This is a genomic window from Porcipelethomonas ammoniilytica (assembly GCF_025567485.1).
Taxonomy (GTDB): Bacteria; Bacillota; Clostridia; order Oscillospirales; family Ruminococcaceae; genus Porcipelethomonas; species Porcipelethomonas ammoniilytica.
The window spans coordinates 57,672-99,221 of the sequence record NZ_JAOQKH010000010.1 but is presented as its reverse complement, the minus strand read 5'-3'; the positions used below and the strand labels follow the sequence as shown (position 1 = coordinate 99,221).

Annotated in this window: 45 protein-coding genes (1 of these 45 cut by a window edge); 30 read left to right on the top strand and 15 right to left on the bottom strand. The window is 39.5% G+C overall.

Annotation, left to right across the window (positions count from 1 at the left end):
- Positions 1-184 precede the first annotated feature (184 nt).
- From OCV67_RS09230 to OCV67_RS09210, 5 genes are all read right to left on the bottom strand, one after another.
- The gene (locus tag OCV67_RS09230; protein WP_262644477.1) at positions 185-367 is read right to left on the bottom strand and encodes a hypothetical protein; all 183 of its coding nucleotides are present in this window, start codon (positions 365-367) and stop codon (positions 185-187) included.
- Between the two features lie 24 nt (positions 368-391).
- Entirely contained in the window at positions 392-541 is a 150-nt protein-coding gene (locus OCV67_RS09225) for an HTH domain-containing protein (protein ID WP_262644475.1), read from the bottom strand.
- Positions 542-809: 268 nt separating this feature from the next.
- Positions 810-1,016, bottom strand: a complete 207-nt coding sequence (locus tag OCV67_RS09220) for a hypothetical protein (RefSeq protein ID WP_147643691.1) — start codon at positions 1,014-1,016, stop codon at positions 810-812.
- Positions 1,017-1,043: 27 nt separating this feature from the next.
- Positions 1,044-1,421 (bottom strand): hypothetical protein, encoded by a 378-nt coding sequence (locus OCV67_RS09215; RefSeq protein WP_147643690.1) that lies wholly within the window; start codon positions 1,419-1,421, stop codon positions 1,044-1,046.
- Between the two features lie 87 nt (positions 1,422-1,508).
- On the bottom strand, positions 1,509-1,883 hold the full coding sequence (locus tag OCV67_RS09210) for a helix-turn-helix domain-containing protein (protein ID WP_262644473.1): 375 nt from the start codon (positions 1,881-1,883) through the stop codon (positions 1,509-1,511).
- A gap of 280 nt (positions 1,884-2,163) precedes the next feature.
- Between OCV67_RS09210 and OCV67_RS09205 the strand changes: the two genes are divergently transcribed.
- The 10 genes from OCV67_RS09205 (at position 2,164) to OCV67_RS09155 (ending at position 9,680) form a co-directional block, all read left to right on the top strand.
- The gene (locus OCV67_RS09205) at positions 2,164-2,448 is read left to right on the top strand and encodes a helix-turn-helix domain-containing protein (protein ID WP_147643689.1); all 285 of its coding nucleotides are present in this window, start codon (positions 2,164-2,166) and stop codon (positions 2,446-2,448) included.
- On the top strand, positions 2,445-3,446 hold the full coding sequence (locus OCV67_RS09200) for a Fic family protein (protein WP_147643688.1): 1,002 nt from the start codon (positions 2,445-2,447) through the stop codon (positions 3,444-3,446). The genes OCV67_RS09205 and OCV67_RS09200 overlap by 4 nt, the downstream gene beginning before the upstream one ends.
- Positions 3,447-3,453: 7 nt before the next feature.
- A complete protein-coding gene (locus OCV67_RS09195) occupies positions 3,454-4,392 on the top strand; it encodes a GNAT family N-acetyltransferase (protein WP_147643687.1) in 939 nt (312 codons plus the stop codon).
- Positions 4,393-4,439: 47 nt separating this feature from the next.
- Complete coding sequence (locus tag OCV67_RS09190) at positions 4,440-4,871, top strand: YunG family protein (RefSeq protein ID WP_147643686.1); 432 nt, start codon at positions 4,440-4,442, stop codon at positions 4,869-4,871.
- Positions 4,872-4,965: 94 nt separating this feature from the next.
- Positions 4,966-5,577 carry a hypothetical protein gene (locus tag OCV67_RS09185; RefSeq protein WP_147643685.1) on the top strand — a complete coding sequence of 204 codons (612 nt, stop codon included), beginning with the start codon at positions 4,966-4,968 and terminating at the stop codon, positions 5,575-5,577.
- Positions 5,578-5,607: 30 nt separating this feature from the next.
- Positions 5,608-6,222 carry a tetratricopeptide repeat protein gene (locus tag OCV67_RS09180; RefSeq protein WP_147643684.1) on the top strand — a complete coding sequence of 205 codons (615 nt, stop codon included), beginning with the start codon at positions 5,608-5,610 and terminating at the stop codon, positions 6,220-6,222.
- 54 nt (positions 6,223-6,276) lie between these two features.
- Positions 6,277-7,350 (top strand): dockerin type I domain-containing protein, encoded by a 1,074-nt coding sequence (locus OCV67_RS13815; RefSeq protein ID WP_449580833.1) that lies wholly within the window; start codon positions 6,277-6,279, stop codon positions 7,348-7,350.
- 178 nt (positions 7,351-7,528) lie between these two features.
- Positions 7,529-8,821 (top strand): DNA polymerase, encoded by a 1,293-nt coding sequence (locus tag OCV67_RS09165; protein ID WP_262644470.1) that lies wholly within the window; start codon positions 7,529-7,531, stop codon positions 8,819-8,821.
- Between the two features lie 56 nt (positions 8,822-8,877).
- Positions 8,878-9,252 carry a DUF7768 domain-containing protein gene (locus tag OCV67_RS09160; RefSeq protein ID WP_394802694.1) on the top strand — a complete coding sequence of 125 codons (375 nt, stop codon included), beginning with the start codon at positions 8,878-8,880 and terminating at the stop codon, positions 9,250-9,252.
- Positions 9,249-9,680, top strand: a complete 432-nt coding sequence (locus tag OCV67_RS09155) for a hypothetical protein (protein ID WP_147643681.1) — start codon at positions 9,249-9,251, stop codon at positions 9,678-9,680. Before OCV67_RS09160 ends, OCV67_RS09155 begins: the two co-directional genes overlap by 4 nt.
- A 507-nt stretch (positions 9,681-10,187) precedes the next feature.
- Here OCV67_RS09155 and OCV67_RS09150 read toward each other — a convergent pair.
- From OCV67_RS09150 to OCV67_RS09135, 4 genes are all read right to left on the bottom strand, one after another.
- A complete protein-coding gene (locus OCV67_RS09150; RefSeq protein WP_147643680.1) occupies positions 10,188-10,772 on the bottom strand; it encodes a tyrosine-type recombinase/integrase in 585 nt (194 codons plus the stop codon).
- Between the two features lie 382 nt (positions 10,773-11,154).
- Positions 11,155-13,086, bottom strand: a complete 1,932-nt coding sequence (locus OCV67_RS09145) for a thioredoxin domain-containing protein (RefSeq protein ID WP_147643679.1) — start codon at positions 13,084-13,086, stop codon at positions 11,155-11,157.
- Positions 13,087-13,381: 295 nt separating this feature from the next.
- The gene (gene hcp, locus OCV67_RS09140) at positions 13,382-14,977 is read right to left on the bottom strand and encodes a hydroxylamine reductase (RefSeq protein ID WP_147643678.1); all 1,596 of its coding nucleotides are present in this window, start codon (positions 14,975-14,977) and stop codon (positions 13,382-13,384) included.
- Between the two features lie 12 nt (positions 14,978-14,989).
- Positions 14,990-15,688 carry an ATP-binding protein gene (locus OCV67_RS09135; RefSeq protein WP_147643677.1) on the bottom strand — a complete coding sequence of 233 codons (699 nt, stop codon included), beginning with the start codon at positions 15,686-15,688 and terminating at the stop codon, positions 14,990-14,992.
- 97 nt (positions 15,689-15,785) lie between these two features.
- On the opposite strand from OCV67_RS09135, the gene OCV67_RS09130 reads away from it, so the two are divergent.
- Entirely contained in the window at positions 15,786-16,442 is a 657-nt protein-coding gene (locus OCV67_RS09130; RefSeq protein WP_147643676.1) for a Crp/Fnr family transcriptional regulator, read from the top strand.
- A 105-nt stretch (positions 16,443-16,547) separates the two neighbouring features.
- Entirely contained in the window at positions 16,548-17,672 is a 1,125-nt protein-coding gene (locus OCV67_RS09125) for a LysR family transcriptional regulator (protein ID WP_317235032.1), read from the top strand.
- Between the two features lie 98 nt (positions 17,673-17,770).
- Here the strand turns inward: OCV67_RS09125 and OCV67_RS09120 are convergent, their stop codons facing one another.
- The 3 genes from OCV67_RS09120 to OCV67_RS09110 form a co-directional block, all read right to left on the bottom strand.
- Positions 17,771-18,571, bottom strand: coding sequence for a flavodoxin (locus tag OCV67_RS09120; protein WP_147643675.1), 801 nt, complete (start codon positions 18,569-18,571; stop codon positions 17,771-17,773).
- Positions 18,572-18,738: 167 nt separating this feature from the next.
- Positions 18,739-19,626: an aldo/keto reductase gene (locus tag OCV67_RS09115; protein ID WP_147643674.1), complete on the bottom strand. Its 888-nt coding sequence runs from the start codon at positions 19,624-19,626 to the stop codon at positions 18,739-18,741.
- Positions 19,627-20,168: 542 nt separating this feature from the next.
- Positions 20,169-23,186 carry an ABC transporter ATP-binding protein/permease gene (locus OCV67_RS09110; RefSeq protein ID WP_147643673.1) on the bottom strand — a complete coding sequence of 1,006 codons (3,018 nt, stop codon included), beginning with the start codon at positions 23,184-23,186 and terminating at the stop codon, positions 20,169-20,171.
- A 174-nt stretch (positions 23,187-23,360) separates the two neighbouring features.
- On the opposite strand from OCV67_RS09110, the gene OCV67_RS09105 reads away from it, so the two are divergent.
- The 16 genes from OCV67_RS09105 (at position 23,361) to OCV67_RS09030 (ending at position 38,056) form a co-directional block, all read left to right on the top strand.
- Complete coding sequence (locus OCV67_RS09105; protein WP_147643672.1) at positions 23,361-24,032, top strand: response regulator transcription factor; 672 nt, start codon at positions 23,361-23,363, stop codon at positions 24,030-24,032.
- Positions 24,029-25,084, top strand: coding sequence for a HAMP domain-containing sensor histidine kinase (locus OCV67_RS09100; RefSeq protein WP_147643671.1), 1,056 nt, complete (start codon positions 24,029-24,031; stop codon positions 25,082-25,084). The genes OCV67_RS09105 and OCV67_RS09100 overlap by 4 nt, the downstream gene beginning before the upstream one ends.
- A gap of 209 nt (positions 25,085-25,293) precedes the next feature.
- Positions 25,294-25,911 carry a TetR/AcrR family transcriptional regulator gene (locus OCV67_RS09095; protein ID WP_147643670.1) on the top strand — a complete coding sequence of 206 codons (618 nt, stop codon included), beginning with the start codon at positions 25,294-25,296 and terminating at the stop codon, positions 25,909-25,911.
- 195 nt (positions 25,912-26,106) lie between these two features.
- Positions 26,107-27,882, top strand: a complete 1,776-nt coding sequence (locus OCV67_RS09090) for an ABC transporter ATP-binding protein (protein WP_147643669.1) — start codon at positions 26,107-26,109, stop codon at positions 27,880-27,882.
- Positions 27,875-29,611 (top strand): ABC transporter ATP-binding protein, encoded by a 1,737-nt coding sequence (locus OCV67_RS09085; protein ID WP_147643668.1) that lies wholly within the window; start codon positions 27,875-27,877, stop codon positions 29,609-29,611. Before OCV67_RS09090 ends, OCV67_RS09085 begins: the two co-directional genes overlap by 8 nt.
- A gap of 128 nt (positions 29,612-29,739) precedes the next feature.
- Positions 29,740-30,015 (top strand): metal-sensing transcriptional repressor, encoded by a 276-nt coding sequence (locus OCV67_RS09080; protein ID WP_147643667.1) that lies wholly within the window; start codon positions 29,740-29,742, stop codon positions 30,013-30,015.
- Between the two features lie 139 nt (positions 30,016-30,154).
- Entirely contained in the window at positions 30,155-32,032 is a 1,878-nt protein-coding gene (locus OCV67_RS09075; RefSeq protein ID WP_147643666.1) for a heavy metal translocating P-type ATPase, read from the top strand.
- Entirely contained in the window at positions 32,029-32,199 is a 171-nt protein-coding gene (locus OCV67_RS09070) for a hypothetical protein (RefSeq protein WP_178085073.1), read from the top strand. The genes OCV67_RS09075 and OCV67_RS09070 overlap by 4 nt, the downstream gene beginning before the upstream one ends.
- Positions 32,200-32,407: 208 nt before the next feature.
- Positions 32,408-33,331, top strand: coding sequence for a DUF368 domain-containing protein (locus OCV67_RS09065; RefSeq protein ID WP_262644469.1), 924 nt, complete (start codon positions 32,408-32,410; stop codon positions 33,329-33,331).
- 131 nt (positions 33,332-33,462) lie between these two features.
- Positions 33,463-35,133 (top strand): formate--tetrahydrofolate ligase, encoded by a 1,671-nt coding sequence (locus tag OCV67_RS09060; RefSeq protein WP_147643665.1) that lies wholly within the window; start codon positions 33,463-33,465, stop codon positions 35,131-35,133.
- Between the two features lies 1 nt (position 35,134).
- On the top strand, positions 35,135-35,299 hold the full coding sequence (locus OCV67_RS09055; protein ID WP_178085072.1) for a hypothetical protein: 165 nt from the start codon (positions 35,135-35,137) through the stop codon (positions 35,297-35,299).
- Positions 35,300-35,321: 22 nt separating this feature from the next.
- Positions 35,322-35,762 carry a tRNA (adenosine(37)-N6)-threonylcarbamoyltransferase complex ATPase subunit type 1 TsaE gene (tsaE, locus tag OCV67_RS09050; RefSeq protein ID WP_147643664.1) on the top strand — a complete coding sequence of 147 codons (441 nt, stop codon included), beginning with the start codon at positions 35,322-35,324 and terminating at the stop codon, positions 35,760-35,762.
- Entirely contained in the window at positions 35,749-36,423 is a 675-nt protein-coding gene (gene tsaB, locus OCV67_RS09045) for a tRNA (adenosine(37)-N6)-threonylcarbamoyltransferase complex dimerization subunit type 1 TsaB (RefSeq protein WP_178085071.1), read from the top strand. The genes tsaE and tsaB overlap by 14 nt, the downstream gene beginning before the upstream one ends.
- A 78-nt stretch (positions 36,424-36,501) precedes the next feature.
- Positions 36,502-36,939 (top strand): ribose 5-phosphate isomerase B, encoded by a 438-nt coding sequence (gene rpiB / locus OCV67_RS09040; protein ID WP_147643695.1) that lies wholly within the window; start codon positions 36,502-36,504, stop codon positions 36,937-36,939.
- A 14-nt stretch (positions 36,940-36,953) separates the two neighbouring features.
- Entirely contained in the window at positions 36,954-37,580 is a 627-nt protein-coding gene (gene upp / locus OCV67_RS09035; RefSeq protein WP_147643662.1) for a uracil phosphoribosyltransferase, read from the top strand.
- Positions 37,581-37,603: 23 nt separating this feature from the next.
- The gene (locus tag OCV67_RS09030) at positions 37,604-38,056 is read left to right on the top strand and encodes a hypothetical protein (protein ID WP_147643661.1); all 453 of its coding nucleotides are present in this window, start codon (positions 37,604-37,606) and stop codon (positions 38,054-38,056) included.
- Positions 38,057-38,098: 42 nt separating this feature from the next.
- Here the strand turns inward: OCV67_RS09030 and OCV67_RS09025 are convergent, their stop codons facing one another.
- From OCV67_RS09025 to OCV67_RS09015, 3 genes are all read right to left on the bottom strand, one after another.
- Positions 38,099-38,506 carry a flavodoxin gene (locus OCV67_RS09025; protein ID WP_147643660.1) on the bottom strand — a complete coding sequence of 136 codons (408 nt, stop codon included), beginning with the start codon at positions 38,504-38,506 and terminating at the stop codon, positions 38,099-38,101.
- A 13-nt stretch (positions 38,507-38,519) separates the two neighbouring features.
- Positions 38,520-39,092, bottom strand: a complete 573-nt coding sequence (locus OCV67_RS09020; RefSeq protein WP_262644468.1) for a DUF3793 family protein — start codon at positions 39,090-39,092, stop codon at positions 38,520-38,522.
- A 175-nt stretch (positions 39,093-39,267) separates the two neighbouring features.
- Positions 39,268-39,438: a hypothetical protein gene (locus tag OCV67_RS09015; protein WP_178085070.1), complete on the bottom strand. Its 171-nt coding sequence runs from the start codon at positions 39,436-39,438 to the stop codon at positions 39,268-39,270.
- Between the two features lie 225 nt (positions 39,439-39,663).
- Between OCV67_RS09015 and OCV67_RS13650 the strand changes: the two genes are divergently transcribed.
- Together OCV67_RS13650 and OCV67_RS09005 are read left to right on the top strand one after the other, a co-directional pair.
- A complete protein-coding gene (locus OCV67_RS13650; protein ID WP_147643659.1) occupies positions 39,664-40,950 on the top strand; it encodes a peptidoglycan DD-metalloendopeptidase family protein in 1,287 nt (428 codons plus the stop codon).
- A gap of 198 nt (positions 40,951-41,148) precedes the next feature.
- Positions 41,149-41,550: the 5' portion of an acetylglutamate kinase gene (locus tag OCV67_RS09005; protein WP_262644466.1), read on the top strand. 147 nt of this gene lie beyond the right edge of the window; 402 of the gene's 549 nt are visible here — the first part of the coding sequence; its start codon is at positions 41,149-41,151; its stop codon lies beyond the right edge, outside the window.

The window sequence follows — 41,550 nt, the reverse complement described above, 5'->3', positions numbered from 1 at the left end:
TTTTATAATCTTAATCGCATTCACTCGGCTATTAATTATTTGTCGCCCATTCATTTTGAAAAATCTTTACTTTCTTCTTAATTCTTTTCGCCTTTTTGTGTCCAGATTATTGACTATGGTCCATCCAGACTGTCTCCGAGGTGGCGGACATCTGCGGTGATGTCCAGTAACAATTTGATTTGGCTCATGGGTTGACCTCCTTTTTGCTATGTTTTTGACGATAGGGAAGATAACTAAATTCTGCAAGAATCTGGCGGACAACTTCAGATTGGTATTCATCTGCCGTTTCCATTAGTTGTTCCAAAACCTTTATCTGTTCCAATGACAATTTATTTTTGTATGGATGATAATCATTCGGAACAGACACACCGCCGCCATTTCCGCGAGTTGTTTAAAGAGGGTACTCAGCTGTGAGCTTTAATACATCGCTGCGGATCGTGCGTGTTGTCACGCCTAATTCTGCGGCAAGTACGCTCATTGTCTCATATCTTCTTGCCACGAGAATTTTCATAATTTCTTCTCTGCGTTCTGTAGCAGTCACAGCCTTTCGCCTCCTTTCCCTTTGTCTGAAATCATTGTAAAATTCAAATAGGAAAGGTTTTTTCCTATTTGAATGGAGTTTACAAAATATTCACAATTTGATTTGAGTGAGATATCAGTCTTATATGATCCATAACGATTTGCACCTTGTGAAAAGAAAAAGCCGGCTGAACATTCGTAGAACATAGTCTATCGAATGCTCAGCCGGCAGAACTCGGTATATCGGTTCAGCTCGTTTTGAGCTTGTCTATTTGAAGAATACGGGTTTCTCAGAAATCGGAATCCCTGTATGTATTATCTTCATTTTTGCTGCTGTAAATCAGAGACATCAGGGAATCAATCGTGATTTCCTCGTATTCCGATTTATTAGGCTTTTTGATTTTCAATACATGAGAACCATTTTGTTTTAAAATGATCTCACCAAGCGGAATTTTCAATTTTGGCGTGTAAATCATGTTAGGTTTTGATTTATTCATAGATGCCTCCTTTGTTACGATATAAGCTTAATAGCTTGCATGATGGATATAAATAAACAGCGGGCGGAAAACCCGCTGTAATAGTTGATTAGTTAAAAGACGATTGCGTTGATTCGGATCATATGCAAAATACGGTGTGTGAAATACAACATGACCTGCTTCGTGACCTGCAGTAAACCTATATCGGTGTTCCTGATTTTCTTCCAGCAAGCGACTGTCGAAAATCACCGTATTAGCTTTTGCACTGATGTATTCTGCACGATTGTTTGCCAAGTCATAAACCGGAATGCAGTTTGTATCATGAAATACAGTCATACCAAGATAGATGCCATTATGGTAATCCGGAGTGGTACCAAGATAATTTTCAAGAAATCCATCAATATCGACAGGAGAGGGATTTTTCAAAATATCAGGTTGAAACTCCACGATATATTGTTAAAACAGGTACACCGCTCTTTTTCGTTTGGAAACATGGACTATATATATTGAAGATCATCCTTTTCGCTTTTTCAGCTCTTCGACAAATTGCATCCATTCCTCTTCACCAGCATCCAGATCACGTGCTGTACGCAGTGCAGCGGACACATAATCTCTTTCCATGATGTACTCCGGCAAGTCCGGTGCGACAGAATTACGTTTCTTTCCGGCAAGGTCAAGCATCAGAGATTTATCTTCCTCTGACAATTGCAGGATTTCTGCAAGCATTGACAGTTTTTTCATATCCGGTGGATTTCTTCGATCTTTTTCAACATCACTTAAGAATGGTGCTGAAAAACCTAACAGTTCTGCCATTTTGCGAAGTGTAATTTGCTTTTCTTCACGTTTTTTCTGGAGAAACTCTCCGAAATTTTGATAAGAATTCATCATAATGTTCACCTTTACTTTTTCAATCGCCCATTCACTTTCATTTCATTTATTACATTTTCATCATTCAGGGGCGTAATATTCATTCACAATGGTGAATCTGATATGCTTATTAGCAATAGTGCTTACAAGCATATTTGCATTATAGCACACTTGCGTCTCTTTGTCAAGGGGTTATAGAAATTTTTTTGAAAAACTTCTTTGTATAACATCTTGACAATACGACCAATATGTCGTATACTATATTTATGACCGCGTGGTCGTAAATGAGGAGGGTTACATTATGACAGATTTTATTCCGATACAAATGCAAAAATCCGATGTACCTGGATATCTTACCGTGCAAACCGATGGAGGTATTCTTCGTGACAGAAGAGAAATGCTGGGGCTAACGCAGCAGCAAGTAGCGGATAAGGCGGGGATACAGCTTAGGCAGTATCAACGTTTTGAAACAAATGAAAGAGGTCTTTCCAGTGCAAGCATGAGAATCGGACTGTCGATTTGCAGTGTTCTTAAAATAAACCCCTATGAAATTATGCCGAATACAGTAAGAGGAACAATCAAATGAGCGAATATAAACCACCATTTCATATGACGGACAGAACTATTACACTTCTTGCAGAAATCAGCGAGCAGGTCGGAAGAATCACAGTATTGCAGGAAGGGATCATCAGCCCACACCTTCGACGTGAAAATCGAATCAGAACGATTCATTCATCACTCGCTATTGAGCATAATTCGTTATCTTTAGATCAGGTTACAGCGATTCTGGATGGAAAACGTGTGCTGGGAAATCCGAACGATATAAAAGAAGTACAGAATGCCTATGAAGCATATGAAATGATGCTTCGTCTGAATCCAGAATCTGTGGAAGATCTTCTGACTGCTCACAAGCTGATGATGCAAGGACTTGTTCCTGAGAATGGAAAATTCCGTTCCGGTGGAGTTGGAGTGTTTGACGGTGACAGACTTGTTCATATGGCTCCGCCTGCTCATCTTGTACCAAAACTGATTCAGGATTTGTTCAATTGGTATCAAAATTCTGAGATGCATCCATTGATAAAAAGTGCCGTTTTCCATTATGAATTTGAGTTTATTCATCCATTTCAGGATGGGAATGGTCGCATGGGCAGAATGTGGCATAGTCTTTTGCTTGGACAGTGGAAGGAATTGTTTTTCTGGCTGCCTGTTGAGGAATTGATTCAGTCAAAACAGGCAGAATATTATGATGCACTCGGAAAGTCGGATAAAGCGGCAGACAGTGCTGTATTTGTAGATCTTATGCTTGAAATTATTCGGGACACTCTTAAAGATACAACGGTTGTTGGTCGATCAACCGATCAAGACAGCGACCAAGTAACCGATCAAGATAATCCGATCAACAGATTGCTTTCTGTGTTAGGGAATGAGGAACTTTCAGCTGCTGAGATCATGAAGCGTCTTGGATTGTCGCACCGTCCGACTTTCAGAAAGAATTACCTGACTCCTGCACTTGATAAGAAATTGATTGAACGTACAATTCCAGATAAGCCAAACAGTAAAAATCAGAAATATCGGAAGAAGTGACATTGAAATGAAATTTTTAACTTCTGAAAGCAAAATAAGCTGTATTGACGATAACGGCAAAGAAGTAGGAAAGATTATTTTCCCGAAAAGAGAAAATAATGTCTACGAGATAAAATCAACAAAGGTTGATGAGTCAATGCAAGGACAGGGGATTGCAGGAAAACTGATGCGTCTTTGTCTGAATGAAATCAATGCAAGAGGTGGAGAAGTAAAAGCCATTTGTTCTTACGCACAAAAATATATTGAGAAACATGGTTTGCGTCCGCTTGTGATATGCCATATGGTGACCTCGATAGACGGAAAAGTGACCGGAGATTTTCTCTTTGGGAAAGTCGGCACACAGGTAAGTGAAACCTACTACGAATTGAACAGAAAGCTGAAAGGCGATGCCTTTGCCTGCGGTCGGGTAACAATGGAATCAAGCTTTACCAATGGCTTCAAGCCGAATTTATCTGAGTTTTCCGGTGCGGATATTCCCTATGAGGATTATGTTGCTCAGAAGCACGATTATTACGCAGTATCATTTGATCGCCATGGCAAAGTCGGCTGGATGGACAGCAAAATTCATGATGATGATCTCGGTTATGATGACTGTCATATCATTGAGGTGTTGAGTGAAAAAACGCCAAAGGAAATGCTTGCTTATTATCGCAGTATCGGAGTTTCCTACATTTTTGCAGGCAAAGATGATATTGATATCAATCTTGCCTTGAATAAGCTTTACATCATTTTCGGAATCAAAAAGTTGCTTCTTGAAGGTGGAAGTATTATCAATGGTGCATTTCTTCGTGCGGGAGCAGTTGACAATATCAGTCAGGTTATCGCTCCGATTGTTACGGATAAAGATGATAAACCGCTGTTCTTTGATTCAGATTTGACAGAGTTTAGAATGCTTGAATGTAAGAATATGAAAGACGGTTCAGTCTGGATTTTGTATACAAAATAATGACAAATGATTTTCAGAAGGATTGGTGTTTAATTAAGGAGGTCTACATGAAATATTATTTTTACGGCTGGGAAACGGCAACGGTGAAACCGATCAACAACACATATCCGAAAATTCATTCACCGCTTGACTTATATGATGCTCTATCGCAAATATGGTCTGCAGACACCTGTGCTCCAAGATTAAGGGATAACTGGACACCGGATAACAAAACTCTCGGACAATGCTCCATAACCGCATTTCTGGTGCAGGATATTTTCGGTGGAAAAGTTTATGGAATACTGCGTGACGGCGGCAATTATCATTGTTACAATGTGATCGGCGACTGTGTTTTTGACCTGACAAGCGAGCAGTTCGGGGATGAGAATCTTGTATATGAAAATAATCCTGAGCAGTTTCGGGAGGTCCATTTTGTAAAAGAAGAAAAACGCTTACGATATGAGTTTTTGAAAAAGGCACTGGCGGAGTATATGAAATGACAAAAATCATGTTTGTCTACGATAGCGATACATACCGACAGTCTGGAAATCACAAGGGCTGTACTGATATCTTTGAAGGAATGAAGTAAAAACTATGTCAAAATCAGAAAAATATAAAACAACAATGTCAGAGACTCGTGCAAAAATAGCTGATGCGAAACGGCGTGGTACGAAACAAGGTTCTATTGGATATTACGGGTGCATCGACATCTGTAATACTTTCATGGAGATTCTGAACGAGGCTGAGAAATTTGTCTATGAGGGTGAATATTTTCTTGCTTTTTCGATGATAACTCTGGTTGTCATGAATAATGCAAAACTGGCAAGCAAAGGTGACAACAGTTCCGGATGTGTCAATGATGTACAGTGGCAGGCTGAAGAGCTGATGGAAAAAATCTGCAATTCAGAAGAAATAAAAGGTACGGCGGAGGCTTCTGAGATTTTTTCGCAGGCGCTTAATGACAGTCAGAATACAGCTTTTGATGATTGGGAGGATTTTTCTTATTCTATACTGATTTCTGCGGCGAATTTATCTACAAAGGAAAATGTTTTAAAGCTGTACGGGATTCTTGATGAAATTGTCGACAAACGTAAAAATCAGAAATATTCCACTTACAAGGAATGGAATTGTCTTGTGAGAATAAAAGCAATCAGAGCTGTCGATGGAACTTGTGCTGCGGAGGAATATGCAAACAAAAATTTGTAGTATCATGATGTGCGTAAAGTTGCTGTTCAAATGGCAATAGAAAGTAAAAACTATTCTCACGCTGAAAAGTTATGTAATGAAATCATAGATGAAAAAGAACGAGATAATTTTTGGGCAGGAGAGTGGTTTGAATTACTGCTTGAAGTATACGAGAAATCAGAAAATGATGAGGCTAAGATAAACCTGGTTCATGAATTGCTTGTTGATAGGCATGAAGCGAAATATTATGGTATGTATAAGGAGCTTCTTCAGAGATCCGGCAGATGGGAACAGGAAAGTTCGGTTTTGCTTAACGAACTGGAACATTCTGTTTCCTATGAAAGTTTTGCAGATATTTTATGGAAGGAGAACCAGGAGTTTCGTTTATTGGAGCATATGAAAAAGTATCCTTCCATTGCTCTTTGTTATGCAGAAAAGTTTGGAAATAAATATTCGGATGTTACTTTTCCGCTGTGTATAACAGAAATCGAACGTCATGCAAGTCAGTCATCTAATCGACAGCAGTATAAAAATGTTTGCAGAGAAATCAAGAAATTATTCAATTGCGGAGCTGATGTAATGCCCTTAATTGAGAAATTAAAAGAGAATTATCCAAGACGTTCAGCTTTTATAGATGAACTGGAAAAGTTAAAAGCGAAAATATAAAAATAAGTCCCACTGATGGAGAATTGTAGAGTTCTCTTTCGGTGGGATTTTTTGTTGACGGTCATTTTACGTTATTTCTGGGATAAGCTTCATCATGATTTGTTATTTCAAGCAGATAATCCACGCTGGTATCATAGTAATTGGCAAGAAAAATCAGGAATTCCAGCGGAATTTCTGTGGTATGGGATTCATATCGGGAATAGGTCTGCTGAGAGCATCCCAGCAGTTTCGCCATTTCAGCTTGGGACATACCATTGTTCTCTCTCAAATCCCGCAGTCTTAATTGCAGCTTCAACAAATATCACCTCAGATTCATCTGCATTTGATGAGTGTACAAATTTAAATTATATTAATGGAAAAAAGGTTACTATTATACCTCCAAAGAATCAATATCCTCTATTTGATGGGGAATTACATGATTTTGTTATAAATCAATTTGGAAGGTCAAATAATGTAGGTTTTATGAATATATATACAAGCGCATTTGCTTCTAAAGTGGTTTCAGATTATACGAACAGTTCAATGAATGATACACAGAAAGCCAAAGCCTTGCATGATTGGCTTTGCGATGCTGTAGATTATGACCATGAAACAACATCAGATTTAAAGAATCATGTTGACTATTCGGCTTTTTTGTATAGTACAACGGTATGTGACGGATATGCCAGAGCATATTACTTGTTAACCAAAGCTGCCGGAATAGAGTCATATTTTGTTGTTAAATCAGGAGTTCATGGATGGAATATAATAAAACTGGGAGATCATTATTTTCATGTTGATGCTACATGGGATGATGGAAAAGGTGTAGGCAATCGCAAATATGATTATTTCCTTTTAAGTGATTCTCAAGTGGAAGCCTTAGGTGGTGCTCACTCGTCTTGGAGTTTAAGTTGTCCTACAATATTATTTACATATGATTATGGTCCTGTTCCGTTATCCAATTATATGTTAGGAGACATAAATAAAGATGGAACTATCGATGCCACCGACTTAATTCTTCTGCAAAATTATCTTTTAGGTAATGGTTCAATAAATAAAGGTGACGCCATTTTAGCTGATTTAAATTATGATGGTGTTGTTGATACTTTTGATCTCGTTGTATTAAGGCAGAAATTTAATAAACAATAAATGAAAAACCGGCAGGATCATTTCCTGCCGGTTTTTAGTATTTCAAGATGAAGAAAGTTTTTTTAATATCGGTTAGAAATTAAGACCATTTAAAGGAAAAAATATACCTTTAAACGGTCTTTTTTTATTTTGCGTGTCAAAAGTTTTGCAGTTTGCTTGTCATTTTTTTGCAGTTTGCGTGTCAAGCAACACACCTACAGCAGTGTATCTTGGTATTATGAAACACAACGGTGTGCCTGTAGATGCAGACTTGATGAAGTCCCGTCAGCAGGAAGCAGAACAGCAAATGCAGCGTATCAGGAACGAGATAATTATGCTTATCGGTGATGTTGAAATCGGAGCAAACTGTGGTACAAAGGCGTTCGAGGATTATCTGTATCAGACCTTGAAACTGCCTGTTATGAAAGTAACTGCATCCAACAAAGAAGCGGCAGATGACGCTTCCATGATCATGCTAAAAGAATGGTGCGATGCAAATCGCCCTGAACTTTCGTCATTATTCACGTTGGTGCAGGAATGTCGAAAATGGAGCAAGATCAAGTCCACCTACATTGACGGATACCTGAAATATCTGAATTCTGCAACAGGCAGGATTCATCCGGATTTCTTTGCACTTTCTACGGAAACGGGACGTATGAACTGTAAGACACCCAAGGCCCAGAATCTTCCCCGCAAAAGTAATGACCCTATCAGAGTACGAAACTTTATCAAAGCACCGGAAGATCATCTTATCCTGTCACTGGATTTTTCACAGATTGAACTGCGTGTGGGAGCATTCTACTGCCGTGACAGAACCATGATGGAAACCTACAAAAATGGCGGTGATATCCATGCTGCGACTACGTCCGTTATTTTCAGTTGTACCTATGAAGAAGCACAGGACAAGCACCGCAAGGAGTACAAGGAACAGCGTACTATCGTCAAAAACGTAAACTTTGGCACATTCTACGGATTGTTTCCGAAAGGACTGCAAAGTACGTTGAAATTCAAGGCTGGTGTGGAAAAATCCGTGGACGAGTGTGAAGCCATTATCCGAAACCTAAAATCCGGATACTCTGCACTGACAACGTGGCAAGAAGAAACAAAACGTGATGCCGCAGGAAAAATGTATATCGAAACATGGCTGGGACGCAGACGTTATCTGTCGAATATCCGCAGTGAAAACTGGGGACTGAAATCCTTTGCGGAACGCTGTGCATTGAATACACCGATTCAGGTAACGGCTGCGGATATTCTGAAACTTGCGATCGTGCGTATTTTAGAGGGACTGCCGTCACGTCCTTGGCTGAAACCAATATTGCAGATCCATGATGAACTGACATTTATTATTCCGAAGGAAAAGCTAAATGAAGCGGTAATTTTTATTCGTGAATGTATGGAACAGCAGCCGTTTCCTGAGTTTGATCTGCCACTTGTGGCGGAAGCATCTGCCGGAGAGTCTTTTGGAAATTTAGAGGAACTGGAGGGATGAGTTTGGCATCGACACATAACAGCGAGGGATATTTCTCGCCTACAGAATTTGAAGCAATGAAAAGACTTGAGAGCGAGGAACGGAAAGCACGGCGATTAGCCGCCTTTCGCCCTCTGGTATATATCTGTTCTCCCTATCGTGGCAATACAAATGAGAACATTGAAAATGCACGTAAATACAGCCGTTTTGCCGTCAGACATCACAGTATTCCCTTTGCACCTCATCTGCTTTTTCCACAATTTATGGACGATACACTTGGTGAAGAACGGCAGACGGCAATGTTCATGAATTATGTGATGCTGACCAAATGTGTGGAATTATGGGTATTCGGCAGTCATGTTTCTGAGGGCATGGCACAGGAGATCAAGTGGGCAAAACGCAGGCATACGCCGATTCGTTATTTCACGGAAGATATGGAGGAAGTCTTTTGAATATATCGGCACAGGATGTCATAAACGTCATGTTTAATCCCGATGATACGGTAAATCTGCGTGTTTTTGATGATAGAAAGGAGGGCATCTTCACAGGTGCAAAAATGTCCGTGGAAGCAGGAAAATTCTTTGCCATAGAGTCAACCTTGAGGGAACATAATAAGAAAAATCACGGTATTTTTTTCGTGGTAAACTCTGGCGGTCAGACCGATGACAGTATCACCCGTATCAATGCACAGTTTGTGGAAATGGATGACAAATCTTTCGAGGAACAACAGGCGCTCATCGATGCGTTTCCTCTGCCGCCGTCTATGATTATCAAAACCCGGAAATCCTTGTGTACATATGTATACTTGGTGTTTTCCATGTGTTTCTCTCCTTTTTTTATTATTATACCATCTTTCGCTTTTTGCTGTCCACTTTTTTAGTATAGCACCAAGCTATTGCCTTTACACAATCATGGACATAGGTTGACTTGCTCTTATAGCCAAATGGTCGGCACTTGTTCACAATATCCTCCAACTCGGTATCGGTGAAACGGATATTGATATGATCATATAGAATAACGGTATTTTTACAAAGCGTATAGATTGTAGAAGAGAAATTTCATATATCTTGAAACTTCTCAAAAAGGGTGCAAAATGCACCCTTTTACATATCCGAATTGCATAGGGTGCATTGTATCATTTGTTGAGTCTTTAGCCAATCAAAAAGCACTCAAGCAAAAAGAAAGGGTTGAGGTCAATTATCCCTTTGGTTTTGCTGAGTGTTTTCTCTATTTTACTCTATTTTCTGGATTTGTCAAGTGTATTTTTCAGTTGGCATAGTAAGTTAAATATTAAAAATTAGTGATGGAATACAGCTATAAAACGGGCATTTTAGAAGATTTTGAGATGCTTATTTTTTATATAAATTTTGCTTCATTTCCATTATCACTATGAAATTCCACTTTTTCCAGATTTTTGAGAAAAGTTTTTAATATAATAAAAGCTTGCTTTCAGAATGAAAGGGAGCTTAGATTGTGTTATTCGGCTTTCTGTTTTTGGCTTGATTGGGAATGGGGATTGTAACTTTATTGTGATAAAATGACACCAGCGGTCAAGTATATCACTACGGAGTTTCAGCCAATATTGCTGATATTCACGAATCAGGTCAAACATAAATTCGGATAGCTTTACGGTACGATAAGAAGTTTCGTTTCTCGGGGATTTCGTAATAATTCCCATATGCTGGACATACTGACTTGTCCTCTTGATATGTATTACTTTGTTTTCAAAGTCAATATCGAACCATTCAAGTCCCATAAACTCACCACGTCTCATACCACTGAATATCAGCAGGTACATAGCGGTTTTCCATTTGATAGGTTCTTTGATGGTAGATACAGATAATTCAGCGGCTTCTGCCAGATCCTTTAGGAGCAAGTAGCGGGGGCTTGTTATTTTCAAGCCAGATTTCGGCATATTTTGAAAAGCGAGTGTTACAGTCAAAACAAGTACCTTTTTTGACAGTTTCTTCAAACATAATTGCCTGGCGCTGTAACTCTTTTTCTATTTGCTTTGGTGTAAGATTTTCAGAAGGTTTCCAGGTCATAGAACGTACAATCTGTTCACCTTGGCTGTCGTAGCCGTCAAAGGCTCGGATGTAGTAAGTGATAAAATGGCTAATATTACTTTCCTGATTTAGATATGCATGCAACTCTCCAGATGATTATGATTACACTTTCGAAACTGGCTGAAATCAGTTGCAAACGGACTGGAAATTTTACAGATGAAAAATATTTCCTGAGACAATTTTCAATACCGTTCACTAATATAGAAACATTCACTTTGCCTAAAGAAAACAAATGTAATATAAAATGCTCCTTTCAGATTTTTCGGGAGGAGCATTTTTATTATTATATTATAGTATATTTGTCGGTGGCGAACAGGTATGGTTTTTACAGACATAATAGGTCACTTTATCGTTTTTCAGAGGATAATCCACGCTGTCCAGCACAACTGATACATTTGCAAGAAACGGGAGTTCTTTCTGTATTTCCTGAAAATCGGATTTGTGTTTGACAGCAATTACAATATGCTCCGGTGGATTTTCATACAGCAGCTTTGACAGCAGAAACACACTATTCCCTGCCGGATAATCCTGCGCCTGTACAGATAAAAATTCAAACTGTTTTTCAGTAAGTTTCCTGTACTTTTCATTTTCCGTCAACTGAAACATACGAACAAAGTTGTATGCCATTACAGAATTCCCGCTTGGAATTGCTCCGTCATAGGTTTCCTTAGGATTCATGAAAATCTCTGTATAACTAGCTTCACAGAGGTAAAAACCATCGCGTTGACAATCTTCAAATTGTCTAACCGCTTCATCGCAGAATCGTTCTGCCTTTTCCAGATAGATCTTGTCCAGTGTGGAATTGTAAAGTTCTATAAGTGATGCAATATAGAAAGCATAGTCATCCAGAAAGCTTTTTTCGGAGTGTTTTCCATCACGCCAGCTTGTGAAAAGCTGCACACCATCACACATATTTTCCTCAATAAACTTTTGTGCATTGACAACAGCGTTCAGATATTTTTCATTGCGTGAAACTCTGTAAAACATGGACAACGCTGCGATCATTAAAGAATTCCACGACAGCAGAATTTTATCGTCAAGATGCAGATTTGTGCGCTTTTTACGATAATCATAAAGTTTGTGTATTTCCTCACTGAAATCAGATTCTAAATCATTGCTTTTCAGCAAATTGAGAATATTCACTCCCTCAAAGTTACCGTTTGAGGTAATATCGAAAGATTCTGCGAATCGCTTGCCTTTTTCTTCTCCCAATACATTAATGATTTCATCAAGTGTAAAGGTATAATATTTTCCCTCCACACCTTCACTGTCGGCGTCCTGCGCACTGTAAAATCCTCCGTCAGCAGAGGTCATTTCACGAAGAATATATTCCGTCGTTTTTTCTGCCGTATCAAGATAGATCTCGTTGTTTGTAAGATAATAAGCTGCTGAATAAGCAATTATCAGAAGTGCATTGTCATAGAGCATTTTTTCAAAATGCGGTGCAAGAAAATATTTGTCCGTGGAGTATCTCGAAAATCCATAGCCGATATGATCGAAAATGCCGCCTTTCCGCATTTGTAGGAGCGTTTTCTCTGCCATTTTCAAAGCGTCAGAATCCTGCTTATGCTTTGCATACAGCATCAAAAACAGCAGATTATGCGGTGTTGGAAATTTGGGTGCTGAACTAAATCCGCCATTGATTTCATCAAAACTTTCTGAAAATATTTGCATTGCCCGCTTAATCAATTCTTCATCATCTATATTTTTATCACCTGATTCTGCACTTTTCAGATGCGTAATGATTTGTTCGGCAGACTGTAAAAGCTTCCTGCGGTTATTATTCCACTGACTTACAATTACGTCCAACAAATCGGGAAATCCCGGCATTCCATAATGGGATTTCGGTGGAAAATATGTGCCGGCAAAGAATGGCTTTTTATCCCATGTCATGAAAATACTCATAGGCCATCCTCCACTGCCTGTGAATGCCTGACATACCGACATATATACACTGTCAATATCAGGACGCTCCTCACGGTCAATCTTAATGGAAACAAAATATTGATTCAGAATTTCTGCTGTTTTTTTATCTTCAAAGCTCTCATGAGCCATAACATGACACCAATGACAGGTACTGTAACCGATGCTGAGAAAAATCGGTTTGTCTTCTGATTTTGCTTTTTCAAAAGCTTGCTTGCACCACGGATACCAATCTACAGGATTTTCTGCGTGCTGCAATAAATAGGGACTTGTAGCATTTTTCAGGTGATTGCTCATTTTGCTGCCTCCAATCGTTTTCTGTTAGTATATCCATTGTATAGTAAGTCATACTAAATTTGGAACAAATACATACGGAGGCGGTAAAATGCAGCAAAAAGACTATTTCAAATGCAGTAATGAGAATAAAACATTGCATTTGCACGACATTTCGTCAATTCAGTATGACATTATGAATATAAAAATGAAATTTTATGCGGATTTACAAGTGAGCGAGTAAGCTTCGAGCTTGAATACAAATAAAAAAGCTTGGCTGGATTTTTCCAGACAAGCTTTTCTGATGCCTTATCAGATATTATTTCATTAAAGTACTCAAATCATTTTCAGGTGTTGTAATTGGACCAATTCCATAATGCTCCACCAGAAATGCAAGCACATCTTTGGATAGAAACGCCGGCAGCGACGGACCCAGACGAATATTTCTGATTCCAAGGTGAAGCAGTGTCAAAAGAATACAAACCGCTTTCTGCTCATACCATGACAGCACATAGGACAGGGGCAGTTCATTTACTCCACAGTTAAAAGCTTCAGCCAGAGCAGTCGCCACCTTGATCGCTCCGTATGCATCATTGCACTGCCCCATATCCATAAGTCTTGGAAGTCCTCCGATTTCACCTAAATCAAGGTCATTAAAACGATACTTTCCACAGGCAAGGGTCAGTACAATTGTGTCATTTGGCGTTTGCTTTACAAATTCGGTGTAATAATTTCTGCCGGATTTCGCACCGTCACAGCCACCTACTAAAAAGAAATGACGTATTGCTCCCGCTTTCACGGCGGCAACAACTTTATCGGCATTTGACAAGATTGCATGGTGTCCGAAGCCTGTTGTCACTTGTTTTCCGCCGTTGACACCAGTAAATTCCATATCTTCGGCATATCCGCCAAGCTCCAGCGCCTTTTGGATGAGCGGACGGAAATCCTTGTCCTCGCCGATATGAACTGTACCGGGAAACGCAACTGTTTCTGTTGTAAAAACTCTGTCAGCATAGCTTGGCTTCGGCGGCATTATACAATTGGTTGTAAACAAAACAGGTGCAGGAATAATGTCAAATTCCTTCTGCTGATTCTGCCATGCCGTACCGAAATTTCCCTTGAGATGCGGATATTTTTTCAGTTTCGGATAAGCATGGGCAGGCAGCATTTCTCCGTGGGTGTAAATGTTTATTCCCATGTCCTTGGTCTGCTCCAAAAGAAGCTGCAAATCTCTCAGATCATGTCCCGAAACCACAATAAACGGACCTTTTTCCACTTTCAGCGGAACTGTTACCGGCTCAGGATTTCCGTAGGTTTCAGTGTTTGCTCTATCAAGCAGATCCATGCATTTCAGGTTTATCTCCCCTACTTTCATCACAATAGGGATCAATTCTTCCATAGTCAGGTCAAGACCGATTTTAAAAAGTCCCTCAATGAAGAAATGATTAACCTCGTCATCTGTATAGCCCAGTACCATTGCATGATATGCATATGCCGCCATACCTCTCAGACCAAAGAGAATCAGCGATTTCAGGGAACGGATATTTTCGTCCGCATTCCAAAGCTCACTCATTTCATAGTCATCGTTTTTACCGCATGGTGAAGCACAGCCTCTGCAATTCGGAATAAGCCTTGCCTTTTCCTGATGCACATGCTCTATTTGATTTCTAATTGATATATCATCAAAATTTACGTTGGTAAGAGTTGTGAACAGCCCTTCAATGATCAGCTTATAGGTATTGCTGTTAATCAGATGTTCGTTACCCTCAGTCGAACGTGCCAGACCGATAAGAGCACCTGTCAGTTCGTCCTGTAATTTTGCTGTATCTGCTTTCTTTCCGCAAACGCCGGTATTTCCTGTACAGCCTCTGCATCCAGTCTGCTCACACTGAAAACAAAACATTTTATTTTCCATAATCATACTCCTTTAATCAATGATTTTCCCGTCCGTTGAAATTGTCACAACCTGCCATGGAATAAACTTTCCGCTTGCTTGTAATGCACGCTTTGCCGCATTTTCAATACCGCCGCAGCACGGCACCTCCATGCGAACAATTGTCAGGCTTTTGATGTTATTGTTTGAAATTATCTGCGTCAGCTTTTCGGTATAATCCCCCTCATCCAGTTTGGGACATCCTATCAGCGTAATGCGGTTTTTAATGAAATCCTCATGGAATTTTCCATAGGCGTATGCTGTACAGTCTGCTGCAATCAGCAGGTTTGCACCGTCAAAATAAGGCGCATTCACAGGCACAAGTTTTATTTGTACCGGCCATTGGGAAAGACGACTGACAGATTGCGAATTTTCAAAAATAGGATCAGCTTCCTCTCTTTTAATAAATTTTGACTGTGTTCCGGGACAGCCACAAGGAAGTACTTCTGGTGATTTTTTTGCTTTTGACGCAAGCACTGCCGCTTCATTATAAGCAGGCGCCTCACGTTCTTCAAAGGTGATCGCATCGACTGGACAAGTCGGCAGACAGTCACCTAAACCGTCGCAGTAGTCCTCACGGAGCAGCTTCGCCTTACCGTCTACCATTCCGATAGCACCCTCATGGCAGGCAGCGGCACAAGCACCGCAGCCATTACATTTTTCTTCATTTATTTTTATAATTTTTCGTATCATAACAAAACCTCCGTTGATTTTTTCTTGACCTTGTGACTTCATTATAGTATAATCAAAGAAAAAAGTATGTTGAAATTTCAACAAATGGAGATTTATTATGAAGAAGTATCTGGAAATACTGAGAAACTGTAAGTTGTTTGAAAGCATAGAGGATGAAAATCTTCTGGTAATGCTAAGTTGTCTGGGAGCAGAAGTGATGTCATATACGAAAAATCAGTATATCTTTACGGAAGGTGAAACGGCATCTCACATGGGTATTCTGCTGTCCGGGACGGCACAGATCGTTCGTGTAGATTTTTACGGCAACAGGAGTATTGTCACAACCATTAAACCTTCAGAGCTTTTCGGGGAATCCTTTGCCTGTGCGGAAACGGAGTCCGTTCCTGTGAATGTGATTGCTGAAAAAGAATGCGAGGTTATGCTTATTGACAGCAGAAAAATTTTACATCCATGCTGTAATACCTGCGAATTTCACAGCAGAATAATTTTTAATCTGATGAAATCCATTGCTGCAAAAAATCTGCTTTTAAATCAGAAAATTGAGATCATATCTAAACGTACCACGAGGGAAAAATTAATGGCATATCTGATGATTCAGGCAAAGCAGCATGGCAGTAGCTTTACCATTCCATATGACAGGCAGGAGCTTGCGGATTTTCTCGAAGTTGACAGGAGCGGACTGTCTGCGGAAATCAGCAAGCTGAGAAAAGAAAATGTGATTGAATGTAAACGGAGCTTTTTCAGATTTTTGTAAATTCAATTTGAAGGCTGAGTGAAATTTTTATATACCTCATCTTTAGTACTTGACAAATAGGTGTAAAGTAGATAGCATCGGAGGCCTTTGTTCTGTTTGAAGAAAATGGTGTTTATGCTACTACTCTTTGGTATATCAACATATTGCAATATGAACATCATTGATAATGATGAATTTTTGAAACAAAAAAGTGTAAAGGACTTATCCCGTCTTGGATGTGATTATCTGCAAACATGGTATTACACCGAGGTCCTTCAGGTTAATACTGCTCTTGAAAATAATCAAGAATTATGCTACAATAAAATCTATCAGAAAGGCGGTATTTCTATGTATAATCCTCAGTTGAAAACATTTCTTAAAGTAGCAGACTGCGGCAGTTTCAATAAAGCGGCAGAAGAACTTTACATCTCTCCGCCCGCCGTAGTCAAGCAGATCAATTTATTGGAGTCTTCTCTGGATCTTCAGCTTTTCACTCGTACCCATCGTGGGATTTTGCTGACTGATGCGGGAAAATCTTTATATCATGATGCAAAATACATTATACAATATTGTCATGATTCCGTCAGCCGTGCCAAAAATGCTATGCAAAACGAGGACTGCATAATTCGTATAGGAACTTCGCCTATGACTCCGGGGCAATTTCTTATGGATATGTGGCCGCAGATTCATGCACTTTGTCCGGACATCAAATTCCAGCTTGTTCCTTTTGAAAACACACCGGAAAATTCCAGAGAAATTCTGAAAAATCTCGGAAAAAATATTGATATTGTAGCCGGACTGTTTGATGACGGTTTTTTGAAATCCAGAAAATGTGCAGGTTTTTTGATATCACATGAGCCGATACGCTGTGCAGTTTCTATTTATAATGACTTATCTGAGAAAAAACATATTACCGTATCTGATATACACGGCAAAAACCTTATGATGATTCAGCGTGGCTGGAATACATATCTTGATGTAATGCGTGATGAACTGTTACAGAATCATTCACAGATAAACATCGTGGATTTTGATATGTTTACGGTCAGCGCTTTTAATCAGTGTGAAAATGGCAATCAGCTGATGATATGTATTGACAACTGGGCAAATGTTCACCCTTTGCTGAAAGTTCTTCCTGTAGACTGGGATTATACAATTCCTTTTGGATTGCTGCATTCTCCGAATCCATCGCCCACCGTAAAACGATTTTTAGATGCCGTTGCACAGGTAATAAATCACTCAGAAAACTAACCGATCGGAAAATAAAATGACTTGTCTAAATAAGCATCCCCGGCAAGTTGGGGGTTCTGAATACAATAAAAAGCGGACTTTCCAGTCCGCTTAAATTTTTATTTTTTCAGTGCCTGTTCTGCTACCCATTTTGCAATCATTGCTGCGTCCTGTGCAGATATTTTTCCGTTATTATTAAAATCAGCATAAGGATATTTTTCAACGGTTATTTCCTCTCCTGAAATGGATGCTTCTGCAAGCTTTTTAGCAATAAACGCAGCGTTGCCAGCATTTACATTGCCGTCACCATTGACATCACCCCTATGAATATCCGGTTTGAACAGATCAAGACTATTTACCCATTCCTGTACCTGTTCCTGTGAAGAATAGCTTGTAAACTGCATTCCTTCCAGCCAGTTACCGGTACCTGCCATTGCAGCAAGTTTTGTGCCGCTTTCGCCTAATGGAGAACTCATGGATGTGCAGAACGGAATGACATTTTTTCCGGTGAAATCATTTTCCGTTACAAAGTCATTGACTACCCATGCAGCTTCCTGCCACCAGATGGGATAACCGATAAAAATATTGTCATAATTGTCAAAGCTTTCAGGCGTTACTGTGACAAGTTTTGTATGTCGGTTCGGATCATTGTGTTCTGTTACCACACGGCTGGAAGAATCTGTCCAGTCTAAGTCAGCATCTGTGTATTCGTCAACCGGAGTGATGACAAACGTATCAGCATTCATTTCTTCTGCAATGAATTGTGCAATCCGGTCGGTAGTTCCGCTGGCAGAGTAGTAGGCAACCAGGGTTTTGGATTCTGACAGGCTTTGTGTTATTGCTGTATCTGCACTAACCGGAAAGACAGATATTACTGAGCAAATAAATATTACAACAGTCACATATAATCGTTTTTTCATAAGAAAACCTCCTTTTAATGATTGAACAACCATTTCATGATTTCCGTGAAATTGGAAGTATTGTCCGGAGTTCTGAACGTATTTATTTCATTACTCTAACCTCCGTGCATCAGATAAAAGATGTTGTACTCCTTCCATAGCAGGATTACGTATTCAGAAAACAGACTTTACCAGTTTTTCTTCTCTTTGGAACTGTCATGCTGCTGCTTTCGCTCCTCTACCATTTTCGCAAACCATTCTACCATGTTTGGGTCATAGTGTGAGAAAAATGCACTTGTCTGTGTATCCATTGCAGCAATTTTCTGCATATCTTCTTCTGTCAAAGAAAAGTCAAATACATTGAAATTTTGCTCCATTCGTTCCTTGTGAGTGGATTTTGGAAGTACTACCACTCCACGCTGCAAATTCCAGCGCAGCATAACCTGAGCAGCAGTTTTATTGTATTTTTTTCCGATGGCAGTCAGTACATCATTTTCAAACAAACCACCTCTGCCTTCACCGAAAGGTGCCCATGCCTCAATCTGCACATCATATTTTTTCATCCACTTCATAGCTTCTGTCTGCTGATTCAGCGGATGTGTTTCCACCTGATTGACCATAGGGACAATACGGGCAAAATTTGCAATGTCCACAAGTCTGTCCGGATAAAAGTTGGAAACACCAATTGCACGGATTACGCCTTCGGTATACAGGTCTTCCAGTGCACGGTATGCACCATAATAATCGGCAAAAGGTTGGTGTAGCAGCATTAGGTCAAGGTATTCTGTTTTCAATTTTTCAAGGGAAATGTACACAGATTTTTTTGTTTCCTCATAGCCGTAATGCTCTACCCAGACTTTAGTGGTGAGAAAAATATCTCTTCTGGGAATGCCGGACTCTGCCAGTGCCTGTCCGACTTCTTCCTCATTAAAATAGCTCTGAGCTGTGTCAATAAGACGATAGCCTGTTTCCAGTGCGTCCAGTACACATCGCTTGCATTCGTCTTTTGTAACCTGATACACACCATAACCCAGCATAGGCATTTTGATACCATTGTTTAATGTAATATATTCCATGATAAGACCTCCGTTTCAGAACCATTGGTTCGTGTTTTGATATCTCTATTATATCCCGGATTTATCTGCTTGTGAAGTATAAAATAGTTTCTACGCTTTAACCTTTAGGTTTATACCATATAACAAATATCCTTTGCCTACTGCGCTCAGATCACAAGCAATACATTGGATGGAGAATAAGGGATGGATTGAAAAATAATTTTATTATAATATAGACTAATAATTATTAACGGGATTATCCTTATTCATGTATATTTATTCCTGAAGTTAGGCGTAAATACTTGCTTACATGTACCGTTTTCCCTGACCTCTTACAGCGAGGAAGTTCATCTCCGGTACTGTGATAATAGTCGGCTTTTTGGTGGCATATAGTTTTTTGAACTCATGCTCTGTACAATATCTCACATACCAATAAGACAACTGAAACACAAGAAGAAACCCACAGGCTAAAGCCTGTGGGTTTTGTAAAAAATTATATTCTCCGTCAGCGATATTACGCTTTATTCTACGGTTTTATTTATAGTTATATCTAAGAACAATTTTTATTCTGTACGCAAAGCGACTACTGGATCTTTCTTTGCAGCGCTTCTGGAAGGGATCAAACCAGACAGAAGCGTTAATGCTACACTGACAAGAATCAGAACGATTGCTGCCGGAATCGGTAAAAATGCACTCAGATTGTTGATACCGGTAAGACTGTGAATAACAGCATTAATCGGAATGCAGAGAATATATGTCAAGGCAACACCAAACACGCCTGAAATCAATCCGATTATAATTGTTTCGGCATTGAACATGCTGCATACTTCACGCTTTGATGCACCGATTGCACGGAGAATACCGATTTCTTTGGTACGTTCCTGAACGGAAATCAGCGTAATAACACCAATCATAATTGAAGATACAATCAATGAAATTGCTACAAAAGCAATTAATACATATGTAATAGTATTAATAATAGTAGTAATAGAGGACATCATTAAACCAATGTAATCAGTATACTGAATCTGTTCAATTTCTTCAACTGAATTATTGTAGTTTTCTATTTCATCCGTTATAACATCCTTATTTGCAAAAGAGGATGCGTACAAATTAATAGCGCTTGGATCGTCCAGATCCACATATCCCATTTCACTCAGATTATCTTCATAAGTGGAATCGGAAAATTCCAGTATTGAGTCATAGTATACTGCTCCCTGCTTTGCAGTAAGGGAGTTTTTCAGCTGCTGGAATCCCGCTGCAAGTTCTTCAGGTGTCATTGTCGACATTTGTTCCTGAACCTGCTGTGCATACTGAACTTTTACCTGTTCTGCCATCATCTGTGTAAAGGAATCGGTTATTTCTTCATTGCTCATATCTGCAATATAATCAGAAACATCTGATTCAGACATACCCATTTGCTCTGTAAGCGCCTGAGTCATAGCAGTTTCCATATCAGAACGTGTCATTCCATTCATTGCTTCCTTCACCGAAGCGTCAAGCTGTTCTTCTGTCGGAATACTCATCATTTGTACATATACGGCTGCTGTTGATTTATCGTCCAATGAATCAAGATAAGCGTTAAATTCTGTATTTTTTTCTTCATCTGTCAGATCTCCGGTAGTTTCATGGAATGGTAAACCTGTGAAAATATCATTAGAAGGATCATCAAGCTGCACTTTTATCACATCTGAATTATGGCTGTTTTCAATCACATATTTTGTCAGATCACTGGTATAGCCGATAGATCCTGAAAGCATGGTTGTTTCTGCGTCTTCATTCGGACGGATTATACCTGAAACTTTTAACGGAAGAGCATTATCATATAAATATTTCAGACCTGCATCTGTTTCACGCAGATCAGTATACAGACCTGTTTTTTCATCGTAGCTGTAGCAGTCGGAATTAAGGATCGTTTTAAACTCCATATTGCATATTTCTTCATAAGACCATTTCTGCGATGACTTTTCTTCCAGTTTTGTACCGTCCATAGCTGCGGTAATGATCTTACCCATTTCTTCTTCAGATTCCAGTCCAAGAGCATATAGAGTAGTATCGTCCAATTCATTATTTTCATCCAGCACAAGTACAACTTCGTCATATTTTGACGGCCAAGTACCGTATACTACATCATATTGCTTTTTCAGAATATCATTAACTGGGTCTCCGTTGTCACCGGAAAGCATTTCCTGCCATACGTTTACAGATATACCGCCCATAGATGACATAGGAGAATTATCCAAATTCATAATAGAAGAATTGCTTCTTAAATTTTGCATGGAAGTCATATCTATGTTCATATATTCCATCAACAGATTTGTTAACAGCTTGCTTACATCAGAAGGAATAATTGTACCATCTACATTTTCAGTGTAAACAAGCAGATCTAAATCATAGCTATACTGTACACCGTTAAGCGCCTTATGTAACTCTGATTCATTGTCTGCGTATTCAGAATCAATATGAGATTTAAATGATTTAAGATCATTTTCAGTAGAATCCAGATTATTAAAAGTTTCTACAATGTTATACATGGAAGAATTTTCATAAACGGCATTATTTTCATGATCTGCATTATCATTTGTTTGTCCCATAAAGGTTTCCATAATGGCGCTAAGATCCGTATTAGTTTTTTCAATAGTCAGCGGATAGGAAGACAGTGCATTTTCCTGCACATCGTCAATATATTCCGTAAATCCCTGAGACACTGCGTAAACCAATGCGATACCTATTATACCGATACTTCCTGCGAAGGAAGTAAGCGCGGTACGGCCTTTTTTGGTAATCAGATTTTTCAAAGAAAGCAAAAATGAAGTCCCAAACGACATGGAAGGTTTCTTTTTATCCTTTTCCTGTTCCTGTGACATTTGATCCTGAACCTGTTCCAACTGTACTTCTTTTTCTGTAAGCGGAACAGAATCATCAGTAAGAGAACCGTCAAGCATACGGATAATTCTTGTAGAATATTTTTCAGCAAGCTCGGGATTATGGGTAACCATAATAACCAGCCGATCTTTGGATACTTCCTTGAGTATTTCCATTACCTGTATACTGGTTTTGGTATCCAGTGCACCTGTCGGCTCATCAGCCAAAATTATATCCGGATTATTTACAAGCGCTCTTGCAATTGAAACACGCTGCATCTGTCCGCCGGACATCTGGCTTGGTTTCTTGTTAAGCTGATTTCCCAGTCCTACTTCTTCCAGAGCTTTTTTTGCACGCTTTTTTCTCTCTGCTTTAGAAACGCCTGAAAGAGTAAGCGCAAGCTCAACGTTTTGCAGTACTGTCTGATGTGGTATCAGATTATAACTCTGAAATACAAAACCGATTGAATGATTACGGTATGTATCCCAGTCCTTATCTTTAAAATCCTTTGTAGAACGTCCGTTGATTATCAGATCGCCTTCCGTATACTGATCCAAACCGCCGATAATGTTCAGCATTGTGGTTTTTCCGCATCCGGAAGGTCCCAGGATAGATACAAATTCATGATTACGGAATTTAAGATCTATTCCCTTAAGCGCATGCACCGTATTTTCTCCGGCAGCATAATCTTTCTTTATACCCTTTAGTTCCAGCATATATTTATATACCTCCTTTTTGATATGAAGTTATTATAAAATGGCTTTCTCAATTACAGGTCAAATTTATCTCAATTTTTATTGAGGTTTTATTGAGATTTCATTGAGGTTTGCAATTTATAATAAAAAGCGGTATAATATAATACTGCCAGAATTTCAAAAGAGGTGTAACGAATGTTTCAGATATTAGTTGTTGAAGATGACGCTGATTTGCAGAATCTTTTTTGTAAAACTCTTATAAGAAATAATTATCAGGCATACGGGGCAAAAAATGTACAGCATGCTCTTAATATTTTAGAAAAGGAATATATCGACCTTATCATATCGGACGTTATGATGCCGGGTACTAATGGATTTGATTTTGTGCGTCAGCTAAGAGAAAGCAGGATCGAAATACCTGTTTTAATTATAACCGCCAAAGGTGATATTATGGATAAGCAATACGGCTTTAATGCGGGAGCAGACGATTATATGGTAAAGCCAATTGATATTAATGAAATGCTGCTGAGAGTAAATGCACTTCTCAGACGTGCCAAAAGCGTAAGCGAAAAAAAGCTTGCTTTCGGCAATACATTAATTGAATATGATTCTTGCACAGTAACAGATAAAAACGGTTCACAGGTACTTCCTCTGAAAGAATTCCAACTGCTTTACAAGCTGCTTTCCTATCCGGGACAGATATTTACACGTCAGCAAATTCTTGACGATATTTGGGGTATTGAAGAATATGTTGATTCGCATACTCTGGATGTTCATATAAGCCGTCTGAGAGAGCGATTTAAAAATAACAGTGACTTTGAAATTGTTACTATCCGTGGGCTTGGCTATCGGGCGGTGAAAAAATGAATAGAAACAAAGACAAGGAAAAGTGCAAATCAAAAAAATACATAAAAATAAAAATGCGGACAAGATTTCTTTTTTTCAGTATTATTATTACATTCAGCTTTATAGCCTTTGTTATTATCCGACTGCTCGAACAGTTGGGATTTTCAATAAATCGGATTAAAAATCCATCTGTTATTATTTTCATGCTCTGCGTTTTGTGTATCATTTTATCTGCTGTCGCCTCTAACTTTATGATAATGAAGGTTTTCAATCCGCTGAACCAGATAAACAAGGCTCTCAAAAAAATTGCCAATGGTGATTATAGTGTAAAGCTTGAATATGACGGGCAAATTGAAGAATTTGCAGAATTTTTTAAAAATTTTAATAATATGGCGAAGGAGCTTAACTCGGTAGAAATGATAAGAAATGATTTCATTGCCGATGTATCTCATGAGTTCAAGACGCCTTTGTCTTCTGTTACGGGATATGTCACACTTCTTCAAGATCCGGAACTGACTGAAGAAGAACGCAAAGAATATATTCAAAAGGTATTTTTTAATATTGACAAGCTCAATGACCTAACAAATAATATTCTGAGAATTTCTAAGATAGAAAATCAGACTTATTTAGATCCTCCGGTTTCATTCCGTCTGGACGAACAGATAAGGGAAGCAATTGTAATATTGGAAGCTAAATGGAGCAGAAAGAATATTGAACTGGATATTGATCTGCCGGAAGCCGAATATTTTGGACAGAAATCACTTTTGTTTCAGGTATGGGTAAATCTCATTAGTAATGCCATTAAATTTTCCAATGATGGGGGCTGTGTTTCTATTCATCTTAAAAAAGACGGCAGTTCTTATAAGGTCTTTATCGGTGATGACGGTATTGGTATGACACAGGAAACTATGAAACATATTTTTGAAAAATTCTATCAAGGTGATACTTCCAGACAAGCCCAGGGAAACGGACTGGGTTTAGCACTCTGCAAAGAAATTTTAAACCGATGCGGCGGTAAAATATTTGTTACAAGCAAACCTGGAAAGGGTTCTGTTTTCATGGTACAACTATAAGCGGACGTGTCAGGGTGTGTGACTAAATTATTCCATATTGGAAGCTTTTCTGTGGTTTGGATTTTATAGGCTGAACAAATGGATAGGATACTATAAATTCATATTTGGTTATTTATACAAAATTTCTTTTATCCTCTTGACAAAAACGCAGCCGCAGGTTATACTGTAACAGTGATATATAACACCGTTATATCAAAGGAGGCGGCAGAATGGGTGAATCGGAAAAAAGCACATTAGAGATGATCCATACGGCGGCAAAGGCCGAATTTATGGAAAAAGGGTTTCAGGCCGCTTCTTTACGCAATATTGTAAAAACCGCAGGCGTGACTACCGGGGCATTTTACGGCTATTATGACAGCAAGGAAGAACTGTTTGCGGCTTTGGTAGATCCGGCTTATGAGTATATGATGAGCCGATATCGGCAGGCTCATGAATCTTTTGAAAATCTGCCCATGGAAAAGCAGCCGGAGCAAATGGGAAAGATGTCTGCGGAATGCATGAATGATCTGCTGGCATATTCCTTTGAACATATGGATGAGTTTTATTTAATACTGAAATGCTCGGAGGGTACGAAATACGCCGGCATGATAGATGATATGGTGGAGCTTGAGGTAGAGTCCACCCATAAGTATTATAATGTTTTAGAGCAGCTTGGAGCTTCTGTCCCTAAGATTGATGAAAGGCTGGAGCATATCATGGCAACGGGGATGATAAATGCCTTTTTTGAAATGGTTCTGCATAAAATGCCGTTTGAAGATGCGAAGGTGTTTTTGCAGCAGCTAAATGATTTTTACACCGCAGGGTGGATGAAGATCATGGGGCAGTAGTCCTCCATTACCGAAAGAATCTGCTACTGGCAGCTTTTTCGGATGCTTGGCAACTGATAATAGAAAGTACGCATTGCGTCTTTCTATTATATTTTCTCTATAAGTTAGCGATAACTAACCTATATTTTATACGGGTAACCGGAAATGACTGCAGCGTTTCCTTTATCATAAAAATTTCACAAGGAGGTTTTAGCTTTGAAAAAAGAATCCAATTTAAAGCGGCTTCTGGATTATGCCGGTGGTTACAAGTACCTTACCATAGCGTCATGGATTTTAAGTGCAATCAGCGCTTTGGTGGCGCTGCTTCCGTTCGTGTATATCTGGAAGGTGATTAGGGAGATTCTGGACGTATCTCCGAATTATGGAGACGCACAGAATCTTACTCATAACGGCTGGATGGCGGTGCTGTCTGCGGTAGCTGCGATTTTGATTTATGTTGCGGCACTGATTTGTTCACATCTGGCGGCTTTCCGTGTACAGGCAAATGTTCGTATGAAAGCAATGCACCACATCGTGACACTGCCTATGGGGTTCATGGACAGTATGGGCAGCGGCAAGGCCAGAAAGACTGTCTATGAGTCCAGTGCGGCAACGGAAACCTATCTTGCCCACCAGCTTCCCGACAAGGCGAATGCGCTCGCCACGCCTGTGGGACTGCTCATTCTTCTGCTTGTTTTCGACTGGCGTCTGGGGCTTTTAAGCCTTCTGCCTGTTGTGGCGGCATTTATCATTATGAGCGTCATGACAGGCAAACGCATGGCAAAGAAAATGGAGGAATACAACAATGCCCTGGGACAGATGGCGGGCGAGGCAGTGGAGTATGTGAGGGGAATATCGGTGGTTAAGACCTTCGGGCAGTCGGTGTTCTCTTTTAAGCAGTTTAAAGAATCCATTGACAATTATGAGAAGTGGGTGATCGCCTATACGAAAGACCTGCGTTTCCCAATGATGTGCTATACTACGCTGGTGAATGGAATTTTTGCCGTACTGATTGCGGCGGCGCTGGTAATGACATCGGATGGCGTGACGAACGAATTCTTGCTGAACTTGATGTACTATATCATCATCACGCCAGTCATTACACTGACGCTGACAAAAATCATGTATGCCAGTGAAAACAAGCTGATTGTGGCGGATTCCATGTCCCGCATCGACAGCATTTTGGAAATGCAGCCGCTGCCGGAAGCGGAACATTCAAAAAAACCGAAAGACAATTCTGTGGAGCTTTCGGAGGTTTCTTTCCGGTATAAGGATGCAGACAGAAACGCACTTAATGATATTTCTCTTACCATCAAAGCCGGCGAACACGTTGCATTTGTAGGACCGTCAGGTGGGGGTAAGACTACCCTTGCAAGTATCGTGGCAAGGTTCTGGGACGTGACAGGCGGCAGCGTGAAGGTCGGTGGAGTAAATGTCAAAGATATATCCAAAGAGGAACTTATGGACACGGTATCCTTTGTTTTTCAGGATTCCAGACTCCTGAAAATCTCTATCCTGGACAATGTGCGGATGGCAAAGCCGGACGCTTCCCGTGAGGAAGTCTTAAAAACTCTTCATGATGCACAGTGCGACGATATTCTTGAAAAGCTGCCGAATGGCGTGGATACGGTCGTGGGAGCAAAAGGTGTGTACCTGTCAGGCGGAGAGCAGCAGCGTATTTCCATTGCAAGAGTGATGCTGAAAAACTCACCGATTCTAATACTGGACGAAGCAACCGCTTTTGCCGACCCGGACAATGAGGCGAAGGTGCAGGCAGCGTTTAATGTTCTTGCAAAGGGAAAGACCGTGCTGATGATTGCACACAGGCTCTCCACCGTTACCGGTGCGGACAGGATTATCGTCGTAAAGGACGGACGTGTAGCAGACTGCGGCACACATGACGAGCTTAAGAACAGAGATGGTCTGTATGCCAAAATGTGGGAGCAGTACAACAAGGCTGCAAAATGGAAGGTAGGTGTTTCAAATGCTTGAGAAATTAAAACACACATTTGCCCTTTCTGATCAAGGTGCGAAAGATATGGTAAAGGCGTTTTTTGCCTGCATCCTGCATAATCTTTCCCTAATGGTTCCGGTAGTACTTTTATATAACCTCATCAGCGACCTGTTGGATGGTGGTATCCCGCACGGGAAAAGCACCTTTTACATCGTAGGTCTTGCCATAGCTCTTGGACTGATCATGCTGACCTGCTATATCCAGTACAACGCCACTTTTTTTGCCACCTATGTTGAGAGCGGTGTGCGCAGGCTGTCTCTTGCGGAGAAGCTGCGTAAAATTCCTATGTCATTTTTTGGAAAGAGGGATCTGTCTGACTTAACTACTGTGCTTATGGCGGACTGTGCATCATTGGAGAGCGGATTATCTCACTGGGTTCCGGAATTTGTAGGCTCCGTAATTTCAACGCTTCTGATAGCTGTCGGTATTTTTATTTTTGACTGGCGTATGGCGATTGCTGCGCTTTGGGTACTGCCCGTTTCTTTCGGCATCATAATTGCCACTTCGGGCATTATGCGTATCAGGCAGGAGAAAATTTCGCAGGTGTCCATTGCGTGTTCGGACGGTATACAGGAGTGTCTGGAAACGCTGCGTGATTTGAAGGCAAACAATGCGGAAGAAGACTACTTAAAAGGGCTGGATAAAAAAATCAAAGCCGTTGAAAAATATACGGTGATAGGAGAGCTTACCAATGCAGTATTCAACACATCAGGGCGTATGATATTGAAGCTGGGGATTGCCACCACCGTACTGGCGGGCGGCACGTTGCTGGCGGAGGGGAAAATCACCCTGTTGACATTCTTTGCTTTTATGATTCTGGTTTCCCGTGTCTATGATCCGCTGACTGCAGCACTGGATAATTTAAGCGCCATTATCATGATGAAGAATATACAGTGCAAACGTATGGACGAGATATTAAGCCACCCTGAACAAAAAGGTACAGATAAACTGACAAACAAAGGTTATGACATTACCTTTGACCATGTAGGATTTTCCTATAACAGCGGGGAAACGGTATTAAGAGATATATCCTTTACCGCAAGGCAGGGGGAAGTCACTGCATTGGTAGGACCTTCCGGCGGCGGAAAAACAACAGTTTCCCGTCTTGCCTCAAGGTTCTGGGATATCCAGAAAGGAAAGATCACGGTAGGCGGCATGGATATCTCGAAAATCGATCCTGAGGCATTGATGTCGCTGTATTCCATCGTATTTCAGGATGTCACGCTGTTTAACAATACGGTCATGGAGAATATCCGCCTGGGACGGAAAGATGCATCCGATGCGGAGGTGCTTGAGGCGGCAAGGCTTGCAAATGTGGATGGATTTGTGGAGAAACTCCCAGATAAGTGGGATACCATGATTGGAGAGAATGGCTGCGAACTGTCAGGTGGGGAACGCCAGCGTATCTCTATTGCGAGGGCATTTTTAAAGAATGCCCCGATCATCCTGCTGGATGAAGCGACAGCAAGTCTTGACGTTGAAAATGAAACGCTGATCCAAGAATCCCTGTCAAGGCTGATTCAAGACAAGACAGTCATGATCATTGCTCACCGTATGCGTACTGTTGCGGGAGCGGATAAGATCGTCGTTCTCTCGGACGGTACTGTGGCAGAGCAGGGCAATTCCGATATGCTTCTAAAAAAGAACGGTATTTATGCCCGCATGGTGAAGCTCCAGACGCAAAGCCAGAATTGGGCGATGGAGTAATAAGGACGGTGTTTGGTTTGCTTTTAGGGATGGGAATAACCGTGTGAAGATAAAGGCGTGAACTTGACAATTAAACCGGTAACAGATATAATATACATATACCTCTTATGGTATATGGAGGTGAAAACATGAGACAATGTATGGATGCTGAGAACCTGCACCGCAGACTGGCGAAGATTATTGGTCAAATTCAGGCGATTGACCGTATGGTAGATGAAGATGTTCCATGTGAGGATGTCCTGTCGCAGATCAATGCGGCGAAATCTGCCCTGCACAAGTGTGGACAGGTTGTATTGGAAGGACATATCAAACACTGTGTACGTGATGGGATTGAAAACGGGGATGCAGAGAAAACCATCGAAAGTTTTACGAAAGCAGTAGAACGGTTCGCCAATATGAAATAGACAAAATACACAAAGCAACAGACGGCAGTTAAAAAGAAAACAGTCAATTCGACTGTTTTCATTTTAACTACTTGACATACCAATACCCCTATATGTATAATATACACATACCCCCATAGGTATATAAAGGAGTGCTATTATGAAAAGATTTATGAAGAGGATAGAGGAAATTCTGGAAGCAGGAGGCATAAAGAAGGATATTGCCTTGCTTGCCGTATCAGGGGTGGCTTTGCTTGTCAGTATATTCGACCTTGTACCTTTACCATTTGACGCAGCTTGGATTTCGGTTATTCTGTGCGGGATACCGATTATCCTGGAAGCGGTTATCGGGCTTGTCACTGCTTTTGACATTAAGGCGGATGTGCTTGTGTCAATTGCCCTGATTGCTTCCCTTTGTATCGGCGAAGATTTTGCCGCCGGCGAAGTTGTCTTTATTATGCAGCTTGGGGCACTGCTTGAGGATCTGACGGTTGCAAAGGCAAGGGCGGGGATTGAAAAACTGGTTCGTTTGACGCCACAGACGGCACGGGTGATCAAAAACGGGAAGGAAGAAACGATTCCGGCGGAAAGAGTGCGTGTCGGAGATATCCTGCGGGTACTTCCCGGCGAGACAATTCCTGTGGACGGGGTGATCCGTTCCGGGCAGACTTCAATAAACCAGGCAGTTATGACGGGGGAATCTATGCCTGTAGATAAGAAAGAGGGTGATGAGGTTTCCAGTGGGACAGTCAACCAGTTCGGCGCTTTTGACATGGAGGCAGTAAAGGTTGGGGAAGACAGTTCCATCCAAAGGATGATAAAGCTTGTTCAGTCTGCCAATGCAGGCAAGGCAAAAATTGTGAGTCTTGCTGACCGGTGGGCGACATGGATTGTAGTTATTGCCTTGTCGGCGGCACTGATTACAGGATTGATTACGGGTGAGATAATCCGTGCAGTTACGATACTGGTTGTATTCTGTCCCTGTGCACTGGTTCTTGCCACGCCAACAGCAATCATGGCGGCAATCGGAAACGCAACAAAGCATGGTTTCCTTGTGAAGGAAGGGGATGCGTTAGAGAGACTTGCCGGAGTCAGGATAATTGCATTTGACAAAACAGGTACGCTTACCTGTGGGAACCCGTGCGTAATTTCTGTCAAGAGTATCTCGGAAAATTTTAGCGAAAATGAGGTTTATCGACTTGCCGCATCCGCAGAAAGACTTTCCGAGCATCCGTTGGGGAAAGCAATTGTGTCCTCCTACCAGCAGAGACTAACACTGCCATTCCTTCAGGCGGAAGATTTTCAGATGATTCCGGGAAATGGTGTTTCCGCTATGCTGGACGGCAGAAAAATTCTTGTGGGAAAAGAGGGATTTTTGAAAAATGAAGGAATCACGGTTGCTCGCAGTGAGGATATCCGGACTTATTTGCAGGAAGGCAGTACTATTATCTGTATTGCCGCTGGAAAAGAGCATATCGGTTACGTTATTTTATCTGATACGCTCAGGAAAGAGAGCATGGAAACCATTGAAAAAATAAAGCAGTTTGGTGCGGAGCCTGTACTGCTGACAGGAGATAATGAAAATGCAGCGCAGCATATGGCGAGAAAACTACGTATAGGGGAAGTGTATGCGGGATGCCTGCCGGAGGATAAGTTGCAGTATATTGATGGCTGCCGGAAAAACGGAAAATCTGTCTGCATGATAGGCGATGGAGTGAATGATGCTCCTGCGTTAAAGATGGCTGATGTCGGGATTGCAATGGGAGGTATCGGGAGTGATATTGCTGTGGATGCGGCAGACATTGCACTGGTGGATGATAAGGTAGGAGAGCTGCCCCATTTGCTTTCGCTTTCGAAAAGGATGATGACTACGATCAAATGGAATCTTACTTTTTCAATGATCCTGAACTTTGCGGCCATTACCCTTGCAATTACGGGGATATTAAGTCCCGTTGTCGGTGCATTGGTGCATAACGCAGGTTCTGTTCTTGTCATTATTAATTCGGCATTTTTATTAAAGTGGAGGAAAAAGAGATGATTTATAATATTATTGGGTTGATTATTGGAATATTAATTTTGGGCGCAGGAATTTTTACATTCATTAAAGAAAAAACTGACAGGGAATCGCGTAAGATATATGGCATTACAATAGGAGCAGGGGGGATCATCACATTGTTTTGCATTATCAGGCTGGCTGTTCTATAGGTATCTATCCCATGTGTCAAACCTGCAATTGCAAGACGATAAATACCGTATATATGATCAGCTTCATAAGCACTGCAAGTCTTATTATGATTTTATGTAAAATTTAAATAAAATGATTGACTTGAATTTTATCATATGTTATAATTTGTATCATAAAATGAAAAAAGGAAGGAGAATGTTACTTATTATAAAGTAACTGTAAAAAATAATGATATATATTTGCGGACTTCTTATGGCTCTTGCAGACAGTGTGCCCGGAGTTTCCGGAGGTACAATAGCTTATCTTTTAGGATATTATGAAGAATTTATTAATTCGCTTAATTCATTTCTTACAGCTAAAGGAGATAAGTCGGAAAGAAAAAATAACATAAAAAAATCTGTTAAGTTTCTTTTAAAGCTCGGAATAGGATGGATTGTAGGATTTGTTGCGGCAGTATTGATATTGACAAGTGTATTTGAATCACATATATATCAAGTAAGCTCGCTATTTATAGGCTTTATTGTTTTTTCGATTCCTTTGATTGTTTATGAAGAAAAGGAATCACTTAAAAAGTTTTACAACGTGATTTTTCTTTTGCTTGGTGTGGCGCTCGTTGCTGTTATAACAATGGCTAATCCGTCAGATGGGGGAATGGTTTCGGACGGTTCAGTTAACTTTGTACAGCTTCTTTATATAGCGTTTGTAGGTATGATAGCAATTTCCGCAATGGTTCTTCCGGGTATATCAGGTTCTACTATGCTTTTGATTTTTGGTATTTATATGCCGGTAATGAATTCAATTAAAGATTTACTTCATTTTAATTTTAATGGTTTACCTATTGTAATTGCAGTGGGAATTGGTATACTCTTTGGTATTGTTGTAATAATTAAACTTGTAAAAGCGGCATTGGAGCATTTTCATTCACAGACCGTTTATGCTATTATCGGACTTATGATAGGTTCGCTTTTCGCTGTGGTAAAAGGACCGGAATCACTTGATACTCCAAAAGATGCAATGACATTTGATTCGTTTAGTATTGTGTTTTTTCTAATTGGCGGTGCAGTAATCGGAGGACTTCAATTAATTAAGCATTTTGCCGGAAGTAAAAATAGAGCACTATCTTCTGAAAAAAGTGAAGAAATATCAGAATAATTGAATTTAAGGGACGCTTAATGCGTCCCTTTTGCTTGCATTTCGTAAGATAAAATGTTATAATAAAATTATATTTTATTAAAAATGAAAGGAGAATCATTGTCAGCCGGACTGATAATGATGATACGGTTATGTTAAGTGATATCGAAATTGCTCACAAGGCTCAAATGAAGCCGATTATGGATATAGCTCAGAATTTGGGAATTGATCCGGATGATGTGGAACTCTACGGAAAATATAAGGCTAAGCTTTCGGAGCAGCTGTATACTAAATTGGCAGATAAAAAAGACGGTAAGCTTATACTTGTTACTGCTATTAATCCTACTCCGGCAGGAGAAGGTAAAACAACCGTCAGCGTTGGTTTGGCACAGGCAATGAATAAAACAGGCAGGAATGCGGTATTGGCACTTAGAGAACCTTCTTTAGGTCCGGTTTTTGGTATAAAGGGCGGAGCAGCCGGAGGCGGTTATTCTCAAGTCGTTCCTATGGAAGATATAAATCTGCATTTTACTGGGGATATGCATGCCATTACAGCAGCAAATAATCTTTTATGTGCGGCAATTGATAACCATATGCAGCAGGGAAATGAACTGCAAATTGATCAGAGAAGAATCCTTTTTAAGAGATGTCTTGACATGAATGACCGTGCACTGAGAAATATTGTAATTGGTATGGGCGGTAAAATAAACGGTATTCCGAGAGAAGACAGTTTTCAGATTACAGTAGCTTCTGAAATTATGGCTATACTTTGTCTTGCTGCTGATCTTGATGATTTGAAAAAGAGGATCAGTAATATTTTGATTGGATATAATTATTCCGGAGAACCTATATATGCCGATGATTTAAATGTTCAGGGTGCTATGACTGCTCTGCTTAAGGACGCGCTTAAGCCTAACCTTGTACAAACTCTGGAGAATACTCCTGCTTTTATTCATGGAGGTCCTTTTGCAAATATTGCTCATGGGTGTAATTCTGTAAGAGCTACTAAGCTTGCTTTAAAGCTGGGTGATTACTGTATTACAGAAGCTGGATTCGGTTCTGATTTGGGTGCGGAAAAGTTCTTTGATATTAAATGCCGTTTTGCAGATCTGAAACCGGATTGCGTAGTGTTGGTTGCTACGATACGAGCTTTGAAATACAACGGCGGAGTGGCAAAATCTGATTTACAGATCGAAAATACTCAAGCACTTAAAAATGGAATTGTAAATCTTCAGGTGCATATTGAAAATATGCAGAAATTCGGAGTACCTGTTGTTGTAGCTATAAATCGTTTTCATACCGATACAGATGCCGAGGTTAAAATAATTGAAGAATTCTGCAAGGGTATGGGAGTAGAAGTTTCCATGACAGAAATCTTTGCGAAGGGCGGAGAAGGCGGAAAAGATCTTGCTGATAAGGTCTGTCAGACAATTGAAAGCAAAAAATCCGATTTTAAACCTATTTATGATGAAAAGCTTTCTATAAAAGAAAAGCTTGATATAATCGCAAAAGAGATTTACCGTGCTGATGGAGTTAATTTTACTGCAAAAGCTGAAAAGGATTTAAAGGAAATTATCAGTCTGGGATTTGATAATATTCCTGTATGTGTTGCTAAAACTCAGTATTCATTGTCTGACGATCCGGCAAAGCTCGGAAAACCGGAAAACTTTAAGATCACTGTGCGTGATTTAAAAGTATCGTCTGGCGCAGGATTTGTGGTAGCTCTTACAGGCGATATAATGACTATGCCGGGACTTCCCAAAAAACCGGCAGCTTTGAATATTGATTGTGACAAAAACGGAAATATTACAGGATTGTTTTGATATGATTAGTGAAGAAGAAAAAACGGAAGTTAATCCAGATGAGCAGGAAAAAACTGAAGAAAATAAATCTGATAAAAATGAAGTATTTTTTAAAAGGTTTGTAATTGTACTTGTAATTCTTGTTATGATTTATATGATTTATCATATTTGCCGTTTGTTGATATGAAAACTCTTAAAGGAAGATATAAATGAAAAAGACAACATTCAGTGCAGAAGAGACTATTGAATTTGCCGTACAAATAGGAAAAATGTTAAAAAAAGGCGATATTATTGCCTATACGGGAGGACTTGGTGCAGGTAAAACTACATTTACCAGAGGTCTGGCAATTGGTATGGGACTGGAGGATAATGTAGTTTCTCCTACTTTTTCATTGGTAAATGAATACAGGGGAGAAAAATGTTCTCTATATCATTTTGATATGTATCGTATTATGAGTGCAGACGATTTGGAAACTACCGGTTTTTATGACTATCCTATAGAGGAAAGTATATTTGCAATTGAATGGTCAGAAAATATATCCGATGAACTGCCTGAAAATACAATATTTATTGACATTGAACGTGTTGATGAAAATATAAGAAATATAAATATAAAAGGAGATGAACGCTTTGCTGATGCTGGGAATTGATACGTCAGGAAAAACTGCGTCCGCAGCGCTGTATGAAGACGGCATAATGCTTGGGCAGACTTCTGTCTATACTTCAAAAACTCATTCTCAGGTTATTCTGCCGATGGTAAAAAAAATTATGAGTGACTGCGGTAGGGAACTGTCACAGCTTACAGACATATCCGTATCTTCCGGTCCGGGTTCTTATACCGGAATCAGAATAGGCATAGCGGCTGTTAAGGCAATGTCTTTTGCACTGGATATTCCGTGTTATGCGGTGTCGTCTCTTGAAGGACTGGCATATAACTGCGGTTTCATAGGATATATCTGTCCAGTTATGAAGGCAAGAAAAGACCTTGTTTATACAGCTTTGTACAGAACCGATAAGGATAAGCTTGTCAGATGTACTGATGAAAAAATTATTTCAATGACTGAATTGGACGGTATTCTTAGTGAGATCAATGAATCAGTAATGATAACAGGAGACGGTGCGGAAGTTTTCTGCGATGAGTTTAAAAATGCAAAGTATGTTTTGTCTCCTGTTCACCTGAGACTGCAAAGCGGCAGTGGTATTTGTATTGCAGCCTTGCACCATACTCCTCAGACTGCTGATGAAATTGAAGCAAGCTATTTGCAGCTTGTAAAGGCTGAAAAAGATTTAATTAAGTCTGGGCACTGTTGATTTTAACGTTATTCTGTGATATAATTTTACTATGTTTTATAAAATGCCGCTGTAAAAGGCGGCGGATTGGAGAATGAAATGATAGCTGTTGGCTGTGATCATGCAGGTTATGAACTGAAACAGGAAGTAATAAGTCATCTGACTGAAAAGGGTTATGAAATTATGGATCTGGGCTGTAACGGAGAGTCATGCGATTATCCGATTATTGCAAAAGCAGTCGCTGAAAATATTTTAAATAAAAAGTGTGATAAGGGAATTCTTATATGCGGAACCGGAATTGGTATGTCCATATCTGCAAATAAAATACATGGCATACGTGCAGCATTATGCTCAGATTATTTTTCAGCTAAATATACAAGACTTCATAATGACGCAAATGTTATGTGTATAGGTGCAAGAACAATCGGCGTAGGACTTGCTCTTGAACTTGCCGATGTCTTTTTGGAAACGGAATTCGAGGGCGGACGCCATCAAAGAAGATTAGATTTAATTCATGAAATTGAAAATAATAATTAAAAGGAGTGACTTTTATGGCAGGACTGCATTTAATAGAACATCCGTTGATTCAGCATAAAATTTCATTATTGAGGGATAAAAATACAGGTGTTAAGGAATTCAGGGAACTGACTTCAGAAACGGCTATGCTTATCTGTTATGAAGCAACAAGAGATCTTCCGCTTAAAGAAGTGGATATAGCGACCCCTGTAGCAGTGGCTAAAACTAAAATTATTTCCGGCAGAAAGCTTGCATTTGTACCTATTCTCAGAGCGGGTCTTGGTATGCTTGACGGCGTTACAAATCTTGTTCCGGCTGCCAAAATAGGTCATATAGGTATTTTCAGAAATGACGAACATAATGCTGTTCAGTATTATTGTAAGCTTCCTGATGATATTTCCGAAAGAGATGTAATTATAGTTGATCCTATGCTTGCAACAGGCAATACCGCAGTGTATGCTATTGATGAATTAAAAAAAGCCGGAGTAAAAAACATCAAATTTATGTGTATTATAGCTTCTCCGGAAGGTATTGAGCGTCTTACTTCCGCTCATCCGGACGTTGACATTTATTGCGGTGTAAAGGATCAGGGACTTAATGAAAATAAGTATATTGTTCCCGGTATGGGTGATGCTGGCGACAGAATTTTTGGTACTAAATAGAAGTTAATTCGGGAGTTGCATTAATGAATGAAAGCATAAAAGTAATAATTTTTTTGATAGTTTTGACGGCTTTGCTTGTTATTGTTTTAGGCGGTATTCCTTCGTATATTATGCTTTCTGTAAAACGTAAAAAGCATAGGAAAATATTTGAAAATTCATTTACAGCTACCGGAACTATAACTCGTCTTGAAAATATATCTGATTCGGAAAATCTTGTTTATAGAGTATATTATTCTTACTATGATCAAAGCGGTACTCTGCAAGAAAAGCAGTTTAGGACAAATAAAGTTAAAAATTTATCAAAAGGCGATTTTTTGACAGTTTACTATAATTCAGATTCTTCGGTAACAGATTATGAAATAGAAGAAAATAGATCTGCTTTAAAAAAACTGCCTATTTCATTGGCAGTAATTATTGGATTATGTTATACTGTTTATTTAATAGGGTATATTTATATTGTTTATAAATCAAAATAAAAAAGCGGAGTATTTAAAACTCCGCTTTTTTTATATGTAATTTTATTCCGCAAGCTTTGCACCAAGCGATTTGCACAATTCCAGATCATCATCAGAAGGCGTTTCATTTACAATTAATCCTTCGCCGTTTACAATAACCGCACCGTCTGCCTTGACACGTTCCTCCCAGTTACGCATCCACTGTCCGTCGCCCCAGCCATATGAGCCAAACAGGGCAACTGTCTTTCCGTTCAGTGAACCTTCAACATCGGAGAAAAACGGTTCAAAGTCTGATTCTTCCAGAACTTCATCACCCATGGCGGGGCAGCCGAATGCGATTCTGTCATATGCCGCTATGTCGCCGTTGAATTCCGAAATGGTAAATAACTCCGCACCAGCGCCTTCTGCGATTGCAGATGCCATCTGTTCTGTGTTACCTGTACCGCTCCAATAAATAACTGCTGTTTTCATATAAATATCCTCCTCAAGAAATTTTCAGAGCCTGATAAAGATTATAACCCTGATTCAATTTATTGCACAGAAACATTCTGCACTTATCATAATTTTCAAAAGTACGCTTTGCTTTTTCAGCATTGCCGTATACTTTCCAATAGCCGCAGAGCTTGTAATTTTCCCCCTTGTTTTCCATAAAACCAATGACATCTTCTGTAGGATAGCCAAGAAATATGCCGATTTCGTGGGGAAATTGTGATTCATGCCGGATTCGTTCCGCCAGTCTGTTTAATTTGGATTCCAACGATGGCGTTTCAGGATAACCGTATTTCTGCAAAATTGCTTTCTGTTCCTCGCCTGATAGCTGGCGCTCCAGTAAAGTCTCGTTATAGAGTAAAACCAACGTACGGTTTTGACAAGTACACAAGATTTTTAGCTGTAGCCCTTTCGATGCTGTCTTGCGGTTAAATCGTTCCAGATGTATCGGTAAATCATAATCTGTTTTGTTTAGGGAAATTAAATTAGCACATTTTATGCCAAGCAGTGACGGCGCGGTGAAGAAAGCCAGCTTCTTTTCAAATTGCATAGATTCTGATAAAGACAATTAAACACCTCTTTTCTGAGTTAGCTATTGCAAACTTGTTGTTGGAAAACGATCCTCAAAATTGGATTTTTCACAATATACCTATGTAAGTTATTGCTAACTAACATTTATAGTATATCATGAAAAATCCTCTATGTCAAGCAGTTTTTAAAAAAGCTTTGATAAATCAGAGTAGTCATGTTCTGTATTTCATCAGATATTCCGCATTTGTATGCAGCTCGTACAAACTGTGTATGAAATTGTTTTGTTCATGCAGCTGCAATTGAATATCCACAGGCAGGGACAATAGATACATTCTGGAAGAACTGCTTGTCTGTATCAGTTCTTGTAAATTTGCAAATTTCATTTTTTTCACCTCATGTTTAGCTTGTGCGGAAATGCTGAAAAAAATCCGAAAACCTACCGGATTTTTTTCTATTGACCTTGTCGAAAATTATTATTTTTAGTGTTTTTTGGGGAAAAGAATTTATTATAATAACAAATTATATGGAAATAGTTGACATTTATTTTTTAATCATATATAATTAATAAATAATCATGATTATTTATTTTAATTATTTGAGGTGATTTTATGACAAAAATAAAAAACAATAAACTTTTAAGTTTAATAATTGCATTTGTTGTATTATTTTCGTTTTTTTCGGTATTTGGAAATGCTACTGTAAATGCAGCTTCATCATTAGGCAGTGTAATAGACGGCGGTAAAGTGATAAGCGCAGGAAATTATCTTCTTTCTCCTAATGGTAATTGTAAAGCAGTAATGCAAGGGGATGGAAATTTCGTTATTTACAAAAGCGGTAAAGCTATATGGTGTTCTGCAACCAACACTTCTGCATTTTCTTCATATTTTGCTACAATGCAGACAGACGGAAATTTTGTAATTTACGGACAGAACGGTTCTTCTAAAACAGCAGTCTGGGCGTCCCAAACATGTAAAGGAGCAGTTTCAGGCTATAAATATCAGCTTCGCTTAAATGATTCAGGCAGACTTGACATAATTAATACTAAAAATTCAAGCGCTTTAATATGGAACAATACAAGTCAGATAAGCTATCATAATAACTTAAATGCAGGGGATACCATGCTTTCTCCTAATGGTAAGTATAAGGCGCAAATGCAGTCAGACGGAAATTTTGTTATATATGATATATCAACATCTGTAAAGCCAATATGGAACAGTAGAACTTTTGTTTCAGATTCACCGTTAAGGGCAACCAAAGGTGTAACTGTAAAAATGCAGCAGGATGGTAATTTAGTTATATATGACAGCGCCAATAAAGCAATATGGTATTCTAAAACAGCGGTAGGAGCACAGTCCGGATATGTGTATAAGCTAATACTTACAGATAATGGAAAACTTGAAATACGTAAATGTAACCAAAATAAATATGGTTTTCTCAATACATTATGGACTAACGATAAGCTGTATGACTGGCCAGTTCCCGGTTACACCAATATAACAAGTTCTTATGGTTTAAGAAACGGAACAATGCACAATGGAATTGACATATCTTCTTCGGGAATTTCAGGTAAGCCGATTATTGCGGTAAAGGCAGGCAAGGTAATAGAGGTCTGTACTTCATGTACACATAATTATGGTAAAAATTATTCATGCGGCTGCGGCGGAGGATACGGAAACTATGTTGTAATTCAGCATGATGATGGAACAAAAACCAGATATGCCCATTGTTCCACAATAAATGTTTCAGTAAATCAGTATGTCTATAATGGTCAGAACATAGCAACAGTAGGATCGACAGGACATTCAACCGGAGCACATCTTCATTTTGAAGTTTATTCAAATTCTACTACAAGAATAGATCCTTTATCAGTTTCATATACTGTAAATTCTAAATAAAAAGTTGCAGATTAAACAAAAGCAGACGCTAAAGTTAAAGCGTCTGCTTTTTTAATTAAAAAACTCATAGGATCATAATTTTATATGCGTTATTTAATGATCCGCTGAGTCTGAATCCTAGCGGCGTAAGGTAACCGATAAAAACTCATTGACATATGATGATATATAGCTGAAAATTACAATGCAAGGAGAATGTATATGAGAAAATCATGTTTATACAATCATCAGGAAATCATCAATATTATGCGCAAATTATGGTCTCAGCATGTTTATTGGACTCGCTTTTTTATAATCAGTACTGCGGAAAAACTTCAGGATCTAAAGTATGTTACAAACAGACTGTTAGAAAATCCGGGAGATTTCGCTGAAGTTCTTAAATTATTTTACAGTGAGAAAAAAGCAGACGAGTTTAAAAAATTGTTGACTGAACATTTGCAGATTGCAGGCGATCTTGTAAATGCCGATAAGAATATGAATACATCAAAAGCCGATGATCTGCGCAAAAAATGGTATGCCAATGCGGACAATATTGCAGAGTTTTTAGCAGTTATCAATCCTTATTGGTGTGAGCAGAAATGGCGGGATATGATGTACAGTCAT

Bases quoted from the DNA above. Each gene is read 5' to 3' on its own strand.
- OCV67_RS09030 (WP_147643661.1), top strand. From the start codon at position 37,604: ATGAATGAAAGCATAAAAGTAATAATTTTTTTGATAGTTTTGACGGCT.
- OCV67_RS09015 (WP_178085070.1), bottom strand. From the start codon at position 39,438: ATGAAATTTGCAAATTTACAAGAACTGATACAGACAAGCAGTTCTTCC.
- OCV67_RS09100 (WP_147643671.1), top strand. From the start codon at position 24,029: ATGAATAGAAACAAAGACAAGGAAAAGTGCAAATCAAAAAAATACATA.
- OCV67_RS09130 (WP_147643676.1), top strand. From the start codon at position 15,786: ATGAAGAAGTATCTGGAAATACTGAGAAACTGTAAGTTGTTTGAAAGC.
- OCV67_RS09080 (WP_147643667.1), top strand. From the start codon at position 29,740: ATGAGACAATGTATGGATGCTGAGAACCTGCACCGCAGACTGGCGAAG.
- OCV67_RS09190 (WP_147643686.1), top strand. From the start codon at position 4,440: ATGAAATATTATTTTTACGGCTGGGAAACGGCAACGGTGAAACCGATC.
- OCV67_RS09055 (WP_178085072.1), top strand. From the start codon at position 35,135: ATGATTAGTGAAGAAGAAAAAACGGAAGTTAATCCAGATGAGCAGGAA.
- OCV67_RS09095 (WP_147643670.1), top strand. From the start codon at position 25,294: ATGGGTGAATCGGAAAAAAGCACATTAGAGATGATCCATACGGCGGCA.
- OCV67_RS09185 (WP_147643685.1), top strand. From the start codon at position 4,966: ATGTCAAAATCAGAAAAATATAAAACAACAATGTCAGAGACTCGTGCA.
- OCV67_RS09110 (WP_147643673.1), bottom strand. From the start codon at position 23,186: ATGCTGGAACTAAAGGGTATAAAGAAAGATTATGCTGCCGGAGAAAAT.
- OCV67_RS13650 (WP_147643659.1), top strand. From the start codon at position 39,664: ATGACAAAAATAAAAAACAATAAACTTTTAAGTTTAATAATTGCATTT.
- OCV67_RS09060 (WP_147643665.1), top strand. From the start codon at position 33,463: ATGTTAAGTGATATCGAAATTGCTCACAAGGCTCAAATGAAGCCGATT.
- hcp (WP_147643678.1), bottom strand. From the start codon at position 14,977: ATGGAAAATAAAATGTTTTGTTTTCAGTGTGAGCAGACTGGATGCAGA.
- tsaE (WP_147643664.1), top strand. From the start codon at position 35,322: ATGAAAAAGACAACATTCAGTGCAGAAGAGACTATTGAATTTGCCGTA.
- OCV67_RS09070 (WP_178085073.1), top strand. From the start codon at position 32,029: ATGATTTATAATATTATTGGGTTGATTATTGGAATATTAATTTTGGGC.
- OCV67_RS09200 (WP_147643688.1), top strand. From the start codon at position 2,445: ATGAGCGAATATAAACCACCATTTCATATGACGGACAGAACTATTACA.
- upp (WP_147643662.1), top strand. From the start codon at position 36,954: ATGGCAGGACTGCATTTAATAGAACATCCGTTGATTCAGCATAAAATT.
- OCV67_RS09115 (WP_147643674.1), bottom strand. From the start codon at position 19,626: ATGGAATATATTACATTAAACAATGGTATCAAAATGCCTATGCTGGGT.
- OCV67_RS09085 (WP_147643668.1), top strand. From the start codon at position 27,875: ATGCTTGAGAAATTAAAACACACATTTGCCCTTTCTGATCAAGGTGCG.
- OCV67_RS09205 (WP_147643689.1), top strand. From the start codon at position 2,164: ATGACAGATTTTATTCCGATACAAATGCAAAAATCCGATGTACCTGGA.
- OCV67_RS09210 (WP_262644473.1), bottom strand. From the start codon at position 1,883: ATGATGAATTCTTATCAAAATTTCGGAGAGTTTCTCCAGAAAAAACGT.
- OCV67_RS09120 (WP_147643675.1), bottom strand. From the start codon at position 18,571: ATGAAAAAACGATTATATGTGACTGTTGTAATATTTATTTGCTCAGTA.
- OCV67_RS09195 (WP_147643687.1), top strand. From the start codon at position 3,454: ATGAAATTTTTAACTTCTGAAAGCAAAATAAGCTGTATTGACGATAAC.
- OCV67_RS09180 (WP_147643684.1), top strand. From the start codon at position 5,608: ATGGCAATAGAAAGTAAAAACTATTCTCACGCTGAAAAGTTATGTAAT.
- OCV67_RS09160 (WP_394802694.1), top strand. From the start codon at position 8,878: ATGAAAAGACTTGAGAGCGAGGAACGGAAAGCACGGCGATTAGCCGCC.
- OCV67_RS09220 (WP_147643691.1), bottom strand. From the start codon at position 1,016: ATGAATAAATCAAAACCTAACATGATTTACACGCCAAAATTGAAAATT.
- OCV67_RS09125 (WP_317235032.1), top strand. From the start codon at position 16,548: ATGGTGTTTATGCTACTACTCTTTGGTATATCAACATATTGCAATATG.
- OCV67_RS09025 (WP_147643660.1), bottom strand. From the start codon at position 38,506: ATGAAAACAGCAGTTATTTATTGGAGCGGTACAGGTAACACAGAACAG.
- OCV67_RS09135 (WP_147643677.1), bottom strand. From the start codon at position 15,688: ATGATACGAAAAATTATAAAAATAAATGAAGAAAAATGTAATGGCTGC.
- OCV67_RS09075 (WP_147643666.1), top strand. From the start codon at position 30,155: ATGAAAAGATTTATGAAGAGGATAGAGGAAATTCTGGAAGCAGGAGGC.
- OCV67_RS09065 (WP_262644469.1), top strand. From the start codon at position 32,408: ATGATATATATTTGCGGACTTCTTATGGCTCTTGCAGACAGTGTGCCC.
- OCV67_RS09105 (WP_147643672.1), top strand. From the start codon at position 23,361: ATGTTTCAGATATTAGTTGTTGAAGATGACGCTGATTTGCAGAATCTT.
- tsaB (WP_178085071.1), top strand. From the start codon at position 35,749: ATGCTGGGAATTGATACGTCAGGAAAAACTGCGTCCGCAGCGCTGTAT.
- rpiB (WP_147643695.1), top strand. From the start codon at position 36,502: ATGATAGCTGTTGGCTGTGATCATGCAGGTTATGAACTGAAACAGGAA.
- OCV67_RS09145 (WP_147643679.1), bottom strand. From the start codon at position 13,086: ATGAGCAATCACCTGAAAAATGCTACAAGTCCCTATTTATTGCAGCAC.